Origin of the sequence: Roseovarius pelagicus (genome assembly GCF_025639885.1) — a bacterium.
Lineage (GTDB): Bacteria > Pseudomonadota > Alphaproteobacteria > Rhodobacterales > Rhodobacteraceae > Roseovarius > Roseovarius pelagicus.
The window spans coordinates 170066-227736 of sequence record NZ_CP106737.1 but is presented as its reverse complement, the minus strand read 5'-3'; the positions used below and the strand labels follow the sequence as shown (position 1 = coordinate 227736).

The window sequence follows — 57671 nt, the reverse complement described above, 5'->3', positions numbered from 1 at the left end:
GATCGCCATCGATATGAAGAAAAAATTCGCAAATGGCTGTCAAAACAGAAGAGGAAAACGCGACTAAATCAAAAGAAAGGAAGCTGGCTGACATCACGCATTCGCGATGAGAGAGTTGCTTCACTGACGGCTCAAATCTCCGAGAAATGTGAAGCCAAACGATAAATTACAAAAGTCCAACAGCGTAGTAAAAGTGGAGAGGTACCATGACAAGGATAGATGATAAAATATTGCCAGACCGTTTAGCTGCAGCAACCCGCGAGGGTAAGATCTCGCGCCGGTCTTTCATAAACTATTCGCTGGCTGCGGGTATGACTATGTCAACAGCAACCGGCTTATGGGGAACGACCGCCAAAGCCGCGCCAAAACGTGGCGGTATACTTCGCATAGGCCAACACGATGGTAGTTCCACTGACAGTCACGACCCCGGAACATATGTCGGATACCACACCATCATGTTGGGGCATACTCACCGCTCCTATTTGACGATGGTCAACACTGATCAGTCGCTTGGGCCCGATGTAGCAACTGAATGGTTCGCAACTCCCGACGCGAAAGAGTGGACGTTCAAACTCAACCCTAATGTTACATTCCATTCCGGCAGAAAAATGAACGCTGGTGATGTGCTTGCGTCATTGAACCATCATCGCCGCGAGACATCAACATCGGGCGCCAAAGCGCTTTTGGCAAACGTTGTAGATATTGTCGACAATGGAGATCATTCGGTAACGCTGAAGATGGATTCGCCGAATGCTGATCTGCCGTGGATGATGCAGGACTATCATTTGGCTATTCTTCCTGCAAATCCGGATGGAACAGCGGATTGGCAATCAGGGGATGGCACCGGTCCCTACAAGCTGGTTGAGCACCAATTTGGCGTGGGGTCTCGTCTGGTTCGCCATGAAGAGTGGCATGGCGCGGGAGCGTATTTCGATGAGGTTCAATTCATCGTCCTAAACGATCCAAATGCGCGGCAGACCGCCCTTCTGTCCGGTGATGTTGATGCAGTTTCGCAGCTGGAGAACAAAACACTTTCTCTGTTGGCACGCAATACCAACGTCGAAATTGATAACGTCCCATCGGCTTCGGCGGTTACCGTGCCGATGCATTGTGACAGGACGCCCTTCGACAATGTTGACGTGCGAATGGCATTGAAATTGGCAATAAATCGCAAGGAAATGATCGAGAAGGTCACATATGGTGCGGCTACGTTAGGCAATGATTTTCATCACTCGTCAGCGATGGCATATTTTCCGTCGGATATTCCACAACGCGAGTACGATCCAGACCAGGCAAGGTTTTTCTTGAAGAAGGCTGATGCTGAAGGTTTATCCGTCAAGCTTCACGTTTCGGATTCCGTCACAAACGGCGCAGTTGACCTGTGCGTTCTATATGCTGAACAGGCCAAAGCGGCAGGTATCAACATAAATGTAGTTCGCGAGCCCAACGATGGTTACTGGTCAAACGTTTGGCTCAAAAAGCCTTGGTGCTTGTCTTCTTGGGGGCCACGCCCAACACCGGATCTGATCTACACCTCGACGTATAAAGATGATTCATCCTGGAACGAAGCCCGTTGGAAAAACCCCAGGTTCAACGAAATCCTTACTGAAGCCAAATCCCAGTTGGACGATGTAAAACGCGCGGAAATGTATCGTGAGATGGGTATGATCGCCCGAGACGATGGCGGCACTGTGATCCCCTATTTTCCGAACTACGTTTATGGACGTCGCAGCAACGTCAGGCACAGTGGTGAATTGTCGGCCGCCTGGATGCTGGATGGTGGTCGCGCTGCGCAGCGCTGGTGGTTCGACGGGTAAGAGTATCAAACGTCAAATCCGTTAAGTTGGCACCGGGTTCCACTTGGGTGCCAACCCTCAAGTTTCCAAACAATCGGAATAAGTCAAATGTCTAATGAAAATCGACGTGGCCTCACCCAGACAGTTTTGGGACTGGTGGATGGCAACGACCTCGGAGTTACGCTTGCCCATGAACATATCTATATTGACGGAACGTTCATGTTCGTGGAACCGACTGAGATCAGCCAGCGTCAGAAGGCGCACGAAAAAATATCGCTCGAGAACCGCGATTGGGTTGGCTACCATTGGACCTCCAACTGGCACAATGTCGAACTCAAGGATGAAGAGGTTGCCGTGTCTGAACTGGGTCATTTCGTGGCCGCAGGCGGCCGAACGATCGTTGACCCTACGAATATCGGTCTGGCACGCGATCCAGTAGGGCTTGCGCGTGTTTCCCGACTCACAAACACACACGTAATCATGGGGTCCGGTTACTACATCGGCCCCACGCACCCTGATACCCTGAACGATCTCAGCGAAGATGACGTGACCAGAGAAATTATCAGGGATATCGAGGAAGGTGTTGGGGATACGGGAATCCGCGCCGGGCTTATCGGTGAGATCGGATGCACATATCCGTGGTGGGACAATGAAAAGAAGAGTTTAAGAGCCGCAACACAGGCCCAAAAAGAGACCGGTGCCGCCTTGATGGTTCATCCGGGCCGTGAACCGGAATCGCCTATCGAAATCGCCGAGATAGTCGACAAGGCTGGTGGTGATCTGTCACGCACGATCATCTGCCACATCGACCGGACCTGCCTTGATCGTGCTTGGCTCAAGGATCTGGCGGATACGGGCGTCTATCTTGAATATGACCTGTATGGCAACGAAAGCTCGTACTATCCGCCGAACCCAAAGGTGGATATGCCGTCGGATGCGCAAAGAATGGATGCTGTTCTCTGGCATTTCGAACAGGGTTACGAGCGTCAGATTCTGTTATCCCATGACATTGCAACCAAACACAGATTACACGCCTATGGCGGTCCGGGGTATGACCATCTGATCACAAATATCATACCACGGTTGCGCAAACGCGGGCTGTCCGAAGAACAGGTTGCGACAGTGTTCGTCGATAATCCGGCCACCGTGTTCAGCTTCGCTTGAGTGTCGCGGGTCAGCCGGTGTCCCGCACTCGTGCTTTCCCGGAAAACCTAATCACAATGGATGAGAAAATGGTGCACTTGCACATCGAAAACTGTTCGAAACTGGGTGACATATTGGAAACCACTCAAGAGCGTCTAGACCGTGCTTTGGAGCGTCATCCCGACATCGCCAACAAAGTCAAGATCACGATGGGAACGGACGGCAAGGGCTTCAGGGACGCCATGTCCACCGCGGATGCGTTGTTTTGCTGGGATTTTGAGCGTGAAAATGTAACCGAGTTGGCCCCGTCACTGCGGTGGATTCACTTGCAGGGAGCGGGTGTGAACCATCTGTTGCCCCTGACTTGGGTGCCAAAGGATGTTTGCCTCACGAACAGCCGTGGCGTTCATGGTGAGCGCGCAAGCGAGTATGTCTTTATGGGCATGCTTGGGCTCAACAACCGTTTGCCGGAGATGATGACTAACCAGCGCAAGGCAAAATGGGAAAAGCTTCACAGTAGCCGGATTCGAGGCAAAACGGTCTTGATTTATGGCGTCGGTCACGTGGGGGGGGACGTTGCCAGAATTGCCAGAAGTTTCGGACTTCGCGTGATCGGTATTCGAAGAACGGGTAAGGATCATGAATATGTGGATGACATGTACCAACCACAGGATCTTGCCAAATTGCTGCCATTGGCAGACTTCATTGTTGTTACTGCCCCCCACACCCCGTCAACTGAACGTGTATTTGGCCAAGACGCCTTTGACCTGATGAAAACCGGGGCAGGTTTCGTGAATTACAGCCGCGCGGATCTGGTTGACTACGCGGCCTTGCAGCGGGTTTTGGAGGCGGGAAAGATCAGTGCGGTTGTCGATGTCTTTGATCAGGAACCCCTGCCTGAAACATCACCTTTGTGGCAAACACCAAATCTGATCATCACGCCACATTCATCGTCGAATGATCCCGATCATCACGCAGATCGAAGTCTGGACCTCTTGTTCGAAAATCTCGGCCGGTTCATTGACGGCCGGGAATTGAAAAACACGGTCGACCTGGACCAGCAATATTAGGGAAATGTCAGAGTTCGAGAGCCGTTGGCACTCGGGTCTCTCATTCCCGCATTTGGCAATGAAAAGAATGACATCTCAATGTAGGGTCCGCGTGGCTAAGCGAACCCGGTATCCCCTTTTACTATCCGGTGTTGTCATCAACTTTCTTATGGGTGTCATGTACGGCTGGGGCATTCTACTTGCACCGTTGGAAGGTTTTCTGGATCTCCCCCGCTCTGCGTTGAGCATCGTGCCGGGGATAGGGCTGACGTGCTTTACCTTGGGGGTTTATGTCCACGACCCAATAGCGCGACGGATGTCACCTTCTGTTCTGGCGCCACTGGTCGTTATGGCCGCGGGGGCAGGCCACTTTCTGTTTTTCCTGCTTCCCGGATATATGAGTTTGTTGCTGGGTCCGGGCGTCATCTTTGGCACAGCGGCGGGTATTGGTTACGGCCTTTCAATTGCCTATGCACAGGCGGCCTGCCGGAAAAACAAAGGTTTAGCGGTGGGCATAGTGGTGGCGTCTTTCGCTGCAAGCGGAATGGCATTGTCAGCGGTCGCGGTAACCACGGGGATTTCCCAAGCTCAGATTCCAAATCTGTTTGGGATACTCGCGTTGATCTATCTCGTCGTATCCCCGTTACTTTGGAAGTTGCCGAACACAGAAGACGCCAGAATTGACCAAAATTGGAAAGACCCAGCTGGAAGTCGCATAGCTATGGGCAAGCCATTCTTGGGTTTTGGCATCGCTTTTTTTGCATTTTGCTACATTGGGCTCATGGTCATGAGCCACGGCGTTGCCATCTTGCGCGAGCTCGGGGCCGCAGACCATCTCTCGGTACTGGCACCTTTTGTGCTCAACTCGGGTTACCTGGTCGGCGCGCTGCTGGGCGGAGTTTTCGTAGAACGCAGCTCCCCAAAAATGGCACCCATGATTGGCTTGAGTGTTCTTCTTCTGGGCCTGCTGGCATTGAATGCCGGTTTTCCGGTTGGCGTTTGGATTGTTGCAATCCTTGTACTGGGGGTGGGTTTCGGATCGACGGTGACAATGTTTGTTACTCTCTTGGCGTACCGCTACGGCAGCGCGAATGCCGGTTTTCTGTTTGGAAGGCTAAATGTGGGGTACGGGCTAGCTGGCCTTACGGCGCCGTCAATTACGGGGCTGCTGTATGATTTCGGCGGCAGTTACAGATTGCCAATCCTTGCAGGCACAACGTTCGGAGCGTTGGGGCTGTTCGCGCTGGTTGCAAGTCGGTCTTCGAACAAGGCCACAGTCTCTGAAGCAGCCGGAGAAAGCATTTCGCCCGCGGTTCACGACACGGAAAAAACCAAGGAAACGCGACAAATCACAGGAGCAAACCGCAATGAGTAAGATTGGATTTATCGGATTGGGGATAATGGGAGCGCCGATGGCGGGGCACCTTATTGACGCAGGTCATGAGCTTCACAGCACAGTCCATAACACGCCGGCCCCCGCATGGCTGATAGAGCGCGGGCTGGTACTGCACCCAAGCGTTAGGGAAGTGACCGAGAATTCGGACATCATCATCACCATGCTTCCAGACACCCGGCAGGTCGAAGAAGTTCTGGTAGGAGCGGACGGCATCGGCAATGCCATGCTAAAGGGTAAGCTGATCATTGACATGAGCTCGATTTCTCCCGTTGCGACTGCTGATATTGCGGCACAGCTTGAAAAGTTGGGCTGCGATTTTGTTGATGCGCCGGTATCAGGCGGAGAAGTTGGCGCTAAAAACGCGACTTTGAGCATTATGTGCGGAGGCTCTGACAAAGCCTTGTCCCGCGCGCTACCGTTGTTCGAGATTATGGGAAAAAATATCACGCATGTGGGGGCCGCCGGGACAGGCCAGACGGCAAAGGTGGCCAACCAGATAATTGTTGCGCTGAATATCCAGGCAGTGGCCGAAGCCTTGGTTTTCGCCTCTAAGGCGGGGGCGGATCCCCGGCGGGTGCGCGAGGCATTGATGGGTGGTTTCGCATCTTCGAAAATACTTGAGGTCCACGGAGAACGTATGATCGACCGGACGTTTGATCCGGGATTTCGGATCAAACTCCATCACAAGGACCTGAGACTGGCACTTTCCAGCGCGCAGGACATCGGTGTTTCTCTCCCAAATACCGCCAGTTGCCACCAATTTATGAATGCGTGCTTGGCTCAAGGACTGGGCGATACAGACCATTCTGGCCTGGTCAGAATTATCGAACTTCTTTCAGATCATCAGATCGATGGTACGAATGGATCACAACAGCCTTAAACAGTTGTTATCATGTTAACTTATTGCAACCATCTCAAGTGCAGCGAGCGTCAATCAGGCGACGCTTGCTGCGCTCTCCAAGCGTCGAATGCTTCCAGTCGGTGATAACGAGTTGTGAGGGCTGCGGGTGGTACAATAATGAAGAACGGCCACACAGTGCGAGCGGCGACAACGCTTCGATAGCACAGTATGTACCAAAACAGGGGCAAATTTTCTGCCCCCGCTATGTTCAAATCACAGGCAGTTCGGGAGCGGCGCGTGTGGTCAAGAGGCGGCCACCTTCTGGAGTTACGACGATGTTTTCTTCATGAACCATCATCATCCCATCCCCATAGGACAGTGAGGGTTCCAAGGTCAGCACCATGTTCTCTTGCAGCACCGTGCCGACGCCTGCCATGTGCGAGGGCTGTTCAGTCAGTTGCATGCCCAGTCCGTGACCCAGCCGGCCGATATCGCCGCCGCTGTCGTCCAGTTCGGAAATGACCGCAGACATCGCGGAAAACAGGTCGTGACAGGTATTGCCCGGTCGCGCGGCTTCGAGCCCGGCCTCGGTGGCGCGCCACAGCACGTCATAAGCGCGTCGGGCGCTGTCATTAGCGCGGCCGATGGCCCAGTTCCGGTCGAAATCACAGAAATAGCCATCCCAGACACAGCCGGTGTCGAGCATCAGCACGTCGCCTGCGGTCAGCGGACGGCGTGAGGGCGGCGAGATACAGTCGGCATAGCCGCCCTGATCCGCCGCGCCGACCACGTAGGGGGCGTCATCCGCGCCCTGTGCCAGCGCCTCGCGGCGGAAGCGGCGGAACAGCTCCTCGAACGGAAGGCCCAGGCTCACCATCTCGGGGACACGTTCGAACGTGGTCGAGCCGATAGCGCAGATATGGGCGAGCTTTTCGATCTCGGCGGGTGTCTTGACCATGCGGAGCCCCTGAACAAGCCCGGTGGCATCCGCGATCTCGAGCCCGGGCAAGGCGGCGAGCAGCCGCTCCCAGTCGCCCAACGGCATTCGCAGCAGCGTTTCATGGCCCTTGAGCACCCCCAAACGGGACTTCGCTCGGGCGAGCGGCATCAACAGTTCTGTCAGAAGGCTAACGCCGTCATCCTCGGGCACGGGGGCCGACCAGGTCCGCACATCGTCTAGCCAGGAACGCCGCATAAGCTCGGCGCCGATCTCGGGGATCACGGCCACGGGTTTGCCCTCGGCCGGGACAAAGACGAACCAAGGCCGGGTCGGGCTCTGCCAGAAGAGGGTCTGGAAACCGGTGAAATACCGCACCTCGGGTTCGGTCATCAGCAGCAGGCCGTCGAGCCCGTCCTTGGCCATCAGCGCCTGGGCGCGTTTGGTTCTGGCTTCGAATTCCGCGTTGGGAAAGCCTCTGTCGAGCGTGTTAGGCTGCATCTCGCCCCTCCATAATCATCTCGAAGATCGCCGGGTCGGTGACCCCTTCGGATCCGATCAATAGCACCCGGGAGGTGTTGTCGAGCCCCAGCTTTTCCGACAAAGCGGCATCCTGGCGCGACGCGATCAGCGCGGCGAGCCCGGCGACGGCGCTTTCACCCGCTTCGGTGGCGGTGTCACCGCCCAGCGGACGTGCCAGCAACCGCACGCTCGGGGCGACGAGAGCCTCGGGAATGGTGAGAAAATCGCTGGCCTCTTCGGCGAGGATTTCCCAGGCCATCTCGGACGGCTCGCCGCAGGAGAGCCCGGCCATCAGCGTTTCCTGTTCGATGGTGACATTGGTGGCCTTGCCGGTCTTGGCGCTTTCGAAGAGGCAGGCGGCGAGTTCGGGTTCGACGATGACCACACGCGGCGAGGCGTCGCCCCAATATTGGCGCAGGCCAGCCACCACGCCGGCCGCAAGGCCGCCGACGCCGCCCTGCAGGAACACATGGCTCGGGGCGTCGTTCAGGGCCTCGCAAATTTCCTGAACCATGACGCCATAGCCTGCCATCACGTCACGCGGCGGCATCGAATAGCCGGGCCAGGAGGTGTCGGAAACCACGAACCAATTGTTCGCCTCGGCTTCGGTCTTGGCCAGATCGACCGAGTCGTCATAATCGCCCGCGATGCGGATGACCTCGGCCCCCAGAGCGCGCATGGCTTCGGCGCGGCCATCGCTGACCTCGGCGTGAATGTAGATCCGGCAGGGGGCGCCAAAGCGCTGGCAGCCCCAGGCCAGGGATCGGCCGTGATTGCCGTCGGTGGCTGAGACGAGGGTGATTTCGGCGCAATCGTCGGCGTGTTTGCCATTGCGGATGTCGGCGAGGGGCACGTCGCGGCCAAGCTTGGCCGAGATTTCGCGCTGCAGCACGCGCAATGCGGCATAGGAGCCGCCGAGCGCCTTGAAACTGCCGAGGCCAAAGCGCGGGCCTTCGTGTTTGTAGAGGATCTCTGCGACGCTGATCGTCTGCGCAAGCGCGTCCAGCGAGACCAGCGGGGTCGGCTCATAGCCCTCCCATTGGGTGATCTCGTCACGGGCGGTGGCGAAATCCTCGCGCGACAGCACGTCTTCGGCGGCTGTGCCGGTCTTGCGGGTGGCGGCCACATGGGCCACGGCGCCGCTGGGCAGGAGATTTGTCATGCTTGGTCCTTTCGGTGGGGCAGGCGGCTCCGTACCAGATCGGCCCAGAAGGCCGCGCCAATGGGCAGGAGCGCGTCGTTGAAATCGTAATCCGCGGCGTGCAGCGGTTGGCCGTGGGGGCCGGTGTCGCCATTGCCGAGCAGAATGAAACAGCCAGGCACTGCGTTGGCGAAATGGGCGAAATCCTCGGAAAAGCTCATCGGGGGGCGATCAGGGATCGTGTTTAACCCGCTGGCGCGGGCGGTTTCGATCACTGCCTCGGTCGGCCCGTCAGCGTTGATCACCTCGACGAATTCAGTGTTGAAGCTCATCGTGGCCTTGACGCCATGGGTCGCGGCGACGCCGTCGACGATCTGGCGCATGAGTCTCTCGATCGCCTGGCGGTCTTCGGGCAGACGGGCGCGCACATCACCCTTGAGCGTGGCGCGACCCGGCAGAACATTGCGCTGTCCGTCGGTAAGGAACTCGGTTACCGAGACGACGGCCCCGGCCCCAGGGGCGAGCTTGCGCGAGACGATGGTCTGAAGGGCGAGCACCATTTCGGCACCGACGGTGATCGCATCGACACCCACATGCGGCATGGAGGCATGACCGCCCTGACCGGTGATCTCGATTTCGAAAAGGCTCTCGCTGGCGCAGATTTGGCCTTTGCGGGTCGAGAACTGACCGAGCGGGGCGCCGGGCAGGTTGTGGATGCCGTAAACCTCTTCGATGGGGAAGCGATCGAGGAAGCCCTCCTCGAGCATCGCTCGGGCACCCAGCCCGTGTTCCTCATTGGGCTGAAAGATGAAAACGACGATGCCGTCGAAATCCCGTGTTTCAGCGAGCAGTTCGGCGGCGCCAAGGAGCATGGCCATATGGCCGTCATGGCCGCAGGCATGCATCACCCCGGCGGTTTGCGAGACATAGTCATGGGTGCTTGCTTCGGTGATCGGTAGCGCGTCCATGTCAGCGCGTAGTCCGATAGCGCGGTTGCCGCTCCCGGCGCGAAGGATACCAACGACGCCGCCCCCCTCGTGCACTTCGAGCCCAAGGTCGCGCAGCAGTGCAGCGACCCGCGATTTGGTGCGATCCTCCTGAAAGCCCAATTCAGGATGGCGATGGAAATCGCGGCGGAGTGCAGTCAGTTTGGTAGGGAAATCGGCCATTGCGCACCTCCTGGAGTGTTCGGCGTCAAGATAGTCAGAGCGAGCGTAATTTTGCGTCAAATTTTGCAATAAGTGAGATGTTTTCAGTCTGTATTAGTTGAATTTGTGATCTTTTTCGGAAGCCATCTGCAGATTAGACCGGTTCGCCTACGATAGCCTGGGCAGAGAATTCGGCCAGTTCACCGCGCCAGATCTGGGCCCCAAAACAAAAGGCGCTCCCGTCGCCGTCGCGGATCACCTGTTCCAGCGCGATACCGGGATGATAGGGGGCAAGCCCCAGCAGACTGGCCTCATCGGGCTGCATGGCGCGCATCCGGATGGTTATGTCGCCGGTGCGGGGCGAGATCCCGTAGCGCTGCTCCAGGAGCCGGGTGCTGGATTGCCGCAGGTCGTGTGTCAGGAGATCCGGAAAGCGGCTTGCGAGCACATATTCTGTTTCGATAAAGGCCGCATGGCCTTCGGTGCGAAAGAGCCGTGTGTACCGGTGCAGGGCGGTTGCTTCGGGCAGTTCGAGCGCCCGAGCAAGCCGCGCGTCGGCAGGGATCGTGCCTTGCGACACCAGCTCTATTTCGAGCGCATCGCCACGGGCCTGGGCCTTGGCCGCAAAACTCACCATGTCTGAGATGTTGTAGATGATGCGCTTGGGCGAGACGAAGCGCCCCTTGCGGTCTTCGCGATAGCTCAGCCCTTCCGCATCCAGGGCCTCCAGGGCGCGGCGGGCGGTCATCCTGCTGACATCGAAACTTTCGGCGAGCGACCGTTCCGAAGGCAGCGGTGTATGGGCCGTGAGCTCGCCCTTGAGAACCCTGTCGCGCAGGTGATCGACGATCTGCCGGAATATCGGTGTCTCGGCGGTAGTGTCTGCAGAATGCTGCATGGGCGATAACCTCGAAGTTTTCTTTGACTAACACGATTGCTGGTATATACCAAGAACCCAACTGGTATATACCAGACTTGTTTCAGGTGAGTCATCAAAGATGAACGACGCGCAACATATTGAAACTTTGGAGTTTGAAACCGATGAGGGGCTCGGATCAAAGGCCCGAATCGGGCTGATCGTGCTGCAGACGGATCAGACGGTGGAGCATGAGCTGTCCGGATTGCTGAGGGGCGAGGGGGTCGCGCTCTACCACGCGCGGATCCCGAACGACACGGAGGTGACGCCCGAGACATTGCGCCGGATGGAGCAGGACCTGCCAGCGGTCGCGGGGTTGCTGCCGGAGAACTTCGTCTTTGACGCCATCGGCTATGGCTGCACCTCCGGGGCCACGATGATCGGCGAAGAGCGCGTTGCCCAAATCCTGCGCGAGGTTCATCCCGCAGCAAAGACCAGCAATCCGCTGAGCGCCTGCAAGGCGGCTCTGGCAGCTCTGGGGCTGCAGCGGATCGCACTGATCACGCCCTACGCCCCGGAAGTCACGAGCGAGATGCAGGACAATCTGCAAGCGGCCGGGATCGAGATCAACGCGGTGGCCACATTTGACCAGAGCGACGATTTCGTTGTGGCGCGGATCACCTCGGCGGCGATCCGCGAGGCGATCCTTACCATCGGCGCGCGCGACGATTGCGACGCGGTCTTTGTCTCCTGCACCAGCCTGCGCGCGCTGCCGGTGATCGCCGAGGCCGAGGCGCAATTGGGTAAGCCGGTCCTGTCAAGCAACCAGGTGCTGGGATGGCACCTGGCGCGGCTGGCCGGGCTGACCGCCGACCGGCCCGACGCCGGCCAACTATTCAAGACACAACTGGTCACACATAGCTGACCAAAATTCTGCAAGGGCACTCTGGCATGGCTAAACAAATTCCCTCTCACGCGCAGGTCGTCATCATCGGCGGCGGCATTCACGGCTGTTCAGTGGCCTACCATCTTGCGAAAGAGGGTTGGAAGGACGTGGTGTTGCTCGAACGCAAACAGCTAACGTCGGGCACAACCTGGCATGCAGCCGGTCTTGTCGGCCAGTTGCAGGGCAGCCATGCCACCACTACCTTTGCCAAATACGGTATCGATCTGCTGGAGGAGATCGAAGCCGAGACCGGCCAGAACCCGGGCTATCGCCGCTCGGGGTCGATTTCGATTGCGGTGAATGACGAACGTCACGCCGAGTTGAAGCGCAAGGCGGATTTTGCCCGGCTGTTCGGCATCGAGGCTCATGCCATGTCGACAGAGGAAATCCGCGAACGCTGGCCGCTGATGAACCCGGAGGGGGTGCTCGGCGGGATTTACATGCCGAGCGATGGCTCTGCGAACCCGATCGATCTGACCACGGCGCTGGCCAAGGGCGCGCGGATGCATGGCGCACAGATTTTTGAACATATCAAGGTCGAAGAGGTGCTGCTCGAGAATGGCAAGGCGGCAGGCGTGCGGACCAGCAAGGGCACCATTCGCGCCGATGTCGTGGTCAACTGCGGTGGCATGTGGGCCCGCGATCTCGGTCGGCAGAGCGGGGTCGGCGTACCGATCCATGCCTGCGAGCACTATTACCTCGTGACCGAGGCGATCCCGGATCTGCCCGCCGATCTGCCGGTTCTGCGGTCCTATTGCGATGGCACCTATTGGAAGGAAGATGCCGGCAAGCTGTTGTTCGGATTTGCCCATTTCCATGCCAAGGCCTGGGCCAAGGACGGCATTCCCGAGGAATTCGAGTTCGACAGCCTACCCTTTGTCGAAGATGACGTGATGGATGTGCTCGAACTGGCGATGAACCGGGTTCCCCTGCTGCAGGAGACCGGAATCCGCACCTTCTTTAACGGTCCCGAGAGCTATTCCTACGATGGCCGGTTCACCCTCGGGCAGGCACCGGATATCAACAATTACTATGTTCTGGCCGGGGTCAATTCGACCGGCATTCAGTCCGGCCCCGGCGCCGGGCGGGCACTGGCGCAGTGGATCATGAAGGGGCATCCGCCGATCGACCTGTCGGAGATGGACCCGGCGCGCTGCGAGGAATTCCAGGCGCGCGATCCTTATCTGCGCGAACGCTGCCCCGAGACGCTCGTTCTTACATATGCGATGCATTGGCCGAACCGCCAGCGCGAGACTGCTCGCAACCTGCGCCGGACTCCGTTTCACCACGCGCTCAAGGCGCGCGGCGCCTGTTTCGCGGAGGCACAGGGCTGGGAACGTCCCGGTTGGTTCGCGCGCGAGGGAATGACACCCGAGTATGAATACAGTTTCTATCGCCAGAATTGGTTTGACTGCGCGCAGGAAGAGCAAAAGGCCGCCCGCGATGCGGTGGCGATGATCGACTATTCCATGCTGGGCAAGCTGATGGTCGAGGGCCGGGATGCCGAGAGTTTCCTCCAGCGGGTTTGCACCAATGATATGGCGATGCCGGCGGGGAAGGTGGCCTATACGCTGATGCTGAATGCGCGTGGCGGTATCGAGAGCGACGTGACTGTGGCCCGCCATGGCAACGATGCCTTTATGGTGATGAGTTCGATTTCGCATACCCGCCGCGATTATTTGCACCTGCGGGATCAGATCGCCGAGGGCGAGGACGTGCGGTTGCGCGACGTGACATCTGCCTATGGGGTTCTCGGCCTGATGGGGCCGAAGAGCCGGGAAGTCTTGGCCGAGGTGTCGGATATCGATCTGTCAAACGAGGCTTTTCCGTTCAACAGCCTGCAGCGCTTTTACGTCGGTCATGCGGAGGTTTTTGCGCAGCGCCTGTCTTATTCTGGCGAACTCGGCTGGGAGATATTCGTGACCCCGGATTTCGCCGAACATGTATTCGAGGTGCTGGAGGCGGCTGGCAAGCCGCATGGGCTTCGCCTCATCGGTGGCGAGGCGCTCAATGCGTTGCGGATCGAAAAAGGCTTTGTCCATTGGGGGCACGACATGGCCTATACCGAGGCACCGCATCAGATCGGCCTGAGCTTTGCGTGCAAGCCGAAGAAAAGCATCCCCTTTATTGGACGTGATGCCTATCTGGCGCGCAAGGAAGAGAACAAAGGCCCGTTCCTGCTCTATCTCAAGCTCGATGAGTCCGAGCCCCTCCTGCATCACAATGAGCCGGTTCTGCGCGACGGGCAGGTGGCGGGCTATGTGACCGCCGGGGCCTATGGCGCGACGATTGGCTCAGCGGTCGGGCTTTGCCTGATATCACCTGCAGATGGCTCGAATGGGAAAGCCGGGTTGGCGGAAGGGCAGTACAGCGTTCTGGTCGAGGGGCGCGAGGTCCCGGCCACTGTCAGTCTCCAGCCGTTCTACGATCCGAAGAACGCGCGGATGCTGGGATGAAGAGACGGTGGTCAGCGGGGCGGGCAGCCTATGCCTGCCGACCGCTGGCCACCCAAGAGTGCGTCAGAGGCGCGGGCCGGGGTGGAGGGCCTGTCACAGAGGGGGGATGGCCGGTGAAGACGGTCTTACAGGATATCGAGGGAAACCTTGACCCGGTCCATGACGATGGACGACGTGAATTTGTTCACGTTGGATTCGTCAAAGAAGCACTCTTGGGTGAATTCCTCGTATTCCTTGATGTTGTTGACCACGACAACAAGGATGAAATCGGCCTCTCCGGTTGTGTAGTAGCATTGCTGCACCGCGGGCACATTGCGCATCTTGCGTTTGAAATTCTCGAGATACATGCGGTTTTCGCGTTCCAACATCACCTGGACGATTACGGTCATTTCTCGGCCGAGCCTGGCCGGAGAGAGCACCGCGATCTCGTTTTCGATGACGCCACTTTCGCGCAGTTTCTTGAGCCGTTTCTGAACCGCGGGCGGCGACAGTCCGATGGCCTGACCGAGGGTTTCGGCGGTCATTCTGGCGTTCGACTGAACCAGTTTCAGGATTTCGAGGTCTTTATCATCCATGGTGGGATTAAAATCCCTGTTTTGTCACTTGGCAATATAATTCATCATAAATGCCGATATATTGATCTATTTCGGAATAAATTTTCACATATACGTCTCTGCAGGCTTGCGAGGGGAACCCGCGAACTACAGACCCGTACGGAGAAAACGCAGCGCCCGCCAAGTCACAGAATACCAACCGTTGCTGTCCGTACAGCTTGAGTACCGCATCATTTACAAGGAGGATCAGATGCCACTTAACCTACTAAAGACCATCATCCCGGCCGGTATCGTTCTGGCTGGCTCCGCACTCTCGGCAATGGCCGGTCCGTTGATGGACCGGATCGAGGCGGGCGAGCCTATCCGTATCGGATTTTCCAACATTCCGATCTTTGGCTATCCGGACGAGAGCGGTGCGCCGAAGGGCTTTGTCAACGACATCGCGATCGGCATTCTTAACGAGATGGGCTACGACAATGTCGAAGCCACCGTCACCGAATGGGGTGGACTGATCCCGGGTCTCAAGGCCAACCGCTATGACATAATCACTGGCGGGCTCTACATTCTTAACAGCCGCTGCGAAAACATCGCGTTTTCGGAGCCGATCGCCACCACCGGCGACAGCTTTCTCGTGCCTGCGGGCAACCCAAAGGGGCTGAGCAACTACAAGGATGTGCTGGCCAGCGACGGTGCCATTCTGGCGTTGTATTCCGGGGCCAACACGGTCGAGGCCGCGCGCCGCGAGGGGCTGAGCGATGCACAGATGATGCAGCTGCCCGGGCCGACGGAAACGCTCGCAGCGATGAGGGCCGGCCGCGCGGATGCGGCGGCACTGACGTCGTTCGAAGCCGTCTATCTCGCCGACCAGTCCGAAGGTAAGTTCGAGACCACCGATCCCGGCGCGCTGCCGGAATGGACACAGAACTGGGTCGGCGTCGGTTTCCGCTTTGAGGACGAGGATTTCTTGAAAGAGTTCAACGCTGCGCGTGAGCGCTATCTTGGCTCCGAAGAAATGCTCGCAAAGGTCAAGGAGTATGGCTACGTCGAAGCCAACCTGCCTGGCGACACCACCACGGAATGGACCTGCGCCAACCGCTGATCTGAAACCTTGCGGCGGTCCCTGCTGGGCCGCCGCTCGGACCCCCTGTGAAACGGATCTTGCCATGACCATCCTCGACTTTCTCGCCCAATACTGGCCGCGACTGGTGTCAGGCACAGGCGTGACCATTGCGCAGTTCTTTCTGGCGGCGGTGCTCGGTATCGCGATCTCTCTCGCCATGGGCCTGATGAAGCTCTCGCAGAGCCGAATCCTGCGCGGCGCGGCCATCACCTATATCGAGATTTTTCGCGGCACGTCGCTGCTCGTTCAGCTCTACTGGATTTTCTTTGTGCTGCCGCTCTTTGGCGTGAGCATCGACAAGTTTACTGCCGGCTATGTGGCGGTAGGCATGAATATCGGTGCCTATGGGGCCGAGCTGGTCCGCGGCGGCATCCTGTCGGTGCCGCGTGGACAATGGGAGGCGGCGCTGGCCATCAACATGAGCCCTGCACGGCGTATGTGGCGGATCATTCTGCCACAGGCGTTGGTCAACATGCTGCCACCCTGGGGCAACCTGATGATCGAACTGCTCAAGGGCACCGCGCTTGTGTCGCTGATTTCGGTGGCCGACCTGATGTTTCAGGCCAAGCAGATCAACGGCTCGACCTTCCTCTCGGCGCAGGTCTTTGGCACCGCGCTGGTGATCTATTATATTCTGGCGCGCTTCCTGGTGACCCCTTTCATGCGCTGGTTAGAGCGGGCGATGGCCCGCAAGCTGGGAAAGGTGTGACCGATGTTTGACTGGAAATGGGATTTTGTTTGGGAGATTCTGCCCCGGCTTCTGGTCGCCACCGGCAATACGCTTCTGGCGGCCGGGGCTGGCTATGCCATCGCCCTGGTGCTCGGGCTCGTTTTCGCCCTGGCGCAACGCACGCCCTACCGGGCGCTGACCTTTGTGGTACGGGAATTCGTCGAGTTCATCCGTTCGACGCCGCTGCTGTTGCAGATATTTTTTGTCTTTTACGTCGGACCGCAGTTCGGCCTGCGTTTGAGCCCCTGGTCGTCTGGGATGATTGCCATCGGTCTGCATTATGCCTGCTATCTCTCGGAGGTCTATCGCGGCGGCATCGAAAGCGTGCCGAGGGGCCAGTGGGAGGCGGCGACCGCTCTGAACATGACGATCACGCAGAAATATCGTCGCGTGATCATCCCGCAGGCTATCCCGACGGCGCTGTCGGGCATGGGCAATTATCTCGTGGGGATCCTCAAGGATACGCCGATGCTCTCGGTGATCGGGGTTGCCGAACTCATCCATGTCGCAAATGCCATCGGATCGGAACATTACCGTTTTCTCGAGCCGATTACGATGGTGGGTATCATCTTCTTGGCAATCTCCCTGCCGGCAGCGGGCCTGATCCGGCTGTTCGAAGGGCGTGTGCGCCGTAAACTGGGATTGTAACAATGCTGGACCATACTGGCTTTCCTCTCGAAATCACCGGTGAGACCACACCGATGGTAAGTTTCCGCAAAGTGCGTAAATCCTATGGCGCGCTGACCGTTCTGGACGAACTCGATCTCGACATTGCCGCAGGCGAGATGGTGTCCATCATCGGCCCCTCGGGGTCGGGCAAGACCACTGTTCTGCGGATGCTGATGACCCTTGAGCAGATTGATGACGGGGTCATCTATGTGGATGGTCAACCGCTGACCCATATGCCGAAAAAGGGCCGTCTGGTGCGCGCGAACGAGCGTCACCTGCGAAACCGGCGTGCTGACATCGGCATGTGTTTTCAGCATTTCAACCTCTTCCCGCACATGACGGTGCTGGAAAACTGCATGGAGGGCCCGCTGCATGTGCTGGGGCTGTCCAAGGCGGAGGCGCGGGATCGGTCCGAAGAGTTGTTGGAACTGGTCGGCATGATTTCGAAAAAGGACCAGCGGCCCTCGCGGTTGTCCGGTGGGCAGCAGCAACGCGTGGCAATTGCCCGTGCGCTGGCCATGCGTCCAAAAGTGATGCTTTTTGACGAGGTTACGTCGGCGCTGGATCCCGAAGTGATCGGTGAGGTGACCAATGTCATTCGCAAGCTCGTCTCCGAACACAACCTGACCATGCTGATGGTGACGCACCAGATGGGATTTGCGCGCGATATCTCTGATCGTGTGTGTTTCTTCTACGGAGGCAAGATCGAAGAGCAGGGGCCGCCGACCGAGCTCTTTGGCAACCCGCAGCGGGAGCGCACTCAGCAATTCCTCAGTGCGGTCAGAGAAGCGGTCTGAGAAGCGGTTCGAGACCGGGAGGGGATCGGCGCGTCAGAGCGGGATCCCGACATCCCTGATCAGGTCGCGGATCTGGTTGGTCAATTGTCCGTTGCGCCAGATGACAAAATAGCTGCGGCCCGTGGCGAGGCGATACGTCTCGAGCGCCACGAGCCGCCCGGCGTCGATCTCGAACCGCAGCACGTCGGGACAGCCCAGCGCGAGCCCCCGGCCACGAATGGCCGTGTCGAGCGTGCTGCCATAGGAGCCCAGATTGACCTTGGTTGCCTGGTCGATTTCCGTATGGCCGGTGAGCGTGGCGAAATCCCCCCAGTTGACCCATTTCGGGGTCAGCTTGTCAAAATCGAGAAGGGTTGCCGATCCGAGATCGCCGGAGCGTCGCGCAACCTCTGGCGCGGCGACCGGGAGCCAGGTTTCCTCGAAGAGGAGCGCGCCATCCCAGCCCGCCGGAATGTCGGGCCCGTAGAACACCAAAGCATCGGATTCGAGCGCGAAAAGATCAGCATCCTTGTCGGTCGAGGTGAGCGTGACCGGCGCGGCATCGCGTCCGAGCAGGTATTCGTTGATCCGCGGCGTTAGCCAATATTGTGAGACCGCGACATTTGCCCCCAGCGACAGACGACCCGTGCCATGGGTGCGGCGCAGCTGTTGCAGACATGAGTTGAGGTAATCCAGAGCCTCGCCCGAGTTGGTCGCCAGAACCTTGCCGTTCCGGGTCAGTGAGAGGCGGCGGCCGTGGCGGTCGATAAGGGGCATACCAAGCCAATCCTCCAACACCTTGATTCTCTTGCTGACTGCGGCCTGGCTTACGTTAAGCTCTTCGGCGGCACGGGTGAAATTGCCGTGACGGGCCACCGCCTCGAAGAACAGGAGATAATCAAGCGGCGGGAGGGCGCGGCGGTAATTTTTCATAACCATAGGTTATCATACTCCCCTACGAATTGTCACTTTGGAAAGCGCATTGGGAGACGTAGTATTTTGAGGAATGCAGCGGCCAGAGACCGCCTGCGATGCCCATCAACCTTCTTCAGGGGATGCCAATGTTCACCGACCGACTGTCCCGCTTTCAAACGAAACTGGCCGAGGCCGGGATCGATGTTGCGCTGATCACCGATGACGACAACGTCTATTACCTCACCGGTTATTACGATTATCTGCATATGGAATTCGGGCGCCCGACGATCCTCGTGGTGCCCAAGGACGGCGACACGCTATTGATCACGCCGACCATCGATCTAAACAGTGCCAAGGCCGCGGCACGGGTGGATCGCATCGCGCCCTGGAACGACGGCATGGGCAACGAATGGCGCGACGAGCTGCCAGCGGCGATCCGAAATGCCGGGCGGGTGGCTATCGAGCCGGGGCATATGCCGCCGCCGGTACGCAGCTATGTGAACGATCTCGTTGCGGCGGACAAAATTACCAGCGCCACGCCGATACTGGCAGAAATGCGGATGATCAAATCGGCAGAGGAATTGCAGCTCGCCCGCCATGCGGGAAAGGTGGCAACGGCGATGATGCAGGCCGGGCGGTTGGCGATCGGCGATGGGGTGCCGGAATTCGAGGTGGCGATTGCGACATCGCAGGCAGGCACCCGCAAGGCCGCCGAACTGCTGGCCGCGCATTATGATGATGGGGACATGTCGCCCAACACCCATTTCCTGCAGATCATGGCCTCGGGCAAGGATATCGTGAAGACGCATCACCGCGCGTCAACACGCATCATGCGCAAGGGCGAACCGGTGTTCCTGTGCTTTTGCGGGATGACCAATTTTCACCGCTTCAAGCTCGGGTTTGACCGGACATTCTGGATCGGTGACGCGGACCCCGATCAGGTGGCGGTCTATGAGGTGGCCGTGGCGAGCCAGAAGGCGGCGCTCGACGCGCTGCGGCCCGGCGTGACGGCCGAGAGTGTTCACGCGGCCTATGCCGAGGTGATCCAGGAGGCGGGTCATGAATACCCGTTCCGCTGTGGTCGTGCGACCGGATTCAGCTTTCTCGAGGCGCCGCAGCTGGTGACGGGGGACACCACGGTGATCCAGCCCGGCATGGTTCTCGCAGTGGATGGCTCGGTTTCGGTCGAGACATTCCGCGCCCAGGTGGGCGACAGTTTCATCATCACCGAAGACGGATGGGAACCGCTGACATCCCATCCGAAATCCGTAGAGGAGGTCATTCTCTGATGTTCCAGCCCGGTCAAACCATCCAGTCCAAGCCCCGCAGCCCCGAGATGAACGCAGGGCGTCATCATCGTGCCAAGTTGGGCTTTATCCTGATGTCCACGGACCCGAGTGCCGAGGCAGATTTCAAGGACATGGCACCCGAGGGTGTCGGCGTCTACATCACGCGTCTGAAAACCGACGATCACACAACGAATAAAACGCTGGCCCGTCATATCGAGCATATGGCGGACGCCGCCGCCCGCATTCAGCCCGAAGCCAAGCCGGATGTCGTCAGCTACAGCTGCACCAGCGGGTCCATCGTGATCGGCGAGAACCGCATTTTTCAGGAGATCCGCAAGGGCGCACCCTGGGCGCAACCCATGTGTCTCGTGCAGGGGGTTCTGGATGCGCTGCGTGAGCTGGGCGCGAAAAAGCTCGTGGTGGGCACGCCCTATCTGGACGAGATCAACACCGCCGAAGCAGAGTTTCTCGTCGAACGCGGATTTGACGTGCTGGACATTCAGGGCCTCAACATCGCGAGTGGCTGGGATATGGGTCTGGTCACCCCGGCCTATTGGAAGAAATTCGCGCTCGAGATCGACCAGCCGGAGGCGGATGTGATCTTTCTCAGCTGTGGCGGGGTGCGGTCGCTGGAGGTCGTTGAAGAGATCGAGCAGGCCACCGGCAAGCCGGTGATCACCTCGAACCAGGCCCAGATGTGGTCCTGCCTGCGACGGGCCGGGATCATGGATGAGCTCGAAGGCTTCGGACAGATTTTCAAACATCCGGGCCGGGTGCTCAAAAGCACCGTCTGAAACACCGACAAGGCAATATTAAATGACCCGATTTTCCGGATGGAATGTCCTTTGGCAGGGGATGACCGGCCAAAAGGGCTGGTCTCGGCAATGGCGCGATCCGCAACCGAAGTCACATTACGATGTCATCATCGTGGGCGGCGGGCTGCATGGTCTTGCCACCGCCTATTACCTGGCCAGCAACCACGGCATCCGCAATATCGCGGTGCTGGAGAAGAGCTGGCTTGGGGGCGGCAATGCCGGGCGTAACACCACCATCGTGCGGTCCAACTACGCCCGGCCCGGCAACCGGGAATTCTATGAGCATTCTCTCAAGCTCTGGGAAAACCTGAGCCACGATCTGAACTACAACGTGATGTTCAGCCAGCGATCCCATATCGCGCTGCTGCACAGTCCGGGGGCCATTGATGGCGCGGCGCGCAATTACAATACCATGCGGCTTACCGGCACGCCGGATGCCGAGATATGGGATCTGGACCGGCTGAAACAGGCGGTGCCGCATCTCAACTATGCGCCAGATGCCAGATTTCCGATCATGGGGGCCGCCGTTCAGACACGGGCCGGGACAGCGCGGCATGATGCCGTGGCCTGGGGCTATGCCCGAGCTGCGGATCAGCTCGGGGTCGATATCGTGCAGAACTGTGGGGTGACAGGGATTGTGCGTGAGGCTGGCCGGATCACCGCGTTGGAAACCCCGAGGGGGCGCATCACGGCAGGGAAGATTGGGTTTTCCGTCGCGGGCAATACCTCGCGCCTGTGGACCATGGCCGGGCTCGGGCGATTGCCGATCGAGTCACACAAGTTGCAGGCCTTTGTTTCGGAACCGCTCAAGCCGCTGCTCGATCAGGTGGTCGTCTTTGGTATGGGCGGGTCGCATTTCTACATCTCGCAATCAGACAAGGGCGGGATGGTATTCGGCGGCGATCTCGATTGGTACAAATCCTACGCACAGCGCGGCAACCTGCCCATCGTGCAGGACGTGGCCGAGGCGGCGATGTCTGTCATGCCCTGCCTTGGCCGGGTCAAACTGTTGCGCCACTGGGCCGGGGTGGTCGATATGTCGATGGATGGCAGCCATTTCATCTGTCGGACCCCTCTCGACAATCTCTACCTCAACACGGGCTGGAACTATGGTGGGTTTAAGGCCTCGCCAGCGTCGGGCTGGTGGTTTGCGGACCTCATCGCGAATGATCGGCCGGCGCCGATGATTGCCAATTTCGACCTCAAGAGATTTGAGCGCGGTCTTCAGATCGATGAACGCGGCGCCGGTCCAGATCCCAAACTGCATGGATGAAGAAGGTTTAGCATGATCCGGATTCCCTGTCCTTTCTGCGGTCCGCGTGACCACGCCGAATTCAGCTATGGCGGCGACGGCTCGATCACATATCCGGCGTTGGATGCGCCGCTGGAGGCGTGGCACGATGCGGTGTTCCTGCGAGTGAACATCTGTGGCCGTCAGGTGGAAACCTGGCAGCACGTGCATGGCTGCCGCCTGTGGCTAAAGGTTGAGCGTGACACGATGAGCCATGAAATATACAGCGTCACCCCGGCCGATCCCGCGCTGGCAAAAGTTCTGGAGGGCGGGGAATGACCGCACGACGTCTAGACCAGGGCGGACGGATTGACCGCGCGACCCCTCTTACTTTTCGCTGGGATGGCAAGGAGCTAACTGGCTATGCGGGCGATACGCTCGCCTCCGCCTTGATGGCGAATGGCGAAAGGGTGTTGGGGCGGTCGTTCAAGTATCACCGACCGCGCGGCATCATGTCCGCGGGCGTGGAAGAATCCGGGGCCATCGTATCTATCGGCCACGGCGCGCGGCAGGAGCCCAACGTCAAGGCGACGATGCAGGAGCTTTATGAGGGGCTCGAGGCCCGAGGTCAAAATGCCTGGCCCAATGTGCGGCGCGACCTGGGGGCTGTAAACGGTCTGTTTGGCCGCTTTCTCGCGGCTGGGTTTTATTACAAGACCTTTATGGGCGTACCACTCTTTGAATGGGGGCGGGGCACCGGGCTGTGGATGAAATACGAGACGCTTGTCCGCAAGGCTGCAGGCATGGGGCGGGCGTCGCGAGAGGCCGACCCGGACCGGTATAATCATGCTCATGCCTTTTGCGATGTGCTGGTGGTCGGGGGCGGGCCGGCAGGGCTGCGCGCGGCGCTGACCGCGGCAGAGGCCGGGCGGGACGTGATCCTGGTCGAACAGGATTTCGAGCTCGGCGGTGATCTGCTCAATGATCCGGCGGGCGAAGCCGAGCGCGGCGCGCTGGTGCGGTCGGTCGAACGGACCGGGGTGCGGGTAATGACGCGGACCACGGCCTTCGGGCTCTATGACATGGGAGTGGCGGGGCTTGTGGAGCGTGTGTCGGACCATCTTTCGGCACCTGCGGCCTATCTGCCACGGCAGCGGTTCTGGACCGTGCGGGCCGGGGCCACGGTGCTCGCCACTGGAGCGTTGGAACGATCTGTGGCCTTTGGCGGGAACGACCGGCCCGGGGTGATGACCGCCAATTCTGGGCGAAGCTATCTCAACCGTTACGGGATTCTGCCAGGAGAACGAATTGTCGTCGCCACCACGAATGACAGCGCCTATGTGACCGCAGGGGAACTGGCCGCAGCAGGGGCAGAGGTGACAATCGCCGAGGCACGGAATGCGCCCGGTTGCGAGTTGCCCGCTGGTGTCACGCTGCGCACGGGCGTCGCCCCCTTGGAGGCCGAAGGACGGAGCAAGCTATGCGCCCTGCGGCTGGCGCGGCCGAACAGAGCGAGCTGGCAAGCGGCGGGTCGCGAAGCCTGCGACCTGCTGCTGGTTTCAGGCGGTTGGTCGCCGGTCGTCAACCTTGCGTCGTATCGCGGGGTAAAGCCCGAATGGGATGCCGAACTGGCCTGTTTCCTCGCAGGAGATTGCGACGAGCCTGTCTACATGGCAGGGTCTGCGGCCGGGGTCTGGACGCGCGAGGCCTGTGAGACCTCCGGTGTGGAGGTCGCCAAGCGGGCCATGGGCCTCGCGTCAAATCCGCCTGCCGCCGGTGGTTGGGCCGCGCCGATCAGACCGCTCTACGAGGTGCGGCTGCCGGTGCGCAAGGCCAAGGCGTTTGTCGATCCGCAACATGACGTGACCTGTTCGGATGTGCGTCTGGCGCATCAGGAGGGTTTCGTCTCGGTCGAGCATCTGAAACGCTATACCACGTTGGGCATGGCCACGGACCAGGGCAAGATGGGCAATATCATCGGGCTCGCGCTGATGGCCGAAGCGCTGGGTAAGGAAATTCCGGCGGTGGGCACCACGCGCTTTCGCCCGCCCTATACGCCGGTGGCCATCGGCGCGCTGGCCGGGCGCAATGTACACGGCCATTTCAAGCCGCTGCGCCGCACGCCTCTGCATGATTGGAACCTGCGGCAGGGTGCGACCATGACCGACGCCGGGCTTTGGCACCGGCCATGGTATTTCGCCGAACCCGGCGAAACCCTCAAGGATGCCTATGTGCGCGAGGCGACGATTGTGCGTGAGACCGTGGGCATCTGCGATGTGAGCTCGCTCGGCAAGATCGCTGTCCAGGGGCCGGATGCGGCGGAGTTTCTCAACCGTGTCTATACCAATGGCTTTGCCAAGCTGGCCATCGGCAAGGCACGGTATGGGATCATGCTGCGCGATGACGGGATGGTGATGGATGATGGCACCACCTGGCGGCTCGGTGAGAGCGATTTCCTGATGACGACCACCACGACAAACGCGGGGCGGGTCATGGTCTGGCTGGAGGAGTTGTTGCAGCTTCGCTGGCCCGATCTGAAGGTTCATCTCACCTCGGTGACCGATCAATGGGCTGGCGTGTCGGTCGCGGGTCCGAATTCACGCGCGGTTGTGGCGGCCTGTCTGCGCGATCCGGATAGTGTTTCGCATGAGACGCTGCCCTTCATGGGCGTTGCGCGGGTGGTGCTGCGCGACGGGACCGAGGGGCTGATCGCCCGGATCAGTTTCTCCGGGGAATTGGCGTTCGAGCTCTATGTTCCAGCCAACCACGGAGAGGCGATGATGGAGCGGCTGTGGATCGTGGCGGGCGGTCATAAAGGCTGTCTTTATGGTCTGGAGGCGCTAGGGACGTTGCGCATCGAAAAGGGCCATGTGACCGGGGCCGAGCTCGACGGTCGGGTGACGATCCGCGATGCGGGGCTTGGCGGCATGGCCTCGACCAAGAAATCCTATATCGGCAAGGTGTTGCAGGATCGACCCGAGTTGCAGCGACCGGATCGGCCGCGCCTCGTCGGTATTCTGCCGAAAGATCGCAGCAAGACGTTCAATGGCGGGGCGCTGCTCTGCAAGCCCGAAGCGCTCAGCGGATTTGGCGAAGGCTGGGTGACAGCGGTGACCCATTCGCCTGCGCTCGGCCATTGGATCGGGCTGGGCTATATTTCGGGTGGCCCTGATCATTGGACCGGGCAGCCGGTCTTGGCCGCAGACCCGGTGCGCGGCGCGCCGGTCGAGGTCGAGATCGTCTCTCCCCATATGTTTGATCCTGAAGGAGTAAGGATGCATGGCTGATCAGGTGACAGCATTGCGGGCCTATCATGATCTGGGCGAAGAGGCCGCCGGGAGTGGCCGGCCCGGCCCAGCTAGGGTGAGCCTGCGGGAAGTGTTAGGCTTTGCGCTGACCCAGTTCGCGTGCTGGCCCGACACATTGATCGAGGCGGGCGCGTTGGCGGCGCGGGCCGCGGGCTGTGAGGCGGCGCCGGGACCGGGACAGGTGGCAACGGGGGCGCGGGGAAGATTGCTCCGGGTCGAGCCGCTGAAATGGTGGTTGATCCGCGAGGCAGGCTGCGCGCCTATCGCGGACATGCCCGCCGAGCTCGGCGCGGCGCTCGAACTCTCTTCGGCCCGGACATGGGTGCGGGTCGAGGGGGCGGAGGCGAGCAGGTTGCTCAACCATTTCCTGCCTCTCGACCTGAGGCCAGATGCGTTTCCGCCCGACCGCGTGGCGTCGACGGCGTTTCATCATGTCGGCATCACCCTCTGGCGGAGCGGAGGGGCGTTTGAACTGGCCCTGCCACGCAGTTTTGCGGCTTCGCTCTGGGAGCTGCTGGTCGACAGCGCCCGGCAATACGGATTGGTCACAGGGGAAGCCGCATATGCGCTTGCGGATGGAGGTGAGAAATGAGTCCACGTATGTCTGTCGATGAATTGCTGGAGGCAGTCGCCCGCAACGCGGCCCTGCCGGATGAGCTGGCCGAAGCGACGCCGCCGCAGGTCTATACCTCGCCCGAGTTTCTCGAGCTGGAACTCGACGAAATCTTTAATCATGAGTGGTTTTGCGTCGGCCGGGAGGATGAATATGCGGCTCCCGGCGACTACCGCGCGACAACGATCGGGCGCGATCCTGTCATCGTTCTGCGTGACCGCGATGGCATCTTGCGTGCAATGTCGAACGTATGCCGGCATCGCATGGCCAGCCTTCTTGAGGGGGCCGGCAATATTCGGGGCCGGATCAGCTGTCCCTATCATGCCTGGACCTACAATCTGGATGGCCAGCTGATCGGGGCCGCCCATATGCGCGAGAATTTCAACAAGAAGGACGTCTGCCTGCCGCAGTTTCAGGTCGAGATCTGGCAGGGCTGGGTCTATGTTTCGCTAGATCCCGCTGCCGCGCCATTGGGGCCGCGGTTGGCCAAGCTGTCAGAGCGGCTGGAAAATTACCAGCTGTCGAAGTATCGGACTTTGTTTCGAGCCGAAGAGATCTGGGACACGAATTGGAAGATTCTGGTTCAGAATTTCACCGAAGGCTATCACCTCTTTGTGGCGCATGCTCAGACGATTGAACCCGCGATGCCGACCCGCTTGGCCAATGCCATGCACGGTGGCGCGGCGTATAGTCTCTATGAACAGGGGCGCGTGCCCGGCAAGTCCTACGAGCGCAATTCGGACATGGTCGTGGACAATCCCCTCTTGACCGAGGAAGAGCGCAACAAGGCGGTATTGTCAGCGATTTTCCCGTGTCATGTGATGTCGGTGACCGCTGAGCGAACCTTTTGGCTGTCCGTGCAGCCCTATGGTGTGGATAAGGTCAAAGTGTTCTGGGGGGCGGATCATTACCCCGGCGCCGTGCCCGACGATCCGGAAGAACGCGCGGCATATGCGGCCGAGTTGAAAGCGGGTTTCGACCGCATCAATGACGAGGACAAACCGATCATCGGGGCAATTGCACAGAACGCCAAGGCGCTGGCGGCGAAGCCTGGCAGGTTGTCCCCGAAAGAGCGTACGATCTGGTACTTTCAGCAATTTTTGGCAGCCCAACTGGACCAGAAAGCGGTGGCAGTGTCATGCCGGCCTACGAGTTGAATTTCCCGACGATGCAAATTTTGAGTGTCTCAAGAAGCTTTCTTCGGGCCGATCCCTAAGATCGGAGGGGCGCGCGGCAATGCGGGCAAGCCGCGCGCTTCCCAGATTACCTATCCGCCATAGGTCGCCGCAAGCAACAGCGCCTGCCCTACAGTCCCGGCGAACATCTTGAGCACGAAGGCCTACAACGGGTCGCGCAGAAAGATCAGTATGATTGACGGCGGAGTGAGGACCGCAAACTGTCATTCGGCAGCCAATATTGGCTCTGAAACAATTTCGGTGCAGCTTAGGGGTTCCTTCCCATCCGGGCGCTGCGACGAGCCGGGCTCTGAGCAGAGTAGAAACGCCGTTACTCGCGAGGCATTTCCTTTAACCTCCCAAATCTGGGAAGCAGGAGAGGTTTATGTCGAAGGACCAACGCAAGATTGTGCGCAAGTTGCGGATACTGCGACATGCGAGAGAGATCGGTGCCGACTTGATCGTAGTGGGCACTTACCCATGCGATGAAGAAAAAGCCGATGCGGCGCGCGCTGTTTCTTTCGGAGATGGACGCGGTAGTGTCCTGGCATCGGTTGCTACGGTTGACCGAGGGACACTAGCGAACGTCATTGTCCGTCTAGAACTTTATCGACCAGCTTTTCCGCCATCATCAAGGTTGGTGCATTGATATTTCCGCTGGTCACTGACGGAAAAATCGAGGCGTCAACCACCCTCAAGCCTGAAACGCCGCGAACGCGGCCCTCCGCATCAACAACTGACGCGTCATCAATCCCCATGCGGCACGTTCCGCAAGGATGATATGTAGACTTCAGATTTTGCCTGATGAATTCGTCAATCTCATCGTCTGTTTGCACCTCGATTCCAGGGCTCAACTCCGGGCCCCTGCAGGCATCCAGAGAAGGTTGAGCCAAAATCACCCTCAGCTTTCGCACGCATTCTCTGAGTTCGTCCAGGTCCCCGGTGCGAGCGAGATAATTGTAATGAATTGCGGGCGGGCGTTCGGAATCTGTGCTCTGGACAGTCACCGTACCGCGGCTTCGGGGCCTCAAGAGCATCGCGGTGACTTGAAACCCATGCACCCGCGCCTTGGAGGACCCATCAGGTTTGGCCAGCAGCGGTACCAATACGTACTGAACATTCGGTTGGGAAAGCTCGTCATTGGTTCTTATGTAACCAACCGTTTCGAAGTGATTGGTGGCACCCCATCCGGTTTTACGAAGGATCCACTCAATGCCAATTATTGCCTTTTTGGGGAAACGCAAAGCCGGTGAAACCGTGATAGGTTGGTTTGCCTTGTGTGAAATGCTGAAATCCACGTGGTCGTGCAGATTCTGTCCCACTTCCGGGCTGTCGACAACAACATCAATCCCGAGCGACGCGAGCTGTTTTGCGGGACCGATTCCAGACAAGACAAGTAATTTGGGAGAGTTGATAGACCCCGCGCTAAGAATCACTTCCTTTGCGCAGAAAGCCTGCTTTGTTTGCCCGTTTTTTCGGTACTCAACGCCTCTTGTACGGCCATCAGCAAACAAGACACGATCAACCATCGCCTCCTTCTCGATACGCAGGTTCTTCCGACTGCGTATCGGATGGATATAGGCTGTTGCTGCGCTGACACGACGCCCCTTGTGGATCGTCTGGTCGTTCAGTCCGAAACCTTCCTGATCCTCGCCGTTTGTGTCTTTGGCGATTGGATAGCCGGCTTGTTCTGCGGCAGCCAGGAACATTGATTGCAAAGGACTAGAGAGTTTGGGAGCGGTCACATTGACCGTGCCGGAGCCCCCGCGATAGTCGTTCGCTCCCCCGCTGAACGTTTCGAGTTTCTTGAAATAAGGTAGACACTTTTCATAAGACCAATCTTCGAGTCCATGCTCAAGCGCCCAGGCATCGAAATCCGCACGATGCCCGCGCACAAAACTCATCGCATTGATAGAAGAAGAGCCCCCCATCACGCGCCCGCGGTAACAGGGCGCTGTACGCCCATTCAGGTGCTGTTCCGGTTCGGTCTCATAGCCCCAGTCGAATCTGCCCTTTGTCATGGCCTGGGTGAAGGCGGCGGGCATATTGATAAATAGATGATTGTCATCTGGCCCTGCCTCAATCAGCAGAACCCGATGCTTGCCGCTGGCTGTCAGCCGGTTCGCCAGAACGCATCCGGCGCTACCAGCACCTACGACAATATAATCAAACTCTTGGGTCATTGTTGGGGCCCGATGTGCTGGAAAGCTCTTTGCGAAAATTGACATTCACCGATTTGAGCTGCGTGTAGGACAGCAGTTCATCAATGTTGCCTTCACGTCCGTTACCGCTCTTTTTCCATCCCCCGTAGGGTGATCCGTGTGGGTAACTCACGCTGCCATTGATCTCGACATAGCCCACTTCCAGGGCGTCCGCGGTCTGGTGAGCGGTCTCCAGGTCGTCCGTGACAAGCACGGCAGTCAAACCATATTCGACACCATTTGCAATTGACACCATCTCGTCATGGTCTTCCCAATCAAGGACCGTAATAACCGGACCATAGATTTCCTCTTGGGCGATCGACATATCCGGCCGGGCGTCCGAAAAGACCGCCGGGGTGACAAAATTCCCGTTCTTGAGAGCGTCATCTTCGGGAATTGTGCCGCCGGTGAGCAGTTTGGCGCCTTCGGATTTCCCAGCCTCGATGTACCCCAAAATGCGTTCGAAGAGCGGCCTAGTCGATATCGCGCCTATTCCACTTTCGGAATCCGTAGGCAGGCCAACACGCACGGCTTTGACACGTTCAACAAGGGCATCCAGAAACGGTTGTTTAAGTGACCTATGCACAAGTACGCGGGAGGTTGAACTACAGGAATGCGACTGGCATTTGAAATTCATGCCCGAGACGGCGATGTCAGCCGCAAATTCGGGGTTGGCATCGGGAAATACGATCAGGGCATTTTTACCACCCAATTCCATGGTCAGGTTCTTGAGTGACGGGGCCGCAGCTTGGGTGATTAGAACGCCCGCTTCTGAGCTGCCTGTCACCGCCAACCGATGGACATCCGCATGCGTTACAAGTGGCATGGAAACACGATCATTATCGCCCGTGACGACGTTAATGACCCCCGGAGGCACGATATCCTTGATAAGCTGCGCGAATACGAGGGCCGAAATCGGCGTATGGGGTGACGGTTTGGCCACCAGACAGTTCCCCATCAACAATGGCGCAGCCAATCCGGTTCCAAAAGCCTGAATCGGATGATTGAAAGGCAGAAGCTTTGCGACCACGCCGAACGGTGATCTGCGAGTATAGTGCAGGTTGGCATCAAGCTGCGTCACCTCACCTTTGACTTCGCTGGCCGATCTGGAAAGATTGTCAATCACATCAGCGGCCCATGCCGCGTCATGTTGCATTGACGAAAAGACGCTTCCTGAATCAAGCGTATCGATATAGCCAAAATCTGCAGAGTGCTCCCGCAACACCTGCCCGATTTTCTGGACGATTTCCTGACGCTCGCTAAGAGGACGGGCCGCCCAGCCTGGCTGAGCCGCCTTGGCGGCGGCTACAGCCATATCAACGTCTGCGGGCGAGGCGTTCGGGTACGTTCCGACAACTGATCCAGTAGCCGGATCAATAGATTGGCGTGTTTCGGATGTGGCTCCGGTCGTGAGTTGGCCATTTATCAAAAGGCACATCTCCTGATCCAAAAGCTTCCGGCAGCTCCTACTTATCGGCTCAGTCGTCATTTTACTTGTATCCTACGATCTACAATTTTCGGGCAATGTATTTGGTGAAGTCGTTGACTTCCCGCTCAAGCCAGCTCAGCTGACCTGACCCGCTCAGGTCACCAGCAGTGCCTTGCTGCATCCCTTCGACGACGAAGCGATCTTCTTCCTGAACCTTGGCCAAAAATTCGCGGATTTCCCCCAAGGAAGCATCCGGATCCGAAAGGTTTTCCAGCACTTCCGGAGCGATTGCAGCACCGTGGCGAATGCGCACTTTGTCAACGCCAATGGGCTGGATCGAAAGATACCAAAGGTGATCAGGTGCCAAAGAAAACATATGGCTTGGGAATATGGTCGGCAAGACGCTTGTTATGCGCCATTTCCCTTCCAGAGAGGTATTTGAAGGGTGTGCTGTGCCGACAGGCGCTTCTTTGTCCTTGGTATAGGTCTGATACGTGAAGTTTTCGTCCGCTTCATCGACGTCAGAAAATTCTGTCTCATCAAGCGGGCAGAACGCGCCAACCGTGGCCTTGTGTGCCACTGGAAGGTGGTAGCCTTCCATGAAATTTTCTGCGAGGAGCTTCCAGTTACAATTCCATACAGTGTCTTTCAGCACAATGCCGACATAGTTTTCGCAGTTGTACCGCTCGATAAGAGGCGTGAGATTTGCAAGCTTCTCATGCACCGGCCGCGCATTAGGATTCAATGTCAGATAAATCCAGCCATGCCATATTTCACTACGGATCTCAGGGAGACTGATGTCTTTTTTGTTAAAGTCATCTGTCTTGTTCATATAAGGAGCACCGATCAACTGCCCTGACAAGTCATAGGTCCAGGCGTGATAGGGGCAAACGATGCGCTTACATGTACCTTTGCCCTCGAGTAGAAGCATCATGCGATGTCGGCAAGTGTTCGAATAAGCTGCTACTTCACCATCAGGTCTGCGGGCGACAAGCACTGGCTCGTCAAGGATTTTCCAAGTTAGATAATCTCCAACATTTGGAATATCTTGTGTGCGCCCGACACAAATCCATCCGTCTTTGAAAATCTTTTCTTTCTCAAGCTCCAAAATGGATTCTGACTGATACATTTTGCGAGGCATGGCTTTCGCCTGGCCCAATGGCTTTGCAGCGTTCGTTTTGAGCTCCGTAAGAATGTCATTTACGGAATTTGTTATTACGGTATGTTCCATGGTTTTGACCCTTCACGTTTGCCAAATTCCCCAGCCTAACTTGGCCCTGCATTTGATCTGACCAAATGGCGATCAGATTTTACCCACTTGCCTCAGGCTGGATTTCAGGTGATGATCGGACACACAAAGACCAATGTCAGTTGCGTAGACGTTGCCCATCTCAGAGCCCTAACGTTACAAAATATCTCAACGCAGCCAGGCGAGCGTTTTCCGGAAAATTTCACTTTCTGAACTCGACAGGCGATTCACGACACCGAAATGATCGACATCAGGCTCGGCGTATTTTTCGATCGGCGCTTCGAATGTCGACCACTGCGCCACGAACTCGTCGGCCTGCCAATGGAATTGGAGCGTTTCGCCGCCTCCCAGAGTGACTAGAATTGGTGCTGTCGTTGCTGGACGCAGGAATTGCGGACTAAGTGCCTTGGCCTTACTTTCATCAAGATGAAGCGCATCGTTGATGGTTGTTCTGAGCAGTGGCTCGAGCTGGAAAAGACCACTGATCGGAATGCCTGATTTGATCAGGTTCTTGGGAACATCCAAATTGAAACTCGGCCAATCAGTTGCAAGAGCTATGCCGGTAAGGTGCCCGCCAGCCGAGTGACCCGAAACATTGATCCGGTCTTTGTTGATGCCTTCGGCAGCACCATTTTGCCACAGCCAAACAAGAGCAGAGCGAATTTTGCCTGCCATCGAAGCCATCGTCGCCGAAGGACACAGGTCATACCCGACGATAGCGACATCCACCCCGGCCTTGAGGAAAGATTCCGCGACAAAGCTATACATGGCCTTGTCACCGCGCTGCCAGTAGCCGCCATGAATGAAAACAAATAGCGGGGCTTCCTTTTCACCACACAGGAATAGATCCATCAGATCCTTTTCGCCCGGCCCGTATCTGCGATCGAGCTTTACCGTCGCGTTCTTTCGCGAAGCGGCGCTTCGCTCGGCCCAGGATTGGCTCAGCTCGGCAAAATCCGACCTGAGAAGGCGAACATCATATCCGTGCTCAAGGGTCGAATCTACAGGAATGGTACGTGTCATCTGGTGTTCTCCGCTGGTAGTGGCGATTTCCAACTTTAGAAGGCAACTTGCGATGCGCCTTTGAGCGCCAGCCTTGTCCGAGCCTCTGCGGGCGTTGCGATCTTCAGAGACAGATCCTCCAGGATGCGCCGAATTTTCGCGACCTGCTGAGCGTTTGTCTCTGCCAACACGCCCCTCGAAATGAACAAGCTGTCCTCAAGGCCAACCCGGACGTTGCCACCCAGATTGCCGGCAATCGTTGCAAATGGCATTTGATTGCGCCCCGCAGCCAATACGGACCACTCGTGATCCTCGCCAAAGAGTTTCAGTGCTATTTTCCGCATGTGGAACAGATTGTCACCATCCGCACCGATTCCGCCAAGCAGACCAAATACAGTCTGGATAAGGAACGGCGGCTTTATCAGGCCCCGGTCGGCAAAATGGGCCAGATTGTACAAATGCCCAACATCGTAACACTCGAATTCGAACCGAGTTCCGCAGCCATCGCCGAGCTTCTTGAGAATGATCTCGATGTCCGCAAAAGTGTTTCGAAAGATATAGTCCCGGGTCATACCCAGAAATTCAGGCTCCCACTCGTGCTTCCAATCCTGGTATTTCTCCAACAATGGATAAAGGCCAAAGTTCATCGAGCCCATATTTAGCGAAGCCATCTCAGGCTTAAGCTGCAATGCCGCGGCAAGGCGTTCTTCGACAGTCATCCCCGGACTGCCACCGGTACTCACATTGATCACAGCATCTGTTTGCTGCTTGATGTCGGGCAAAAATTGCAGCCACGTATCCGTGTCCGCCGTTGGCTTGCCATTCTCAGGATCTCTGGCGTGCAAATGGATGATGGACGCGCCCGCTTCCGCGGCACCTACCGCTGCGTCGACGATTTCACCAGGCGTAATGGGCAAATGAGGCGACATCGTCGGAGTGTGAATGCTCCCCGTCACCGCGCATGTGATAATCACAGGCTTCGAACTCATCATTGCCTCCTTTAACTCATTTTAAAAATTGTCTACCAGACAACCAGACAATATGGCAATATATATTTTCCTTGTTGTCACTGAAAATAATACAACCCCTGAACGCAACGCCGGGAGGCAGGCCGCATGAGAAATAAACCCTTGGAATACAAGTCTCTTTCAACAGCGCAAAAGCGGGTCTACGACCAGATTTCCAGCGGCCCAAGAGGGCGTGTTGGGGGGCCTTTTCCGGCCCTTCTGTCGACTCCAGAAATTGCCGACCGTGTTCAGGCGCTCGGAGCATCACTTCGCTTCGACGGCAAGCTGCCCTCCCATATCCGCGAGATCGCCATTCTTGTGACATCGCGTCACTGGGATTGTCTGGCAGAATGGAACGCTCATGTTCTTATCGGCCAAGCCGAAGGGCTCGATGAAACGGTGATCGAGCGCATCGCAAACGACAGCCCCCTGCTCGCCCAGCCATCGGAAAATGCACTGACCCGCGATCTGTGCAAGGAGCTGCTCGAAACCCAATTCATCAACGATGACCTCTATGAACGCGCGACCCAGGCATTCGGCCAAGATGGGCTGGTCGAGCTTGTCACTATCGTCGGTTATTTCGCTATGTTGTCTATGATCCTAAACACATACGAGGTGGCCCCAGAGAGTGACTATCAAAACATTCCGGATCACCTTCGCTTACCGAACGTTTGATCCAGCGAAAATTTTAAGCCGCCCTACCCCGAAGTTGATGGTAAAATGGAGCAGTCACTTCAACAATTTTACAGTCGAGGTTGCCGTCGCGATGAGATGATTTTTTTGATAAAGCTCCCCCGCCAGAAACGCGATGGACCTTCCCCTGTGAATGACTTTGCCCTTCGCCAGCATCGGGCCGGGCCGTCCTGCCGACATGAAGTTAACCTTGATTTCAAGCGTTGCGACCATCTTGCAAACGTCAGGAACGCCAATCACGGAATAGGCCATCACGGCATCCAGCATGCCCGTAATATACCCGCCCTGCACGACATCACCGGAATGGCAGAACATCTCCACTGCTTCGAACTCCATATCCAGCGTTTCGTCACTTTCGCTAAAAGCGACCGCGACACCCCGCAGCGTCGCCACCGAAGCTGGCCAATCTGCATTCAATCTTTCCAGGATAGCATCGTTACCCATCTGGTGCTCCTTCATTCCACGATACGGTGTTCAAAGTTGATTTCGGGTGCCCAATGTGTTTTTTTCAGGCGATTGGTTGAAACCTGTCTTCCCGGCGACCGAAGGCAAACGCAGCGGACACAACACATAGAAAAGCAAGGAAAAACAACGTGAAAAGCGATATAAAGAGCCTTTCGAAACTCAGAGTTGATCGTTCGCAAGACACCATCCACTCGAAAACGGTCAATGTTCTGAGAGCCGCAATTCTTGAAGGATCCTTTCGCCCGGGAGAGAGGCTGGTTGAGCGTGTATTGTGCGAGACGACCGGCGTTGGCCGTAGCTCCATCCGCGAAGCTCTTCGGCAATTGGAGGCTGAACACCTGATCGAATACACGCCACATAAAGGCCCGTTTGTCGTCAGCATTACCGCCGAAGATTTGCAGGAAATCTACGAAATGCGCGAGGCTGTCGAAGGACTTGCAGTCAGGCTTTTCACCGAACGCGCCAGCGATGATGTTGTTGCACAGCTGCCTCAAATCGTTGATCGGTATGATGAGGCGATGAGGCACCAAGAGATTGAGACCATTCTTAAGATTACAGATGAGTTTTTCAGTGTGCTTTTCGACGGTGCCGAAAATAAGTTAGTTTCCTATTATTCAAATATTCTTCACGCAAAGATCAGATTTGTTCGGATGACAACCACTTACCGCCAAACGGACGCACAAAAAAACAAGTACATACAAACATTCAGGGACATAGCGAACGCTATACAGTCCAGGGATGTCGACCTCGCGGTTGCCGCAAGCAGACGGCACGTGCAACATGCCGCCTCGGTTGCCATATCTGCGTTTCAGAAACAGGACTGATTTGCAGATCTGCTACGCATTCCTCTTTGACGCCCTCCTGAAAAGCTGCAACGAAATTTCGCTATGCAACCCGCAACGCCTTGAGGTCACTGATGATCTTTTGGCTGGCATTGTGTCCAGGCACGCCGCTTACGGTTCCACCCGGCCATGTACCAGAGCCGCAAAGATACAATCCGGGGACCGGCATTTGATAGGATGCCCATCCGGGAACCGGCCGAAGGCTGAACATTTGAGCCGGCATCATGTCCAGGTGCATGACGTTGGCATCTCTCAAACCATATTCCTGTTCAAGATCTTTCGGGCTGAGGAACTTCTTGTCGATAATCAGATCCTTCAGGTTCGGCATGTACTCGGACATCACATCAATGCAACGGTTGCCAAATCGATCACGCTCTGTCTCCCAATCCCCTTCGGCCAGGTCGATCGGCGCGTGCCATACATTTGCACTCAAAATATGCTTTCCGGAAGGTGCCATTTCCGGGTCTGAAACTGACGGGATGAGTCCCAGAATAATCGGATCCTTTGATGCACGCCCGTATTTTGCATCGTCATAGGCGCGCTCCATGTAATCCAAAGATGGCGACAGCCTGAACTGACACCCGGCATAGAGGCGCTCCATTCCAGCAGGCGCAGCCGACATCACCGGCAAGCCCTCCAAAGCCAGAGCTATTTTGAACGCCGACCCTCTTTTGGGGAGTTGGTCAAACGGATCGATGAACTCCCTTTCGAGGCCATTGCAATCCAGCAAATCGACCATTGTCGTTTTGGGGTGAAGATTGGAAACGACAACTCGCGCCTCTATGAATTCACCTGTTTCCAGTTCCACGCCCTGAATCGCGTTCGCGTTTCCGACAATCCGTGACACCTCACAATCGGTGCGCACGACGCCCCCATAAGCCTCGAGGGATGCGCGCATTGCCTTGGTAACGCTACCCATTCCACCAATCGGCAATCCTGTTGATCCTCTCAGGTACTGTTTGCGGGGATCGTGATCATCGCTTGTGCCCCCGGAAGCAAGGGAGAAGGGACGCATCATCAACAGATAAGGGCTACCCGGCGTCCTGGGGCCTACCATATTCGATGTGACACTGATTGCAGCGATTACCGCTTTCAGCTCTTCAGATTCCAGCCGACTATCAAGAAGATCTTTCAGACTGCCAAGAAATACCTTGGCAAATGCGTCTTCGTCTTCGTCTGTTTTCAAGCGCGCCATCACATCGCGCAGCCTCGGCGGGTTGTCGAACAGGGATATGCCGATGCGACGACCGAAATCGTTCAGATACTCAAAAAACTCGGCATATGCAGTGACATCTTTTTTCGAGAACTTCGCAATTTCATCGGCCGTTTTTTGGCGATCACGCCAGGCAACCATGGCGCGACCATCCGGAAAAGGAACGACCAGGGATGGATCAGGCCGAGTAAACTCAAGGCCAAACTTTTTCAATTCCAGGTCCAGCACGACTTTCGGCTCGAGGGACCCCGGTGAGTTGGGGATCGACCCCCTGAACCCCTTGAAGAATTCGCGGTCCGCACTCAGACCTCCGACCACAGAGCGACGCTCAAGCACAAGCACCCGTTGCCCTGACCGAGCAAGGTAACCGCCACAAACAAGGCCGTTATGCCCACCGCCAACAATAACTACATCAAACTTCGCACCCATCTACCCGTCCCTCTGTGGTCATCAAGTAGCCACCTGATTAGCAGACAATCAGACGAATATTCAAGGATTAAGTCAGAATCTGACCGCATATTTGGGCGTATGCTGCAAAATATTCTGATAACTCTTTGTTTTTCAATCTATTTAATAAACTTGTATTTTTGTCTGTTAGTGTGATAATAAGATTGCTACGAGCTTTGACCTGCAGGCAGGGCATGCGGCTCGAAGGGTAACCGGCTTGACCTTACAGATAACCTTATGGCCGCCTATCTAAGAGAACGATTATGACTGAAACACTCACCGAAACACCAACGACCGTCACGCATGAACTTCTGGATGCCATTGGGGATGCATTTAACAGCAATGATATTAATGCGGTTATGCCCTATTTTGCCCAGGATGCCGTTTTTGACCACGGCGCAGGGCCCGATGCCCACGGCATCCGCTTTGAAGGATATGCCGCCTTGGAAAAAGTGTTCGGCACGCTTTTTGAAAGTGTCGAAAACGTTCATTGGAAAACCCTCGATGCACGCATTGCGGGAAACAAAGCCTATTGTGAGTATCTGAGAACCGCGCGTCTCAAGGACGGCACGGTGCAGGAATACCAAAGCGTGGACATCTTCACATTTGAGGATGGATTGATCGTTTACAAAGATACGTATTCCAAAAACAGGAGCAGTTGAGGCGCTCTTTCGGCTTTTTCGGGTTTTCATACTGTCGCTCACAAGAGAGCCGCCGCTACGATTTCCGCACCGCAACATGCGACCAGTCAACGACATCGGATCGCGTAGTGGAGCCTGCAAGCCGCTGCTCCGCAAGTGGGAATTCTGCACGCTGGCTGTGCTTTCGGGAGGAAAGTTGCCAACTGAGCGGAGGTTGCAAACCCCTAAAGCCAGGCGCCACGGGCCCGAAAGGCCATCAGAAAATTACAAACTATCGTCAATGTACTGGGAGGATTCGATATGACGACGCTTAATGACAACACGGTGCGTGACCGCATCATATCTGCGGGGCGGGCAAGAAAGATATCAAGGCGCAGCTTCATGGGCCATGCCTGTGCAACGGGCCTCACCGCGACAGCGGCATCTACACTCTGGACTTCACAGGTTGCCGCCTCGACCCCTAGCCGGGGTGGCACATTCCGCGTCGGCGTCCATGATGCCAACACATCTGACATACTGGATCCAGGTCTGTACAATTCCTATTTCACGGTTCAGCTAAGCCACGCGTCTCGTAGTTACATCACGGCTATCAACCCGGATGGTACGCTTGGCCCGGACCTTGCTGAGAGCTGGAGCGCGTCGCCGGATGCAACTGTCTGGACCTTCGAATTGTCCAAGAACGCGACCTTCCACGACGGACGCCCCGTGACATCTCGTGATGCGATCGCATCGTTGCGCCATCATATGCGTGAAGGATCCAGCTCAGTCGCCAAGCCACTACTGGCCAGCGTGAAGGACGTGAGAGCCGATGGAGATCATACCCTTATTGTTGAGCTGAATGAGGGTTTGGCGGACCTGCCTTATATCATTAACGAATATCACATTGCGATTGTGCCTGCTGACGCTGATGGAAATGCAGATTGGCAGAGCGGCATAGGCTCTGGCCCGTACAAGATTGATAGCTGGGAACCTGGCATCGGAGCAAGTCTTACGCGTCATGAAGGCTGGCACGGCGAAGGCGGCTGGTTTGACGCGGTTGAGCTGATAGCAATCAATGACCCGAATGCACGTCAAACAGCGCTGCTATCCAACGATGTCGATGCCGTGAGTTCAGTCGATGTAAAGACGTTGAGGCTGCTCAGCCGGCGCCCCGGAATCGAAATCATCAACCTGCCATCGGGTTCGACAGTCACGTTGCCGATGATTGCATCGTCTGCCCCCTTCGAAAACAATCATATCCGCATGGCAATGAAACATGCGATTGACCGAGAAGAGATGATCGAAAAGATCCTCTTTGGCACGGCGACATTGGGAAATGATTTTCACATCTCTCCCAATATGCCCTATTATCCAACCGATATTCCGCAACGTCCCTATGATCCGGACAAGGCAAAATGGCACCTGAAAGAAGTCGGGCTAGACAGTTTTGACACCAACCTTTCCGCATCGGATTCCCTGATGTCAGGCGCTGTCGACTTTGCCACGCTTTATGCAGAACAAGCCCGACCGGCTGGAATCAACATCAAGGTCGTGCGTGAGCCAAACGATGGATACTGGTCCGATGTCTGGCAAAAGAAACCTTTCGTGTTCGCGAAATGGGGTGCGCGGCCAACGCCGGACTCCATTTTCTCTCTCATCTATGAATCAGGCTCAAGCTGGACAGAAACCTTCTGGAGCCACGAGCGGTTCGATTCGCTGCTGCGGCAAGCCAAGGGTGAATTGAATGATGCCACGCGTTCCGAGATGTATCGGGAAATGGCTATCATCTCACGGGATGAAGGCAGCACGGTCATTCCGATGTTCACAAACTATGTTTATGCCATGAGAGACAGCGTCGCTCACCATGACATAGTGAGTAACTCTTGGGAGCTCGACGGAGCGCGCGCTTATCAGCGCTGGTGGTTCAAGAGCTGATTGGCGAGTAAAAAAAACGAGGACGTCATTGGTTCGGTTTCGCGCCAACGGCGGGCCTCGTTTTTGCACGTGACAAAATGCAGGTTACCCCGTGTTTTTCGAACGTCACCAATGTAACAGCTGAACAGACTGGCGTGATCAAACCTGGTCACGAGCGAAACAGATGAGCGGAGATTGTTCGGCCATCGGCGAATGACGCGCCCGAGGCTTTCAGATCAGTGGCACATGCTGTCCGTGCCATGCAAAATTCAGCTTTCTGCATCACGGACCTCCCGTCGCCAACTCACTTAAAAACCGAGCGACGATACATATAGTTTTTCCTTGGGAGCGATAGATTGAGTTACTTAGCGCAACTTGTTTTTAAACGCCTAGGCCTGGGTCTGGCGATGCTACTGGTCGTATCCGTCATCATTTTCTTCATGGTCGAACTTCTGCCCGGCGATATCGCCGAGGCGGTTCTGGGCCAAGGGGCGACCGAAGAAAACCTGGCCGCGATGCGCGAACAGATGGGACTGAACAAGCCTGCTATCTTGCGCTATCTGGAGTGGCTGTCTGGCGCCGTCATGTTCGATTTCGGCAGTTCCATCGTAACACAGGAACCGGTGATAAGTGTAGTCGGTGAGCGGTTCATGAACACGCTTTTCCTTGCGGCCTATGCCGCGGTCATTGCGGTGCCGATGGCTATCACTCTGGGTGTCCTTGTTGCCCTGCTGCGCAACACGATCTTCGATCGCGTGGCCAACGTGCTGACGCTGACCTCGATCTCCAGCCCCGAATTTTTCTTGGGTTACATCCTGATCCTCTACTTTTCGGTAGAATGGGGAATGTTTCCGGCAATCTCGAACCTGAACGAGGGAATGTCATTATGGCAATCGCTCGAGCGCACCTTTCTTCCTGCGCTGACATTGGTTCTGGTTGTTGTGGCGCATATGATGCGGATGACACGAGCCGCGATCATCAACCTGCTTGCCTCGCCCTATATCGAGATGGCGCGGCTGAAAGGTGCCCCGCCGTGGAAAGTGATCGTCAAGCACGCGCTGCCCAATGCGTGGGCTCCGATCATCAACGTGGTTGCACTGAACCTTGCCTACCTGATCACAGGTGTCGTCCTTGTCGAGGTGGTGTTTGTCTACCCCGGTGTCGGTCAGGCGCTGGTTGATGCGGTCAGCAAACGCGACTTCCCGGTTGTACAGGCCTGCTGTCTGATTTTCGCCGCGACCTTCATCCTGCTCAATCTGGCAGCCGATGTTGGCGCAATCCTGACAAACCCGCGTTTGCGGCATCCGAAGTAAGGGAGCAGATACATGAGCTTTTTTGTAATCGGCTACTATTCCATGCTGCTGGCGGCGTCTTGCCTTGCGGCGTATTTCAACAAACGGTCAGTCTTCTTGCTGGTGTTCTCGCTGACCCTCGTGTCCTTTGTTGTGGGCATTATCGGGGGACCGGGTGCTTTACGGGCGATCGCGACCTGTGCGGGCATACTGGCGCTGGCGGCGATGGTTTCCTACGCCTTCCGCGAATTCCTGATCATGCTGGCGGGCACCGAGACAGCCAAGGAGCTGCGCACCGCGCCGCTCACGGCGGCCTTCGGGATGTTTGTCATCTTCACCTACGCGATTGCGGGCATCTTTGCCCCTGTCATCGCCCCCTACGGCGAAGCAGAGGTGATCAGTTCGGCCTTTGCGCCGGCGGATGAGAACATGCTGCTGGGGGCGGACCAACTGGGCCGCGATATGTTCAGCCGCCTTGTCTATGGCACACGCAACTCGGTCGGCCTTGCGCTGACGGCGACCTGTGCGGCGTTTATCATGGGCGCGGGCGCTGGATTGCTGGCTGCGACCAAAGGGGGCTGGTTCGACCAGTTCATGGGGCGTTTCGCGGATGTGATCATGTCGATCCCGTCGCTGATCTTTGCGCTGCTGATGCTGTCGATCTTTGGCCCGTCGATGCCTGTGATCATCATCGCCGTGTCAATTATCTATGCGCCGCGCGTCTTCCGTCTGACGAGGGCGGTGGCGGGTAACGTCGTGGTGATGGACTATATCGAGGCCGCCAAGCTGCGCGGCGAAGGCACCGGATACCTGATCCGACGCGAGATCCTGCCCAACTCGACCGCGCCTCTGATTGCCGAGTTCGGTCTGGAATTCTGCTTCGTCTTCCTGCTGGTGGCTGGCCTGTCGTTCCTTGGGCTTGGTATCCAGCCACCCACAGCGGACTGGGGCTCGATGGTGCGAGAGAACGCGACCCTGATCTCGTTTGGCGAGATTACCCCGCTGATCCCGGCGGCGGCCATTGCGCTGCTCACTGTCGCGGTCAACTTCGTGGTGGACTGGATGCTTCACCGTTCTTCCGGTCTGAAGGAGTAATTCAGAATGGCTAGTGAAAGAGACGTTCTTCTGAAAATCCGGAACCTGAAAATTCAGGGTTATTCGGATGAAACATGGGTCGACATCATCAAAGGTGTCGATCTGACCCTCCATCGCGGCGAGGTGATGGGCCTAATCGGGGAATCCGGTGCAGGTAAATCGACCATCGGTGCGGCCGCCATGGGCTATGCCCGCGATGGTACGCGCATCACCGAGGACAGCTCGATCGAGTTCGACGGGATGGAACTGACCACCGCCACAGAAAGCGAACGGCGCGCCCTGCGGGGCCACCGTATTGCCTATGTGGCGCAATCAGCGGCAGCCTCGTTCAACCCGGCGCACAAGATTATTGATCAGCACACCGAAGCGCCGCTTCAGTACCGCCTGAAGAAGCGGATGGAAGCGCAAGAGGACGCGATGGACCTCTACGAGCGGCTGCGTTTGCCGAACCCCCAAGAGATCGGGTTCCGCTATCCGCACCAAGTGTCGGGTGGGCAGCTACAGCGGGCAATGACCGCGATGGCCATGTCGTGTCGGCCGGACCTCATCATTTTTGATGAGCCGACCACTGCGCTGGATGTGACCACCCAGATCGAGGTTCTGGCCGCGATCCGGGATATTGTGGAGCAGTTCAACACTGCCGCGCTCTACATCACGCATGACTTGGCCGTGGTGGCGCAGATGGCCGACACGATCAAGGTGCTGCTGAAGGGTAACGAAGTCGAGGAAGCACCGACCGAGGAGATGCTGAGCAACCCCAAGGAGGACTATACCAAGTCGCTCTGGGCAGTGCGCAGTTTTGAGAGCCCGCAACGGTTCCGGCCAAAGGATGCGACGCCGCTGATTTCGGTCAAGAACGTTGATGCGGCCTACGCCTCTGGGCCCAAGATCCTCGATGACGTCAGCTTTGACATCTACGAGGGAATGACGGTTGCGGTGGTGGGTGAATCCGGTTCGGGTAAATCGACCACGGCACGGGTGATTACGGGCCTGTTGCCACCGCAAAAGGGCGAAGTGCTGTTCAAGGGCACGCCGTTCCCGCCTGATTATCGGCAACGCAACAAAGAGCAACTGCGCCAATGCCAGATGATTTATCAGATGGCCGATACCGCGCTGAACCCAAAGGTGCGAATCAGCGAGATCATCGGTCGCCCGGCACAATTCTATTCCGGGCTGAAGGGCGCTGCGCTGAAGGCACGGGTTGATGAGTTGCTGGACCTGATCGAGCTTGATCCCTCAAAGTACTACAACCGCTATCCGCCGGAACTGTCGGGTGGGCAAAAACAACGGATCGGGATCGCACGGGCCTTGGCTGCCGAGCCGACATTCATCGTCTGTGATGAGGTCACATCGGCGCTGGACCAACTGGTGGCCGAAGGTATCCTGCGGCTGCTCGACCGGCTCCAGAACGAGCTGAACCTAGCGTATATGTTCATCACTCACGATCTGGCGACAGTACGTTCCATCGCCGACGAAGTGATCGTGATGCAGCATGGTAAAGTGGTAGAGCAAGGGCCGAAAGACGACATGTTCAAACCGCCACACCACCCCTATACCGACCTGCTGCTGAGCTCGGTCCCCGAGATGGACCCGAACTGGCTGACGACGCTGCTAGAAGAGCGCGGCATTGATAATCTGGGCGATGCGGCTGCGGCCAATATCGACCCAAAAGGTGCGAAAATCGTGCACTGACGCGCGATAGCCCTCGGCGGCATTGCCAAGTTGTTTGCCGTTTTTGACTTGGGTAACAGTTGAGGCATGAAAATACCGCCGTCAATGCTGCGCCTGAAGGGCTTTCGTTTTCCGCGCGAGATCGTCGCCCATGCGGTCTGGGCCTACCATCGCTTTGCGCTCAGCACCGCGGATGTCGAGGACCTGTTGGCGGAGCGCGGCGTCATCGTCAGCCGCGAAGCCATTCGCCTTTGGGTCAACCGGTTTGGTGCGCATTTCGCCGCCTGCATCCGCCGGGACCGGCCGCGCCCTAACGACAAATGGCACCTAGACGAGGTCGTGCTCCCGATCAACGGCGTGAAGCACTGGCTCTGGCGGGCCGTCGATGGCAACGGTGATACTCTCGACATTCTTGTGCAAACACGCCGCAATGCCAAAGCCGCCAAGCGATTTCTGACAAGGCTGATCGCTCAATTCGGCCAGCCAAGAGTCGTCATCGCCGACAAGCTGCGCAGCTACATCAGGCCGATCGCTCAGCAAGCTCAAGGCGCCGATCACCGAGCCCACAAGGGCCTTAACAACCGGATCGAAGGAAGTCATAGGCCGACGCGGCGACGAGAGAAAATCATGGGCCGGTTCAAGTCGCCCAGACAGGCACAGCGTTTCCTTGCCGCACATGACCAGATCAACACGATCTTCAAACCCCGCCGGTATCGCCTCACCGCCACATCCTATCGCCACGCCTGGGCAGATGCATTCAGCCTGTGGGCAGACTATGCCGCCGAAATGAAACCATGACTTGCCAAACGTCGAAAAATCTCAGCATCGGCTGAACAACTTGGCAATGCCTGTCAGACTGCAGACATGCGCAAGATATGGGAATTGAGTGCTGTCCACATAAAACTACTTTCAAGTAGGTTTATTTTATACTAACACCCATTGATGAGGGATGTTGCAACTGCTGTTGCGCGTCCCGACGGACAGTTTGAAGGAGCGGAAAGAATGTCTGGCAAGGCGATCATCAGCGACGTGAAGACGTTTTCGTGCAGCAATTCGTGGCGGAACTATTATTTCCTCAAGATCACCTCGCAGGATGGGTTGAGTGGCTGGGCCGAATTCGACCAGAATTTTGGGTCGCCCGGCGTCGAGGCGGTGATCAAGCAGATCGGACATCGTCTGGTGGGGCAAAGCGCGATGAATCATGAACATATCCGCGAGGATCTGCGCAACGTGACGCGCCCCGGCCAAGGCGGTGTTGTGGGTCAGGCGCTTGGCGCGCTCGAGAACGCCTTGCTCGATCTCAAAGCCAAGACGCTCGACGTGCCCTGCTACACGCTTCTGGGCGGCAAGATCCGCGATGAGATCCGGGTTTACTGGTCGCATTGCGTGTCCTACCGGACCCGCACCGAACATTTCAGCCCCCCGATCACCGACATTGAAGGCGTGCGCCAGATTGCCCGCGAAGTGGGTGAGCGTGGCTTCACCGGGCTGAAGACGAACATTTTCGAATATGACGACAACGACAGGATCACGAATTGGGCCCCCGGCTTTGGCAGCGTATTCGAACCGGGCCGCAACGTCGAACGTCATACCCGGCAAAACCTGCGTCGCCACCTTGAAACCATGCGCGAGGCCGCCGGACCGGACATTGATATCCTGCTCGACCTGAACTTCAATGCTCGCACCGAAGGCTATATCGAGATCCTTCGCGAAATAGCGGACCTGGATATCTTCTGGGTCGAGCTTGATACGCTTGATCCAGAAGCAATGGCGATGATCCGCGACAAGAGCGCCCACCCGATCGCCGGGCTTGAGACGCTGATCGGGTTGCAGCAGTTCCTGCCCTTTTTCCGCGCCGGCGCGGTGGATGTGGCTATCTTGGACACCCCCTGGAACGGCGTCTGGCAATCAATGAAGATTGCTGCCGCGGCCGAGGCCTATGATGTCAACGTGGCCTGCCACAACTTCTATGGGCATCTGTGCACGATGATGAATGCGCATTTCTGCGCCGCCGTGCCCAACCTGCGGATCATGGAAACCGATATTGACCGGATTTCCTGGGACAAGGACATTTTCACCCACGAGCCTGAGTTCAAGGACGGTCATCTGGTCATGCCGGACCGTCCCGGCTGGGGAACCGAGCCCATCGAAGAGGCACTTCTGGACCATCCATCCGTCGAGATGAACATGTACAACCGCGTGCCGGTGGCGAGGCTGCGCAGCTGATCGCAGCACCAATTTGTCGTAAAGGTCACAGCGAATGGTCGATATCAACACGCCTGTGGATGTACTGATCATCGGTGGCGGTGCCTCGGGTGCGGCGATTGCCTGGAGCCTGGCCGAGACCAGGATGCGGATCGTCTGCCTCGAACAGGGTGGCTGGATGAAGAACGAGGCGTTCCCGAGCAGCGGGAGCGATTGGGAGGCGCGTCAGTTCGCCGATTTCTCGATCAGCCCCAACCGGAGGGGGCTGCCTGCGGACTACCCGATCAACGACGATGACTCGCCCATCAAGGTTGCGAATTTCAACGGTATCGGGGGTGGAACGATCCTCTACGCCGGGCATTTTCCGCGGCTTCACCCTTCGGATTTTCGCGTTCGGACACTGGATGACGTGGCCGATGACTGGCCCATCGACTACAAGACGCTTGAGCCATTCTTCGCGCTCAACGATCGGATGATGGGCGTGGCTGGGCTTCAGGGTGATCCGGCCTATCCGCCGAAAACCGCCGTGATGCCCCCGCTTCCGCTCGGTGAAAGCGGCGAGGTGCTGGGCGCGGCGATGAACCGCTTGGGGTGGCATTGGTGGCCTTCGGATGCCGCGATCAACACGCAGACCTACGAGGGCCGCGCGCCCTGCATCAACCTCGGGCATTGCGGGTCGGGGTGCGCGCAGGGTGCCAAGGCGACGACCGATGCCACCTATTGGGCCGAAGCGCTGCGCGCGCGGGTCGAGTTGCGCGACCACTGCCGCGTGCGGCGGATCGAGACCGATGGCAACGGCATGGCGACCGGCGCCTATTACATAGACGCCGACAAGGTGGAACGCTTTCAGCCCGCTGAACTCGTCATTGTTGCCTGCAATGGCATCGGCACACCACGATTGCTGCTGAACTCGGCCTCCGAGCATTTTCCTGACGGGCTATGCAACTCCAGCGGGCTTGTGGGCCGGAACCTGATGTTCCATCCCTACAGCCAGGTGCGCGGGCATGTGGACCGCAAGTTGGAGGGCTACAAGGGGCCGCGAATAGGCATCTGGAGCAAGCAGTTCTATGAAACCGACCCTTCGCATGACTTCGTGCGGGGGTACACCTACCAGTTCTCGCGCGGGTATGGGCCGGTGGCGACGGCGGTGAACGGCATGGCCAGCGGGCTGATCCCCTGGGGGCCGGCGCATCACGATTCCTTCGGTCGGCTGTTCGATCATTCGCTGGGGATGCTGGCGATTTGCGAAGACCTGCCGGAAGAGATCAACCGCGTCAGCATCGACCCTGACCTGAAAGATAGCGATGGCATTCCCGCGCCCAGGATCACGTATCGCCTGAGTGAGAATTCAAAGCGGATGCTGGATCATTCAGTGGCGCGCGGTGTCGAGATCCTGCAGGCCGCCGGTGCCCGCGACATCACGACCAAAAAGCTTCTTACGGATGCGGGCTGGCACCTCTTGGGCACCGCGCGAATGGGCACGGACCCAAAAAATTCTGTCGTCAACGAATGGGGGCGCAGTCATGATGTGCGCAACCTGTTCATTGTCGATGGCAGTGTTTTCGTGACCTCGGGCGGAGTTAACCCGACCTCGACAATCCAGACGATTGCGCTTTATGTCGCTGACCAGATCAAGACCCGCATCTATGAGCTGTTTGATTGACCCATGACAGAAAACGCCAACACGTCCTTCTTTGACGCAAAGCAGCGCGCAACGCTACGCCTTGTCGCGGGTGTCATCATTCCGCCGTGCAGCGCACGCGGACTGCCCGGCGCGGATGATCCCGCGATTTTCGATGACATCCTTGCGTCTGCCGGACGTGACAAGGCGGAGCTGGCGCGCGCTCTGGATTTGCTTGGGGCGGCGGGGGAAAGTGCATCGCTTCAGGAGACCCAGCCTGGATCGCTGCTGGCAACGTTCCGCGCCGAACACCCGGCCCTGGCGGAAGTGCTATCATTGGTTATCGCGCAATGCTATTACCGGGATGCGCGCGTACTGGAGGCCATCGGAATGGAGCCACGCCCGCCCTACCCCAAAGGCTTCACGGCCCTACAGGGTGACTGGTCCTTGCTCGACCCGGTGCGCGCACGCGGTCCGATCTACCGCGCCGTTCCAACCAAAGACGACTCAGGCTAAGTTTGCGCTCAAATGGGGCGTTCTGATTGTGTTTCAATGATCCGCAAGTGGCGGGGTCAAATTTGTGACGCGGGTTCTGAGGGGCTCCGATCAGTTCCATCCCGGCGGGAAAATACGATCGCACCATCAAACTGTGGGGCCAAACACCGGATCTGGACAGGTGATGAAAAAGTATTCGCCAAACAAGCGGTTGGCGAATACTCTGAGGACTTCACAATCAGATCCCTATTCTTCGGTAACCGTGCCATTGGCACCGCCTGCCTGAGCTTAGGGCTTTGATCTAAGAGACGTGTTTAATGACGTCACTAATGACGTCTCTTAAACGGGGTGTGTTATGCGGGGCGAAATTCTTGGGGCTGAACGGCGGCGTTTCTGGCATGACGATGACAAGCTGGAAATTGTCATGTCGGTTGGAGTCGATGGGGCGAGCGTGACCCAGGTGGCGCAGCGCCATGAGATTAGGCGGCAACAGATTTATGCGTGGCGGCATGACCTGAAGAAGAAAGGGCTTTGGTCGCCTGACGGTGGCGCTCTTTTTTATCCAATGGATATCCCGGTTCAGGTTGCGGTTCCTGCGCCGCAGTTGCCTGTCCCGGACGTGCCTCCGCCGACTGCAGTTGAATTGCGTCTGCGAGATGGTCGTTGTTTGCATTTTGACAGTACGATGAATCCGGTCGCGCTGACACGATTGATCCGAGCGGTAGACGCGGCGTGATTGGTCCGGGAACTGGAGTTCGGGTTTATCTGGCTTGTGGCGTTACGGATATGAGGAAGGGCATCGCGGGCCTTTCCACACTGACGCAGGATGTGCTGCGGCAAAAGCCTGCCAGTGGTGCCGTGTTTGCGTTTCGTGGGCGTCGAGGTGATCGGATCAAGTTGCTGTATTGGGATGGCCAAGGTTTTTGCCTCTATTACAAGGTGCTGGAACGTGGTCGTTTCCCGTGGCCAAGCTCTCAAGACGGGGCTGCGCGGCTGACATCAGCACAGTTGGCAATGCTCTGGGAGGGGATCGACTGGCGGCGTCCGGATTGGGGTGTGCCGCCTGCGCGTGTGGGGTGATTTTGCGTCGATATTTACGTTATTTTTATGGTGGCCAGGCCCAATTTTTGGTAATCAAGCGCATGTCAAAACCTGCTGAAAACCTCCCCGATGACCCCGCTGTATTGAGAGCGATGATCGCGGAATTGCAGGCTGAAAACACTCGGATTGAGATCGAGAACGCCAAGATGTCGGCGACGCTGCGGGTCCATGATCAACTGGTTCGGGCGCTTCGCTTGCGGATCGCCAAGTTGCAGAAACTGGCCTTCGGAAAATCTTCGGAGAAGGTCGAACGCGAGATTGAACAGTTGGAACTGGCGCTCGAAGATCTGTTGGTTGCCGTGGCCGAAGACGACGATGCGGCCATCGATGAAGGGCAGGACGAACCAGCGGCTGATGAGCCCACTGCGCCCGCCTTACGCCGCCGCCCACGTGTATCTGATGCGACCCTGCGGGAACGGCGGGAGCTTGATCCTGGAACCTGCTGTCCTGACTGTGGCGGTGATTTACGTGTGGTGGGAGAGGATGTCAGCGAATTGCTCGACATGATCGCGGCGCAGATGAAGGTAATCCAGATCGCTCGCATCAAGAAATCTTGCCGTCGCTGCGAAAAGATGGTGCAGGAGCCTGCGCCAAGCCGCCCGATCCCGGGCAGCATGGCTGGTCCAAACCTGTTGGCGCACATACTGGTCTCGAAGTTCGACGATCACCTTCCCCTTTATCGTCAGCACGAGATCTTCGTGCGCATGGGCGCGGACATCCCCGAAAGCACGCTGGTCGGCTGGTGCGGCCGCGCCATGAAGACCCTGTCGCCGCTGATCGAACGGATCGAGGCTGACATCATGGGCAGCGATCTGCTGCACGCTGACGACACGCCAATCCGGGTGCTGGATCGTTCTTTGCGTGACAAAGGATTGGGCAAAGGGGTCAGGCAAGGCCGGATCTGGGCCTATGTGCGGGATCAAAGGCCTTGGGCGGGGTCGTCTCCACCGGGGGCTGTCTATCGGTTCGCACCAGACTGGAAAGAAGAGCATGTCCTGAGCCATCTGGTCAACGCGCGCGGCATTCTGCAAGCGGACGGTTATAAGGGCTATGCAAAATTATACGAGCCTGAAGCCAATGGTGTGCCGCGTTTGCGCGAAGCGGCATGTTGGGCGCATCTACGGCGTGACTTCCATGATTTTTGGACCTCGACCAAGTCCGAGATCGCCCGCGAGGCGCTCGACCGGATCGGTAAGCTCTACGACATTGAGCGTGACATCAATGGCCAGCCCGCTGACGTCCGCCATGCCGCGCGACAAAAGTTGAGCCACCCGCAAGTCGAAACCTTCTTTGCCTGGTCCGAACAGCAGCTTCTGCGCATTCCCGGCAAAAGCGATCTGGCCAAAGCCTTCAGGTATGGGTTGGGCCGCAAGGATGCCTTCAGCCTGTTCCTGACCGACGGACGTGTGGCCATCGACAACAATCCAGCCGAGCGCGCGCTGCGTCCGATTGGGATAGGACGCAAGAATTGGCTTTTTTGCAGGAGCCGACACCGGCGCGGAAACCTTGGCGCGGGCCATGACGGTCATCGAAACGGCCAAGCTCAATAGCCTCGACCCGCAAGCCTATCTCGCCGACATCCTGAACCGCATCCACGATCACAAGAACAACCGGCTGGATGAACTGTTGCCATGGAACTGGGAACCGCTGGCCGTTGCCCATCAAGAGGCCGCTTGATGGCAGCCATCACCCATGTCCGCGCCATCGACTACGTTGCCAAAATGCTGGGCGAGGATGTCGAGCTTCTCGAAGCCATCATCTCCAACGACGACAACCTCACCTACGGCAACATCATCAACGTTTATGCCGGTGCGGACGAAACCGTCACCGCGCTGACCGACGACGGCATCGAGGAGCTGAAAGACATGATCCGCGACGCCCGTATGACCTCCGAACTCTGGCATGAGTTCCTTGAAGACTTCGTAGATGACGCCGAACTTGTCGCCCGCATCAAAGACAAATCACCGCGGTAACAATGGGGCGGTTACGTTGGATCGAGCTGGCAACGATGTGGGTCCGCGGTTGTTGGCTGCGGCGGAAGAGATGGGTGTTTCCCGCAGCTCTGTATGGGAATTTTATCGACGGTTGAAACAAAACGATGGACGGTCGAGCGCCTTGCTGCCCAAGCGCCGTGGTCCAAAGCGTGGATCACAGCGCTTAGGTCGGGAGGTTGAAGCCATCATTGAGCGTGTTTTACGCTGGCATTATTTGGTGCCTGAGCCGCCTAGTTTTCTCCGGATTGTGGGAGAGATCCAGACCGAGTGCGGAGCCCGAGGTTTTCGCCGTCCAACCCGCCGAACGATCAAGGCCCGTCTTGACGCGATGGACCAGCGCGAGGTGTTGCGGAAGCGGAAAGGAGCGAAGGCGGCCAGGCAAGTATTCGAGGCAAGGGCAGGGGCCTTGGATGTGGAACGTCCGCTGCAGGTCGTTCAGATCGATCACACCTTGGCGGATATCATTCTTGTTGATCAGGTTGATCGCAAACCTCTGGCACGACCATGGCTGACGCTTGCGATCGACGTCGCAACCCGTGTGGTTCTGGGCGCCTACGTCACTTTCGATGCGCCATCCGTCCTGTCCATTTGCCTTTGCCTGGATCATTGTGTGCGGCCGAAGTCCATCCGGACGCCAAGTTCGCTAGAGGAGCTCTATTGGCCAACCGCCGGTATCCCACAGGCCATCCACGTCGATAACGGGCGGGATTTTCGCAGTGAGGCCTTCCGATCGGCTTGTGCGGAGTGGGGTATCTCGATCAAGTACCGGCCGCCGGGCCGCGTGCATTTTGGCGGACATATCGAGCGACTAATCGGAACGACAATGGGTGCTGTTCACGTACTGCCCGGAACGACGCAATCTTCGCCAAAAGATAAGGGCGAGTATGACAGCGCTGCCAAGGCCTCAATGACCCTGGAAGAGTTTGAGGACTGGCTGCGGCTGGAGATTTGTCGGTATCACAATACACGCCACAACGGATTGAGGCGAACGCCACTTGCCGCCTGGGCCCATCTTGGGGGCGACGATGCTGGCCGACAAGTCGTGGACACAGATGCCTTCCGGATCAGTTTCCTTCCTTCAGAACGCCGCCAGCTGGGCAGGACCGGGATCAACCTGTTTTCTATCGGCTATTGGAGCGACGCCTTCGCGCCGATGATCGGTCGTGGAGCCAGGAAGGTTGCGGTCAAGTATGACCCACGAGACATGTCGCGGATTTGGGTTGTGACGGATGATGGCCGCACGATTGTCGCACGCTACAAGGACCTTTCGCGTCCCAAAGTTTCTCTTTGGGAGTCGCGGCGCGCCAGTGCAATCTTTCATGAGCGTCATGGCGGAAGGGTATCGGAGGCAATTCTGTTCGTAATCATCGAAGAACAGCGCCGTATCGCTCATTCAGCTCGACAACGGACACTTACAGCGCGCTTGGAAGGAGAGCGCAAGGCGCGGCGGCCAAACGACAAGCCGAGGCGTGATCCCTCGCGCGAGATGTTCGCAATTGATACAAGCAACCCCAACCTTCCAACTTACCCAATAGATGATTTTGATGGACCACGACGAAAGACTTGATCTCATTCGCAGCGACCGCTGGATCGCCCTCGACCGCGCAACCATTGTTCTCAACAGATTGATATCCTTGATGGAGATGCCTCGGCAGTCACGAATGCCAGGCCTCATGGTCTATGGCAGTTCCGGTATCGGAAAGACCATGATCGCCAAAAGGATGGAGAGCCTCTATCCGACGCAGTACGCTTCTGAGATCGGCATCACGCGCCCGCCGATCCTTCTCTTGCAAGCGCCACCTGCACCGGATGAACGGCGGTTTTATCAGCACATTCTTGCATCAATCGGCGCACCAATGTGGGGCCGACATACGATCTCAGAACTGGAAGTGCGGGCTCTCAGCCATCTGCGTGGCATGGATCTGAAGATGATCATGATCGACGAGGTCCACAATCTTCTGGCAGGGAGCTATCGTGAGCAGAGGCGCTTCCTGAACATGCTGCGCTTCCTGTCTAACGATTTGTGCGCGTCACTCGTTGTGTTTGGTGTCAACGAAGCTGCCGAAGCCATTCGTGGCGATGAACAATTAGCCCGCAGATTGGATGAACATTTCCTGCCGCTCTGGGATGACGATGTGGAGTTCTCCCGCCTCGTCCAGACCCTGATCGCGGCCATGCAGTTGGAACGTGGATCTGGTCTCAGTGTCCAATCGTTGCGTAGCATTTTGGGTGTGACCGGCGGTGTCACCTCGCGCGTGTTCACAATGATCAAGGCGCTCGCCGTCGACGCTGTCGAAACTGGCGAGGAACGGATCACGGATGAGGCCGTCCAATCCTGGCAGCCAGTCTGGGCCAAGCACAGCTGGACCCTGCGGAACCGGCCGCAACCGGCTTTCGAGTGAACTGCAAACCATTGCCGAGGCGCCCTGCACCATTTCAGGATGAACTTCTGTCGAGTTGGCTCGCCCGACTTGCTGACGCTAACTATTGCGCTGTGCCGGAGCTCTGCCGGTATCTGGGGCTTGCACAAGAACACCCGCCGGAAATGCTGGCCGATCTGGCTAGCGTGGACGTCGACAGATTCTGCACCACATTACGTCTGCCGTCCAATGATCTCGACAGCATGTTGCTCAAGCGGCGCAAGGAATTCGCGGTTGAGTGTGTTTCATGGTCAGATTTTCAAAAATGCCGGACATGCACAAGCAAACAGCCCGGGATATCGTTGCGCCATTGGCGCTTCTCGTGGTCATTGCAATGCGAAGTCTGCGGGTCTGAGTTGGTACCTTTGCGAGGTGATTCCGAGGGGCTTGCGCAACCGCCCAGCGGGCTCCGCCGCCGCGCTCAAGAAGGGGCGAGGTACCTCATGATTGCCTACCGACAAGGGAACGTCCATTCGGGCCGACGGATGGACCTGACGTTGCAAGTCGCAGGTGTACTCGCGCCGAAACTTCGTCACGGTGCGAAATTTTCTCAGAGCCGTTTGGATCGCCACAGCATTCTAGCTGCGATCAATTTAGGAATGACCCGGCCTTTGCTCGCGGTCGCGCTGGTGATGAAGAACGATCCCCGCGCTGAACGCAGGCTTCGTGCTACCTTCCCACATAAACGGAAACTGGTGGATCGGTTGGCCAGCCTTGTCGGTGATTTGCCACTTCGCAGTGTTCGGATTGGAGAAAATCACAAAACCCGATCAAAGAAGCACCCCACATGCATCACCTCTTCACCTAAGCCCGAGTATCTCGCAGCGGCAAGGCAAGCGATCACAGAACTCGGAGCAACCGCGGACGGCGGTGAATTGCTCAGGGTTGCGGAAAGCATACTCCAAACCGCACGACGATAACCTGTGGATATCCAGTAATTAAGGGCACAAAATTCGTCCTAAGTCCCGCCACTACATCAGCGTCCATGAATTAATGGCACAGTGACAGCTATGTCGCAAGCGAGATCACCAAGAACGGCGGCATCGCCATCTGCGCCCCCATCGCGCCCTATGCCACCACGCGCCGCGCCGTGCGCGAGGACGTGGAGGCCTTAGGTGCCTTCGTGGAGGTCCATGTCGCCACCACGCTGGAGGAATGCGAACGCCGCGATCGCAAGGGCCTGTACAAGCTGGCACGCGAAGGCAAGATCAAGGAATTCACCGGCATCTCAGACCCTTACGACGAGCCGGTGAATCCCGAACTCAGCGTCGAGACCGAAAATGTCGAAGTCGATAACTGCGCACATCAAGTGATTCTCAAGCTGGAGCAGATGGGGTTGATCGCGGGGTGACGCAGAGCCGGGATCACGGGCGGTTTGGTCGACAAGCGCGTGGGTGAGCGCTAAGACAACAGAGTTGCGTAAATCTTGAGTTGTGCAGTCACCTATTCACCAACAGGTAGGCGGTCACGGCCACAAAGCCCATTGCCGCTCACACAGCGAAAAGCCTTGGATATGACACAGAAATGGGCATAGCATAGCAAGAAACTGGTTCTATTAGGCAGATGTACCTGAGTTATTTTGAAAGTTTGGCGCGCTGAAAATGAATAGGTTGGCAAGGATTGATCTGGTGAAAAATGCTGTGTCCGTCACGCGCAGCAGATGCTCTGGGTTTCGACAAAGCGATTCATTGCGGGCTCACTCATGGCCGAGTCCTGATCGGCCTATAAATGTCCCCGGAATTGATGCCACCAGCTCCGATCCGGTGTCATCATCGTGATCCGTGTTCTTGTCGTTGGATACGGGTCGATCGGCCAACGGCATGCGCGCATCCTGTCTGATCTGGGTTGCAAGGTCGCGGTCGTTACGCAACAGACCACCGAGGCCATGACTATCTATTCCGAACTGTCTGAGGCACTGGATACGCTAAGCCCGGATTACGTTGTGATTGCTGTCGAAACCGCGCGGCACGTCGAAATCCTAGAAGCACTTGCAAGGCTGGGATACCGGGGAAAGCTTTTGGTCGAGAAACCCCTGTCGGACACGCAGTACACATCACCCTCCGGTATTTTTGCTCGGTTGGCAGTCGCGTATAATCTGCGTTTCCATCCCGTTCTCTCGGCACTCCGCGCACGGCTGGCTGGTGTTGAAGTCCTAGCAGTCGATGTCCGGGCAGGCCAGCATCTCGCCGAATGGCGTCCTGACCGCGATTTCCGCCAGACCTATTCTGCGTTCCGCGAACAGGGCGGCGGGGTTCTGCGTGATCTCAGTCATGAGCTGGACTACCTACTCTGGCTCTTCGGGCCCTGGCGTCGGGTGGCGGCGCTTGGTGGGTCGCTGGGCGCTCTGCAAATAGACGCGGACGAACACTATTCAGCGCTGATGGTGATGGCGCAGGCTCCGGTGGTGCAATTGCGCCTGAGCTATCTCGACCGTCCGGCCCGGCGCGAAATCGTTGTCACCACACGCGACGCAACTTTGACTGCGGATCTCATGGCCGGAACCCTCGGGGTTGACGGCGTGATTGCGCATTACGAATGCGATCGCGATACCAGCTATCGTGCGATGCATCTTGCGATGCTGGAAGATGAGGGTGGCATACTCTGCTCCGCCGCTGAAGGGACTGCCGTGGGCGGGCTTGTGGCTGCGCTGGAACAGGCGGCGGCGATTAATGTCTGGGTTGCGGCATGACGCGCATCTGCACGATATGTGCCCGAGGCGGCTCCAAGGGGCTGCCAAGAAAAAACCTTCGGCCGCTCTTGGGCAAGCCTCTGCTGGCATGGACAATCGAACAAGCTACCGCGTCCGGCTTGTTCGATCTGATCGCGGTCAGCAGCGATAGCGACGAAATCCTTTCTGTGGCGCGCCGTTATGGTGCGGGTCATACGGTCAAGCGCCCTGATGAGTTTTCTGGTGATACCGCCGCCAAGGTTTTTGCCATACGCCACTGCCTGCTTGATGCCGAAGCCGCGCTTGGACGGTTGTCCGATATCGTTGTTGATCTCGATGTGACGTCACCTCTGCGTACTCAGGGTGACATCGCCGCCGCTATTCGTTTGCTCGAAGACAGTGGCGCGCCGAACGTCATCACGGGCGCGCCGGCGCGCCGGTCGCCCTATTTTAATCTGGTCGAAGTTGGCCTTGACGGGGTCGCCCAACTTTCCAAGCGACACACGAATTTGGTGACACGCCGGCAGGACGGGCCGGCCTGCTTTGATATGAATGCCGCGATCTACGTGTGGCAGCGCGATACCTTTGTGGAACGGCCAGA

The 57671-nt window shown here is 57.6% G+C and carries 50 protein-coding genes and 2 pseudogenes (1 of these 52 cut by a window edge); 39 read left to right on the top strand and 13 right to left on the bottom strand.

The genetic code is table 11. The features are described from left to right. Positions 1–206 precede the first annotated feature (206 nt). The 5 genes from N7U68_RS01020 to N7U68_RS01000 all read left to right on the top strand — a co-directional run bounded on the left by N7U68_RS01020 (position 207) and on the right by N7U68_RS01000 (position 6264). Positions 207–1817: an ABC transporter substrate-binding protein gene (locus N7U68_RS01020; protein WP_263046673.1), complete on the top strand. Its 1611-nt coding sequence runs from the start codon at positions 207–209 to the stop codon at positions 1815–1817. A gap of 87 nt (positions 1818–1904) precedes the next feature. Next, entirely contained in the window at positions 1905–2960 is a 1056-nt protein-coding gene (locus N7U68_RS01015; protein ID WP_263046672.1) for a phosphotriesterase family protein, read from the top strand. 56 nt (positions 2961–3016) lie between these two features. Continuing rightward, entirely contained in the window at positions 3017–4009 is a 993-nt protein-coding gene (locus N7U68_RS01010) for a D-2-hydroxyacid dehydrogenase (RefSeq protein WP_263046671.1), read from the top strand. A 91-nt stretch (positions 4010–4100) separates the two neighbouring features. Then, the gene (locus N7U68_RS01005; protein ID WP_263046670.1) at positions 4101–5363 is read left to right on the top strand and encodes an MFS transporter; all 1263 of its coding nucleotides are present in this window, start codon (positions 4101–4103) and stop codon (positions 5361–5363) included. After that, on the top strand, positions 5356–6264 hold the full coding sequence (locus N7U68_RS01000) for a 2-hydroxy-3-oxopropionate reductase (RefSeq protein WP_263046669.1): 909 nt from the start codon (positions 5356–5358) through the stop codon (positions 6262–6264). The genes N7U68_RS01005 and N7U68_RS01000 overlap by 8 nt, the downstream gene beginning before the upstream one ends. 229 nt (positions 6265–6493) lie before the next feature. Here the strand turns inward: N7U68_RS01000 and N7U68_RS00995 are convergent, their stop codons facing one another. The 4 genes from N7U68_RS00995 to N7U68_RS00980 all read right to left on the bottom strand — a co-directional run bounded on the left by N7U68_RS00995 (position 6494) and on the right by N7U68_RS00980 (position 10871). Next, complete coding sequence (locus N7U68_RS00995; protein WP_263046668.1) at positions 6494–7663, bottom strand: M24 family metallopeptidase; 1170 nt, start codon at positions 7661–7663, stop codon at positions 6494–6496. Beyond that, the gene (locus tag N7U68_RS00990) at positions 7653–8846 is read right to left on the bottom strand and encodes a diaminopropionate ammonia-lyase (RefSeq protein ID WP_263046667.1); all 1194 of its coding nucleotides are present in this window, start codon (positions 8844–8846) and stop codon (positions 7653–7655) included. The genes N7U68_RS00995 and N7U68_RS00990 overlap by 11 nt, the downstream gene beginning before the upstream one ends. Beyond that, the gene (locus tag N7U68_RS00985) at positions 8843–9994 is read right to left on the bottom strand and encodes an amidohydrolase (protein ID WP_263046666.1); all 1152 of its coding nucleotides are present in this window, start codon (positions 9992–9994) and stop codon (positions 8843–8845) included. Before N7U68_RS00985 ends, N7U68_RS00990 begins: the two co-directional genes overlap by 4 nt. 133 nt (positions 9995–10127) lie before the next feature. Next, the gene (locus N7U68_RS00980) at positions 10128–10871 is read right to left on the bottom strand and encodes a GntR family transcriptional regulator (RefSeq protein WP_263046665.1); all 744 of its coding nucleotides are present in this window, start codon (positions 10869–10871) and stop codon (positions 10128–10130) included. A 100-nt stretch (positions 10872–10971) separates the two neighbouring features. Between N7U68_RS00980 and N7U68_RS00975 the strand changes: the two genes are divergently transcribed. Together N7U68_RS00975 and N7U68_RS00970 are read left to right on the top strand one after the other, a co-directional pair. Next, positions 10972–11754, top strand: a complete 783-nt coding sequence (locus N7U68_RS00975; protein ID WP_263046664.1) for a maleate cis-trans isomerase family protein — start codon at positions 10972–10974, stop codon at positions 11752–11754. 26 nt (positions 11755–11780) lie between these two features. Next, the gene (locus N7U68_RS00970; protein WP_263046663.1) at positions 11781–14231 is read left to right on the top strand and encodes a GcvT family protein; all 2451 of its coding nucleotides are present in this window, start codon (positions 11781–11783) and stop codon (positions 14229–14231) included. Positions 14232–14356: 125 nt separating this feature from the next. On the opposite strand, the gene N7U68_RS00965 is transcribed toward N7U68_RS00970, so the two are convergent. Continuing rightward, the gene (locus N7U68_RS00965) at positions 14357–14806 is read right to left on the bottom strand and encodes an Lrp/AsnC family transcriptional regulator (RefSeq protein WP_263046662.1); all 450 of its coding nucleotides are present in this window, start codon (positions 14804–14806) and stop codon (positions 14357–14359) included. Between the two features lie 229 nt (positions 14807–15035). Here N7U68_RS00965 and N7U68_RS00960 point away from each other — a divergent pair, with 229 nt between their 5' ends. The 4 genes from N7U68_RS00960 (at position 15036) to ehuA (ending at position 18101) form a co-directional block, all read left to right on the top strand. Next, positions 15036–15884, top strand: a complete 849-nt coding sequence (locus N7U68_RS00960) for a transporter substrate-binding domain-containing protein (RefSeq protein ID WP_263046661.1) — start codon at positions 15036–15038, stop codon at positions 15882–15884. 64 nt (positions 15885–15948) lie between these two features. Beyond that, positions 15949–16614 carry an ectoine/hydroxyectoine ABC transporter permease subunit EhuC gene (gene ehuC / locus N7U68_RS00955; RefSeq protein ID WP_263046660.1) on the top strand — a complete coding sequence of 222 codons (666 nt, stop codon included), beginning with the start codon at positions 15949–15951 and terminating at the stop codon, positions 16612–16614. Between the two features lie 3 nt (positions 16615–16617). Further along, positions 16618–17283, top strand: a complete 666-nt coding sequence (ehuD, locus tag N7U68_RS00950; protein WP_263046659.1) for an ectoine/hydroxyectoine ABC transporter permease subunit EhuD — start codon at positions 16618–16620, stop codon at positions 17281–17283. 2 nt (positions 17284–17285) lie between these two features. Continuing rightward, positions 17286–18101 carry an ectoine/hydroxyectoine ABC transporter ATP-binding protein EhuA gene (gene ehuA / locus N7U68_RS00945; protein WP_308446130.1) on the top strand — a complete coding sequence of 272 codons (816 nt, stop codon included), beginning with the start codon at positions 17286–17288 and terminating at the stop codon, positions 18099–18101. Between the two features lie 33 nt (positions 18102–18134). Here the strand turns inward: ehuA and N7U68_RS00940 are convergent, their stop codons facing one another. Next, positions 18135–19013: a LysR family transcriptional regulator gene (locus tag N7U68_RS00940; RefSeq protein ID WP_263046658.1), complete on the bottom strand. Its 879-nt coding sequence runs from the start codon at positions 19011–19013 to the stop codon at positions 18135–18137. A 128-nt stretch (positions 19014–19141) separates the two neighbouring features. Between N7U68_RS00940 and N7U68_RS00935 the strand changes: the two genes are divergently transcribed. From N7U68_RS00935 to N7U68_RS00905, 7 genes are read left to right on the top strand one after another with little or no spacing between them, the layout of a single operon-like run. Next, positions 19142–20284, top strand: coding sequence for a M24 family metallopeptidase (locus N7U68_RS00935; RefSeq protein WP_263046657.1), 1143 nt, complete (start codon positions 19142–19144; stop codon positions 20282–20284). Continuing rightward, positions 20284–21078 carry a maleate cis-trans isomerase family protein gene (locus N7U68_RS00930; RefSeq protein ID WP_263046656.1) on the top strand — a complete coding sequence of 265 codons (795 nt, stop codon included), beginning with the start codon at positions 20284–20286 and terminating at the stop codon, positions 21076–21078. Before N7U68_RS00935 ends, N7U68_RS00930 begins: the two co-directional genes overlap by 1 nt. A gap of 22 nt (positions 21079–21100) precedes the next feature. Further along, a complete protein-coding gene (locus tag N7U68_RS00925) occupies positions 21101–22372 on the top strand; it encodes a sarcosine oxidase subunit beta family protein (protein WP_263046655.1) in 1272 nt (423 codons plus the stop codon). Between the two features lie 12 nt (positions 22373–22384). Beyond that, positions 22385–22669, top strand: a complete 285-nt coding sequence (locus N7U68_RS00920) for a sarcosine oxidase subunit delta (RefSeq protein WP_263046654.1) — start codon at positions 22385–22387, stop codon at positions 22667–22669. Beyond that, entirely contained in the window at positions 22666–25617 is a 2952-nt protein-coding gene (locus N7U68_RS00915) for a sarcosine oxidase subunit alpha family protein (RefSeq protein WP_263046653.1), read from the top strand. Before N7U68_RS00920 ends, N7U68_RS00915 begins: the two co-directional genes overlap by 4 nt. Then, entirely contained in the window at positions 25610–26230 is a 621-nt protein-coding gene (locus N7U68_RS00910) for a sarcosine oxidase subunit gamma (protein WP_263046652.1), read from the top strand. Before N7U68_RS00915 ends, N7U68_RS00910 begins: the two co-directional genes overlap by 8 nt. After that, entirely contained in the window at positions 26227–27408 is a 1182-nt protein-coding gene (locus N7U68_RS00905; RefSeq protein WP_263046651.1) for an aromatic ring-hydroxylating oxygenase subunit alpha, read from the top strand. Before N7U68_RS00910 ends, N7U68_RS00905 begins: the two co-directional genes overlap by 4 nt. 605 nt (positions 27409–28013) lie before the next feature. Here the strand turns inward: N7U68_RS00905 and N7U68_RS00900 are convergent. From N7U68_RS00900 to kce, 5 genes are all read right to left on the bottom strand, one after another. After that, positions 28014–29609: a choline dehydrogenase gene (locus N7U68_RS00900; RefSeq protein ID WP_263046650.1), complete on the bottom strand. Its 1596-nt coding sequence runs from the start codon at positions 29607–29609 to the stop codon at positions 28014–28016. Further along, positions 29593–31065: an aldehyde dehydrogenase family protein gene (locus tag N7U68_RS00895; protein ID WP_263046781.1), complete on the bottom strand. Its 1473-nt coding sequence runs from the start codon at positions 31063–31065 to the stop codon at positions 29593–29595. Before N7U68_RS00895 ends, N7U68_RS00900 begins: the two co-directional genes overlap by 17 nt. A 70-nt stretch (positions 31066–31135) precedes the next feature. Beyond that, complete coding sequence (locus tag N7U68_RS00890) at positions 31136–32287, bottom strand: aromatic ring-hydroxylating oxygenase subunit alpha (protein WP_263046649.1); 1152 nt, start codon at positions 32285–32287, stop codon at positions 31136–31138. A gap of 186 nt (positions 32288–32473) precedes the next feature. After that, positions 32474–33328 (bottom strand): alpha/beta hydrolase, encoded by an 855-nt coding sequence (locus N7U68_RS00885; RefSeq protein ID WP_263046648.1) that lies wholly within the window; start codon positions 33326–33328, stop codon positions 32474–32476. Positions 33329–33363: 35 nt separating this feature from the next. Further along, positions 33364–34299, bottom strand: a complete 936-nt coding sequence (gene kce / locus N7U68_RS00880) for a 3,5-dioxohexanoate:acetyl-CoA acetone transferase (protein WP_263046647.1) — start codon at positions 34297–34299, stop codon at positions 33364–33366. 123 nt (positions 34300–34422) lie between these two features. Between kce and N7U68_RS00875 the strand changes: the two genes are divergently transcribed. After that, positions 34423–34989, top strand: coding sequence for a carboxymuconolactone decarboxylase family protein (locus tag N7U68_RS00875; protein WP_263046646.1), 567 nt, complete (start codon positions 34423–34425; stop codon positions 34987–34989). Between the two features lie 54 nt (positions 34990–35043). On the opposite strand, the gene N7U68_RS00870 is transcribed toward N7U68_RS00875, so the two are convergent. Beyond that, complete coding sequence (locus tag N7U68_RS00870; protein WP_263046645.1) at positions 35044–35451, bottom strand: PaaI family thioesterase; 408 nt, start codon at positions 35449–35451, stop codon at positions 35044–35046. A 149-nt stretch (positions 35452–35600) separates the two neighbouring features. On the opposite strand from N7U68_RS00870, the gene N7U68_RS00865 reads away from it, so the two are divergent. Then, complete coding sequence (locus N7U68_RS00865; RefSeq protein WP_263046644.1) at positions 35601–36296, top strand: GntR family transcriptional regulator; 696 nt, start codon at positions 35601–35603, stop codon at positions 36294–36296. Positions 36297–36357: 61 nt separating this feature from the next. On the opposite strand, the gene N7U68_RS00860 is transcribed toward N7U68_RS00865, so the two are convergent. Beyond that, the gene (locus tag N7U68_RS00860; protein WP_263046643.1) at positions 36358–37956 is read right to left on the bottom strand and encodes a phytoene desaturase family protein; all 1599 of its coding nucleotides are present in this window, start codon (positions 37954–37956) and stop codon (positions 36358–36360) included. A 281-nt stretch (positions 37957–38237) separates the two neighbouring features. Between N7U68_RS00860 and N7U68_RS00855 the strand changes: the two genes are divergently transcribed. The 19 genes and pseudogenes from N7U68_RS00855 to N7U68_RS00765 all read left to right on the top strand — a co-directional run. After that, the gene (locus N7U68_RS00855; RefSeq protein WP_263046642.1) at positions 38238–38636 is read left to right on the top strand and encodes a nuclear transport factor 2 family protein; all 399 of its coding nucleotides are present in this window, start codon (positions 38238–38240) and stop codon (positions 38634–38636) included. A gap of 279 nt (positions 38637–38915) precedes the next feature. Continuing rightward, on the top strand, positions 38916–40529 hold the full coding sequence (locus N7U68_RS00850; protein WP_263046641.1) for an ABC transporter substrate-binding protein: 1614 nt from the start codon (positions 38916–38918) through the stop codon (positions 40527–40529). A 386-nt stretch (positions 40530–40915) separates the two neighbouring features. Then, on the top strand, positions 40916–41821 hold the full coding sequence (locus N7U68_RS00845; protein WP_373322910.1) for an ABC transporter permease: 906 nt from the start codon (positions 40916–40918) through the stop codon (positions 41819–41821). Between the two features lie 12 nt (positions 41822–41833). Then, positions 41834–42895, top strand: a complete 1062-nt coding sequence (locus N7U68_RS00840) for an ABC transporter permease (RefSeq protein WP_165196962.1) — start codon at positions 41834–41836, stop codon at positions 42893–42895. 6 nt (positions 42896–42901) lie between these two features. Next, complete coding sequence (locus N7U68_RS00835; RefSeq protein WP_263046639.1) at positions 42902–44587, top strand: ABC transporter ATP-binding protein; 1686 nt, start codon at positions 42902–42904, stop codon at positions 44585–44587. A gap of 66 nt (positions 44588–44653) precedes the next feature. Then, positions 44654–45364, top strand: coding sequence for an IS6 family transposase (locus tag N7U68_RS00830; RefSeq protein WP_263046638.1), 711 nt, complete (start codon positions 44654–44656; stop codon positions 45362–45364). Between the two features lie 204 nt (positions 45365–45568). Further along, positions 45569–46792: a mandelate racemase/muconate lactonizing enzyme family protein gene (locus tag N7U68_RS00825; RefSeq protein ID WP_263046637.1), complete on the top strand. Its 1224-nt coding sequence runs from the start codon at positions 45569–45571 to the stop codon at positions 46790–46792. Positions 46793–46835: 43 nt separating this feature from the next. Continuing rightward, positions 46836–48434 (top strand): GMC family oxidoreductase, encoded by a 1599-nt coding sequence (locus N7U68_RS00820; protein ID WP_263046780.1) that lies wholly within the window; start codon positions 46836–46838, stop codon positions 48432–48434. A 3-nt stretch (positions 48435–48437) separates the two neighbouring features. Further along, positions 48438–48908 carry a hypothetical protein gene (locus tag N7U68_RS00815; RefSeq protein ID WP_263046636.1) on the top strand — a complete coding sequence of 157 codons (471 nt, stop codon included), beginning with the start codon at positions 48438–48440 and terminating at the stop codon, positions 48906–48908. Between the two features lie 334 nt (positions 48909–49242). Beyond that, positions 49243–49623 carry an IS66-like element accessory protein TnpA gene (tnpA, locus tag N7U68_RS00810; RefSeq protein WP_165198343.1) on the top strand — a complete coding sequence of 127 codons (381 nt, stop codon included), beginning with the start codon at positions 49243–49245 and terminating at the stop codon, positions 49621–49623. Further along, positions 49620–49967, top strand: a complete 348-nt coding sequence (tnpB, locus tag N7U68_RS00805; protein WP_263046635.1) for an IS66 family insertion sequence element accessory protein TnpB — start codon at positions 49620–49622, stop codon at positions 49965–49967. Before tnpA ends, tnpB begins: the two co-directional genes overlap by 4 nt. A 62-nt stretch (positions 49968–50029) precedes the next feature. After that, positions 50030–51665: pseudogene (gene tnpC / locus N7U68_RS00800) on the top strand (IS66 family transposase). After that, complete coding sequence (locus N7U68_RS00795) at positions 51665–51961, top strand: hypothetical protein (protein ID WP_165198341.1); 297 nt, start codon at positions 51665–51667, stop codon at positions 51959–51961. The pseudogene tnpC and the gene N7U68_RS00795 overlap by 1 nt, the downstream one beginning before the upstream one ends. 70 nt (positions 51962–52031) lie before the next feature. Continuing rightward, positions 52032–53549 carry a TnsB C-terminal domain-containing protein gene (locus N7U68_RS00790; RefSeq protein WP_165198340.1) on the top strand — a complete coding sequence of 506 codons (1518 nt, stop codon included), beginning with the start codon at positions 52032–52034 and terminating at the stop codon, positions 53547–53549. Continuing rightward, entirely contained in the window at positions 53527–54384 is an 858-nt protein-coding gene (locus tag N7U68_RS00785) for a TniB family NTP-binding protein (protein WP_241188311.1), read from the top strand. The genes N7U68_RS00790 and N7U68_RS00785 overlap by 23 nt, the downstream gene beginning before the upstream one ends. Beyond that, complete coding sequence (locus N7U68_RS00780; RefSeq protein ID WP_165198338.1) at positions 54381–55322, top strand: TniQ family protein; 942 nt, start codon at positions 54381–54383, stop codon at positions 55320–55322. Before N7U68_RS00785 ends, N7U68_RS00780 begins: the two co-directional genes overlap by 4 nt. A gap of 89 nt (positions 55323–55411) precedes the next feature. Beyond that, positions 55412–55753: pseudogene (locus N7U68_RS00775) on the top strand (adenylyl-sulfate kinase); the annotation flags it as partial. Between the two features lie 423 nt (positions 55754–56176). Then, positions 56177–57091 carry a Gfo/Idh/MocA family protein gene (locus tag N7U68_RS00770; RefSeq protein ID WP_165198337.1) on the top strand — a complete coding sequence of 305 codons (915 nt, stop codon included), beginning with the start codon at positions 56177–56179 and terminating at the stop codon, positions 57089–57091. Continuing rightward, positions 57088–57671, top strand: partial view of an acylneuraminate cytidylyltransferase family protein gene (locus tag N7U68_RS00765; protein WP_263046634.1) — the 5' portion only. It continues 124 nt past the right edge of the window; 584 of the gene's 708 nt are visible here — the first part of the coding sequence; its start codon is at positions 57088–57090; its stop codon lies beyond the right edge, outside the window. Before N7U68_RS00770 ends, N7U68_RS00765 begins: the two co-directional genes overlap by 4 nt.

Excerpts from the sequence above, each read along its gene's own strand:
- N7U68_RS01020 (WP_263046673.1), top strand. The coding sequence starts at position 207 with ATGACAAGGATAGATGATAAAATATTGCCAGACCGTTTAGCTGCAGCA.
- N7U68_RS01015 (WP_263046672.1), top strand. The coding sequence starts at position 1,905 with ATGTCTAATGAAAATCGACGTGGCCTCACCCAGACAGTTTTGGGACTG.
- N7U68_RS01010 (WP_263046671.1), top strand. The coding sequence starts at position 3,017 with ATGGATGAGAAAATGGTGCACTTGCACATCGAAAACTGTTCGAAACTG.
- N7U68_RS01000 (WP_263046669.1), top strand. The coding sequence starts at position 5,356 with ATGAGTAAGATTGGATTTATCGGATTGGGGATAATGGGAGCGCCGATG.
- N7U68_RS00995 (WP_263046668.1), bottom strand. The coding sequence starts at position 7,663 with ATGCAGCCTAACACGCTCGACAGAGGCTTTCCCAACGCGGAATTCGAA.
- N7U68_RS00990 (WP_263046667.1), bottom strand. The coding sequence starts at position 8,846 with ATGACAAATCTCCTGCCCAGCGGCGCCGTGGCCCATGTGGCCGCCACC.
- N7U68_RS00985 (WP_263046666.1), bottom strand. The coding sequence starts at position 9,994 with ATGGCCGATTTCCCTACCAAACTGACTGCACTCCGCCGCGATTTCCAT.
- N7U68_RS00980 (WP_263046665.1), bottom strand. The coding sequence starts at position 10,871 with ATGCAGCATTCTGCAGACACTACCGCCGAGACACCGATATTCCGGCAG.
- N7U68_RS00975 (WP_263046664.1), top strand. The coding sequence starts at position 10,972 with ATGAACGACGCGCAACATATTGAAACTTTGGAGTTTGAAACCGATGAG.
- N7U68_RS00970 (WP_263046663.1), top strand. The coding sequence starts at position 11,781 with ATGGCTAAACAAATTCCCTCTCACGCGCAGGTCGTCATCATCGGCGGC.
- N7U68_RS00965 (WP_263046662.1), bottom strand. The coding sequence starts at position 14,806 with ATGGATGATAAAGACCTCGAAATCCTGAAACTGGTTCAGTCGAACGCC.
- N7U68_RS00960 (WP_263046661.1), top strand. The coding sequence starts at position 15,036 with ATGCCACTTAACCTACTAAAGACCATCATCCCGGCCGGTATCGTTCTG.
- ehuC (WP_263046660.1), top strand. The coding sequence starts at position 15,949 with ATGACCATCCTCGACTTTCTCGCCCAATACTGGCCGCGACTGGTGTCA.
- ehuD (WP_263046659.1), top strand. The coding sequence starts at position 16,618 with ATGTTTGACTGGAAATGGGATTTTGTTTGGGAGATTCTGCCCCGGCTT.
- ehuA (WP_308446130.1), top strand. The coding sequence starts at position 17,286 with ATGCTGGACCATACTGGCTTTCCTCTCGAAATCACCGGTGAGACCACA.
- N7U68_RS00940 (WP_263046658.1), bottom strand. The coding sequence starts at position 19,013 with ATGAAAAATTACCGCCGCGCCCTCCCGCCGCTTGATTATCTCCTGTTC.
- N7U68_RS00935 (WP_263046657.1), top strand. The coding sequence starts at position 19,142 with ATGTTCACCGACCGACTGTCCCGCTTTCAAACGAAACTGGCCGAGGCC.
- N7U68_RS00930 (WP_263046656.1), top strand. The coding sequence starts at position 20,284 with ATGTTCCAGCCCGGTCAAACCATCCAGTCCAAGCCCCGCAGCCCCGAG.
- N7U68_RS00925 (WP_263046655.1), top strand. The coding sequence starts at position 21,101 with ATGACCCGATTTTCCGGATGGAATGTCCTTTGGCAGGGGATGACCGGC.
- N7U68_RS00920 (WP_263046654.1), top strand. The coding sequence starts at position 22,385 with ATGATCCGGATTCCCTGTCCTTTCTGCGGTCCGCGTGACCACGCCGAA.
- N7U68_RS00915 (WP_263046653.1), top strand. The coding sequence starts at position 22,666 with ATGACCGCACGACGTCTAGACCAGGGCGGACGGATTGACCGCGCGACC.
- N7U68_RS00910 (WP_263046652.1), top strand. The coding sequence starts at position 25,610 with ATGGCTGATCAGGTGACAGCATTGCGGGCCTATCATGATCTGGGCGAA.
- N7U68_RS00905 (WP_263046651.1), top strand. The coding sequence starts at position 26,227 with ATGAGTCCACGTATGTCTGTCGATGAATTGCTGGAGGCAGTCGCCCGC.
- N7U68_RS00900 (WP_263046650.1), bottom strand. The coding sequence starts at position 29,609 with ATGACCCAAGAGTTTGATTATATTGTCGTAGGTGCTGGTAGCGCCGGA.
- N7U68_RS00895 (WP_263046781.1), bottom strand. The coding sequence starts at position 31,065 with ATGTGCCTTTTGATAAATGGCCAACTCACGACCGGAGCCACATCCGAA.
- N7U68_RS00890 (WP_263046649.1), bottom strand. The coding sequence starts at position 32,287 with ATGGAACATACCGTAATAACAAATTCCGTAAATGACATTCTTACGGAG.
- N7U68_RS00885 (WP_263046648.1), bottom strand. The coding sequence starts at position 33,328 with ATGACACGTACCATTCCTGTAGATTCGACCCTTGAGCACGGATATGAT.
- kce (WP_263046647.1), bottom strand. The coding sequence starts at position 34,299 with ATGATGAGTTCGAAGCCTGTGATTATCACATGCGCGGTGACGGGGAGC.
- N7U68_RS00875 (WP_263046646.1), top strand. The coding sequence starts at position 34,423 with ATGAGAAATAAACCCTTGGAATACAAGTCTCTTTCAACAGCGCAAAAG.
- N7U68_RS00870 (WP_263046645.1), bottom strand. The coding sequence starts at position 35,451 with ATGGGTAACGATGCTATCCTGGAAAGATTGAATGCAGATTGGCCAGCT.
- N7U68_RS00860 (WP_263046643.1), bottom strand. The coding sequence starts at position 37,956 with ATGGGTGCGAAGTTTGATGTAGTTATTGTTGGCGGTGGGCATAACGGC.
- N7U68_RS00855 (WP_263046642.1), top strand. The coding sequence starts at position 38,238 with ATGACTGAAACACTCACCGAAACACCAACGACCGTCACGCATGAACTT.
- N7U68_RS00850 (WP_263046641.1), top strand. The coding sequence starts at position 38,916 with ATGACGACGCTTAATGACAACACGGTGCGTGACCGCATCATATCTGCG.
- N7U68_RS00845 (WP_373322910.1), top strand. The coding sequence starts at position 40,916 with ATGCTACTGGTCGTATCCGTCATCATTTTCTTCATGGTCGAACTTCTG.
- N7U68_RS00840 (WP_165196962.1), top strand. The coding sequence starts at position 41,834 with ATGAGCTTTTTTGTAATCGGCTACTATTCCATGCTGCTGGCGGCGTCT.
- N7U68_RS00835 (WP_263046639.1), top strand. The coding sequence starts at position 42,902 with ATGGCTAGTGAAAGAGACGTTCTTCTGAAAATCCGGAACCTGAAAATT.
- N7U68_RS00830 (WP_263046638.1), top strand. The coding sequence starts at position 44,654 with ATGAAAATACCGCCGTCAATGCTGCGCCTGAAGGGCTTTCGTTTTCCG.
- N7U68_RS00825 (WP_263046637.1), top strand. The coding sequence starts at position 45,569 with ATGTCTGGCAAGGCGATCATCAGCGACGTGAAGACGTTTTCGTGCAGC.
- N7U68_RS00815 (WP_263046636.1), top strand. The coding sequence starts at position 48,438 with ATGACAGAAAACGCCAACACGTCCTTCTTTGACGCAAAGCAGCGCGCA.
- tnpA (WP_165198343.1), top strand. The coding sequence starts at position 49,243 with ATGCGGGGCGAAATTCTTGGGGCTGAACGGCGGCGTTTCTGGCATGAC.
- N7U68_RS00795 (WP_165198341.1), top strand. The coding sequence starts at position 51,665 with ATGGCAGCCATCACCCATGTCCGCGCCATCGACTACGTTGCCAAAATG.
- N7U68_RS00790 (WP_165198340.1), top strand. The coding sequence starts at position 52,032 with ATGGGTGTTTCCCGCAGCTCTGTATGGGAATTTTATCGACGGTTGAAA.
- N7U68_RS00785 (WP_241188311.1), top strand. The coding sequence starts at position 53,527 with ATGGACCACGACGAAAGACTTGATCTCATTCGCAGCGACCGCTGGATC.